This window comes from Boseongicola aestuarii (genome assembly GCF_900184815.1).
GTDB classification, from domain to species: domain Bacteria; phylum Pseudomonadota; class Alphaproteobacteria; order Rhodobacterales; family Rhodobacteraceae; genus Boseongicola; species Boseongicola aestuarii.
Genome location: NZ_FXXQ01000018.1, coordinates 1 through 49183, shown reverse-complemented (window position 1 = coordinate 49183; position 49183 = coordinate 1). Strand labels below are relative to the sequence as shown.

45 protein-coding genes, 1 tRNA gene and 2 pseudogenes are annotated in these 49183 nt (G+C 57.6%); 20 read left to right on the top strand and 28 right to left on the bottom strand.

From position 1 onward, the window contains the following. The first annotated feature begins 319 nt into the window (after positions 1-319). Both BOA8489_RS18210 and BOA8489_RS20870 read left to right on the top strand, forming a co-directional pair. Positions 320-811, top strand: coding sequence for a DUF302 domain-containing protein (locus tag BOA8489_RS18210; protein ID WP_176440364.1), 492 nt, complete (start codon positions 320-322; stop codon positions 809-811). Then, positions 812-997, top strand: a pseudogene (locus tag BOA8489_RS20870) (IS6 family transposase); the annotation flags it as partial. It lies immediately after the preceding gene. An 80-nt stretch (positions 998-1077) separates the two neighbouring features. On the opposite strand, the gene BOA8489_RS18200 reads toward BOA8489_RS20870, so the two are convergent. Continuing rightward, complete coding sequence (locus BOA8489_RS18200; RefSeq protein ID WP_093975735.1) at positions 1078-2490, bottom strand: preATP grasp domain-containing protein; 1413 nt, start codon at positions 2488-2490, stop codon at positions 1078-1080. Between the two features lie 128 nt (positions 2491-2618). Between BOA8489_RS18200 and BOA8489_RS18195 the strand changes: the two genes are divergently transcribed. Beyond that, the gene (locus BOA8489_RS18195) at positions 2619-3437 is read left to right on the top strand and encodes a class II glutamine amidotransferase (RefSeq protein ID WP_093975743.1); all 819 of its coding nucleotides are present in this window, start codon (positions 2619-2621) and stop codon (positions 3435-3437) included. A gap of 235 nt (positions 3438-3672) precedes the next feature. Here BOA8489_RS18195 and BOA8489_RS20260 read toward each other — a convergent pair whose 3' ends face one another. From BOA8489_RS20260 to BOA8489_RS18165, 5 genes are all read right to left on the bottom strand, one after another. Beyond that, entirely contained in the window at positions 3673-3960 is a 288-nt protein-coding gene (locus BOA8489_RS20260; protein ID WP_141138336.1) for a hypothetical protein, read from the bottom strand. Between the two features lie 542 nt (positions 3961-4502). Further along, complete coding sequence (locus tag BOA8489_RS18180; protein ID WP_217897968.1) at positions 4503-5993, bottom strand: ABC transporter permease; 1491 nt, start codon at positions 5991-5993, stop codon at positions 4503-4505. A gap of 61 nt (positions 5994-6054) precedes the next feature. Beyond that, the gene (locus BOA8489_RS18175; RefSeq protein ID WP_093975731.1) at positions 6055-6822 is read right to left on the bottom strand and encodes an ABC transporter ATP-binding protein; all 768 of its coding nucleotides are present in this window, start codon (positions 6820-6822) and stop codon (positions 6055-6057) included. After that, positions 6822-7793 carry an ABC transporter substrate-binding protein gene (locus BOA8489_RS18170; RefSeq protein WP_093975730.1) on the bottom strand — a complete coding sequence of 324 codons (972 nt, stop codon included), beginning with the start codon at positions 7791-7793 and terminating at the stop codon, positions 6822-6824. The genes BOA8489_RS18175 and BOA8489_RS18170 overlap by 1 nt, the downstream gene beginning before the upstream one ends. 25 nt (positions 7794-7818) lie before the next feature. Next, positions 7819-8607 (bottom strand): 5-formyltetrahydrofolate cyclo-ligase, encoded by a 789-nt coding sequence (locus BOA8489_RS18165; RefSeq protein WP_245813968.1) that lies wholly within the window; start codon positions 8605-8607, stop codon positions 7819-7821. Positions 8608-8650: 43 nt separating this feature from the next. On the opposite strand from BOA8489_RS18165, the gene BOA8489_RS18160 reads away from it, so the two are divergent. After that, positions 8651-9499, top strand: coding sequence for a MurR/RpiR family transcriptional regulator (locus BOA8489_RS18160; RefSeq protein WP_093975729.1), 849 nt, complete (start codon positions 8651-8653; stop codon positions 9497-9499). A 1171-nt stretch (positions 9500-10670) separates the two neighbouring features. On the opposite strand, the gene BOA8489_RS18155 is transcribed toward BOA8489_RS18160, so the two are convergent. From BOA8489_RS18155 to BOA8489_RS18130, 4 genes are all read right to left on the bottom strand, one after another. Next, positions 10671-13433, bottom strand: coding sequence for a VapE domain-containing protein (locus BOA8489_RS18155; protein ID WP_093975728.1), 2763 nt, complete (start codon positions 13431-13433; stop codon positions 10671-10673). A 68-nt stretch (positions 13434-13501) separates the two neighbouring features. Beyond that, positions 13502-13783: a hypothetical protein gene (locus BOA8489_RS18150; RefSeq protein ID WP_093975727.1), complete on the bottom strand. Its 282-nt coding sequence runs from the start codon at positions 13781-13783 to the stop codon at positions 13502-13504. A 98-nt stretch (positions 13784-13881) separates the two neighbouring features. Then, positions 13882-14391, bottom strand: a complete 510-nt coding sequence (locus tag BOA8489_RS18145; RefSeq protein WP_093975726.1) for a hypothetical protein — start codon at positions 14389-14391, stop codon at positions 13882-13884. A gap of 644 nt (positions 14392-15035) precedes the next feature. After that, complete coding sequence (locus BOA8489_RS18130) at positions 15036-16112, bottom strand: site-specific integrase (RefSeq protein ID WP_093975723.1); 1077 nt, start codon at positions 16110-16112, stop codon at positions 15036-15038. 322 nt (positions 16113-16434) lie between these two features. Between BOA8489_RS18130 and BOA8489_RS20255 the strand changes: the two are divergent. Both BOA8489_RS20255 and BOA8489_RS18120 read left to right on the top strand, forming a co-directional pair. Beyond that, positions 16435-16551 (top strand): annotated as a pseudogene (locus BOA8489_RS20255) (IS3 family transposase); the annotation flags it as partial. A gap of 383 nt (positions 16552-16934) precedes the next feature. Beyond that, positions 16935-18260 (top strand): cytochrome-c peroxidase, encoded by a 1326-nt coding sequence (locus BOA8489_RS18120; RefSeq protein WP_093975721.1) that lies wholly within the window; start codon positions 16935-16937, stop codon positions 18258-18260. Here the strand turns inward: BOA8489_RS18120 and BOA8489_RS18115 are convergent. Further along, positions 18257-19801 carry a CRTAC1 family protein gene (locus BOA8489_RS18115; protein ID WP_093975720.1) on the bottom strand — a complete coding sequence of 515 codons (1545 nt, stop codon included), beginning with the start codon at positions 19799-19801 and terminating at the stop codon, positions 18257-18259. The genes BOA8489_RS18120 and BOA8489_RS18115 overlap by 4 nt on opposite strands. Then, positions 19801-21072, bottom strand: a complete 1272-nt coding sequence (locus BOA8489_RS18110) for an ROK family protein (protein WP_245813966.1) — start codon at positions 21070-21072, stop codon at positions 19801-19803. The genes BOA8489_RS18115 and BOA8489_RS18110 overlap by 1 nt, the downstream gene beginning before the upstream one ends. Positions 21073-21287: 215 nt before the next feature. On the opposite strand from BOA8489_RS18110, the gene BOA8489_RS18105 reads away from it, so the two are divergent. The 5 genes from BOA8489_RS18105 to xylA all read left to right on the top strand — a co-directional run bounded on the left by BOA8489_RS18105 (position 21288) and on the right by xylA (position 27294). After that, the gene (locus BOA8489_RS18105; protein ID WP_093975719.1) at positions 21288-22313 is read left to right on the top strand and encodes a substrate-binding domain-containing protein; all 1026 of its coding nucleotides are present in this window, start codon (positions 21288-21290) and stop codon (positions 22311-22313) included. A 156-nt stretch (positions 22314-22469) separates the two neighbouring features. Continuing rightward, positions 22470-23798, top strand: a complete 1329-nt coding sequence (locus BOA8489_RS18100; RefSeq protein ID WP_093975718.1) for a sugar ABC transporter permease — start codon at positions 22470-22472, stop codon at positions 23796-23798. An 11-nt stretch (positions 23799-23809) separates the two neighbouring features. Then, positions 23810-24568: an ATP-binding cassette domain-containing protein gene (locus BOA8489_RS18095; protein WP_093975717.1), complete on the top strand. Its 759-nt coding sequence runs from the start codon at positions 23810-23812 to the stop codon at positions 24566-24568. Then, positions 24569-26005, top strand: coding sequence for a xylulokinase (xylB, locus tag BOA8489_RS18090; RefSeq protein ID WP_093975716.1), 1437 nt, complete (start codon positions 24569-24571; stop codon positions 26003-26005). It abuts the gene before it with no gap. Continuing rightward, on the top strand, positions 26002-27294 hold the full coding sequence (gene xylA / locus BOA8489_RS18085; protein WP_093975715.1) for a xylose isomerase: 1293 nt from the start codon (positions 26002-26004) through the stop codon (positions 27292-27294). The genes xylB and xylA overlap by 4 nt, the downstream gene beginning before the upstream one ends. 116 nt (positions 27295-27410) lie before the next feature. Here the strand turns inward: xylA and BOA8489_RS18080 are convergent, their stop codons facing one another. After that, on the bottom strand, positions 27411-28319 hold the full coding sequence (locus BOA8489_RS18080; RefSeq protein ID WP_093975714.1) for a Rossmann-fold NAD(P)-binding domain-containing protein: 909 nt from the start codon (positions 28317-28319) through the stop codon (positions 27411-27413). Positions 28320-28418: 99 nt separating this feature from the next. Between BOA8489_RS18080 and BOA8489_RS18075 the strand changes: the two genes are divergently transcribed. From BOA8489_RS18075 to BOA8489_RS18055, 3 genes are all read left to right on the top strand, one after another. Next, positions 28419-29321 (top strand): LysR family transcriptional regulator, encoded by a 903-nt coding sequence (locus BOA8489_RS18075; RefSeq protein ID WP_093975713.1) that lies wholly within the window; start codon positions 28419-28421, stop codon positions 29319-29321. Positions 29322-30585: 1264 nt separating this feature from the next. Continuing rightward, complete coding sequence (locus BOA8489_RS18060) at positions 30586-30891, top strand: hypothetical protein (RefSeq protein ID WP_093975710.1); 306 nt, start codon at positions 30586-30588, stop codon at positions 30889-30891. Positions 30892-31190: 299 nt separating this feature from the next. Continuing rightward, positions 31191-32123 carry an aminotransferase class IV gene (locus BOA8489_RS18055; RefSeq protein ID WP_093975709.1) on the top strand — a complete coding sequence of 311 codons (933 nt, stop codon included), beginning with the start codon at positions 31191-31193 and terminating at the stop codon, positions 32121-32123. On the opposite strand, the gene lhpI is transcribed toward BOA8489_RS18055, so the two are convergent. The 8 genes from lhpI to BOA8489_RS18015 are packed head-to-tail and all read right to left on the bottom strand — an operon-like array spanning position 32120 to position 39853. Then, positions 32120-33814, bottom strand: coding sequence for a cis-3-hydroxy-L-proline dehydratase (gene lhpI / locus BOA8489_RS18050; RefSeq protein WP_093975708.1), 1695 nt, complete (start codon positions 33812-33814; stop codon positions 32120-32122). The two genes, BOA8489_RS18055 and lhpI, sit on opposite strands and share 4 nt — an antisense overlap. Before the next feature lie 5 nt (positions 33815-33819). After that, complete coding sequence (locus BOA8489_RS18045) at positions 33820-34392, bottom strand: PqiC family protein (RefSeq protein WP_093975707.1); 573 nt, start codon at positions 34390-34392, stop codon at positions 33820-33822. A 1-nt stretch (position 34393) separates the two neighbouring features. Then, positions 34394-36496, bottom strand: a complete 2103-nt coding sequence (locus BOA8489_RS18040; protein ID WP_245813964.1) for a PqiB family protein — start codon at positions 36494-36496, stop codon at positions 34394-34396. Further along, positions 36493-37137 (bottom strand): paraquat-inducible protein A, encoded by a 645-nt coding sequence (locus tag BOA8489_RS18035; protein WP_093975706.1) that lies wholly within the window; start codon positions 37135-37137, stop codon positions 36493-36495. Before BOA8489_RS18035 ends, BOA8489_RS18040 begins: the two co-directional genes overlap by 4 nt. Next, positions 37104-37733 (bottom strand): paraquat-inducible protein A, encoded by a 630-nt coding sequence (locus tag BOA8489_RS18030; protein WP_093975705.1) that lies wholly within the window; start codon positions 37731-37733, stop codon positions 37104-37106. Before BOA8489_RS18030 ends, BOA8489_RS18035 begins: the two co-directional genes overlap by 34 nt. Before the next feature lie 27 nt (positions 37734-37760). Continuing rightward, a complete protein-coding gene (locus BOA8489_RS18025; RefSeq protein ID WP_093975704.1) occupies positions 37761-38192 on the bottom strand; it encodes an RbsD/FucU family protein in 432 nt (143 codons plus the stop codon). A gap of 24 nt (positions 38193-38216) precedes the next feature. Further along, positions 38217-39176: a sensor histidine kinase gene (locus tag BOA8489_RS18020; protein ID WP_141138333.1), complete on the bottom strand. Its 960-nt coding sequence runs from the start codon at positions 39174-39176 to the stop codon at positions 38217-38219. Beyond that, positions 39161-39853: a response regulator transcription factor gene (locus BOA8489_RS18015; RefSeq protein WP_093975702.1), complete on the bottom strand. Its 693-nt coding sequence runs from the start codon at positions 39851-39853 to the stop codon at positions 39161-39163. The genes BOA8489_RS18020 and BOA8489_RS18015 overlap by 16 nt, the downstream gene beginning before the upstream one ends. A 410-nt stretch (positions 39854-40263) precedes the next feature. Between BOA8489_RS18015 and hisB the strand changes: the two genes are divergently transcribed. Further along, a complete protein-coding gene (gene hisB, locus BOA8489_RS18010; protein WP_093975701.1) occupies positions 40264-40851 on the top strand; it encodes an imidazoleglycerol-phosphate dehydratase HisB in 588 nt (195 codons plus the stop codon). A 74-nt stretch (positions 40852-40925) separates the two neighbouring features. Beyond that, positions 40926-41564, top strand: coding sequence for an imidazole glycerol phosphate synthase subunit HisH (gene hisH, locus BOA8489_RS18005; RefSeq protein ID WP_093975739.1), 639 nt, complete (start codon positions 40926-40928; stop codon positions 41562-41564). Positions 41565-41638: 74 nt separating this feature from the next. Here hisH and BOA8489_RS18000 read toward each other — a convergent pair whose 3' ends face one another. Next, complete coding sequence (locus BOA8489_RS18000) at positions 41639-42031, bottom strand: DUF2147 domain-containing protein (protein WP_093975700.1); 393 nt, start codon at positions 42029-42031, stop codon at positions 41639-41641. A 140-nt stretch (positions 42032-42171) separates the two neighbouring features. On the opposite strand from BOA8489_RS18000, the gene hisA reads away from it, so the two are divergent. From hisA to BOA8489_RS17985, 3 genes are read left to right on the top strand one after another with little or no spacing between them, the layout of a single operon-like run. Further along, the gene (hisA, locus tag BOA8489_RS17995) at positions 42172-42906 is read left to right on the top strand and encodes a 1-(5-phosphoribosyl)-5-[(5-phosphoribosylamino)methylideneamino]imidazole-4-carboxamide isomerase (RefSeq protein ID WP_093975738.1); all 735 of its coding nucleotides are present in this window, start codon (positions 42172-42174) and stop codon (positions 42904-42906) included. Positions 42907-42915: 9 nt separating this feature from the next. Further along, on the top strand, positions 42916-43677 hold the full coding sequence (gene hisF / locus BOA8489_RS17990) for an imidazole glycerol phosphate synthase subunit HisF (RefSeq protein ID WP_093975699.1): 762 nt from the start codon (positions 42916-42918) through the stop codon (positions 43675-43677). Continuing rightward, the gene (locus BOA8489_RS17985; RefSeq protein WP_093975698.1) at positions 43674-43985 is read left to right on the top strand and encodes a phosphoribosyl-ATP diphosphatase; all 312 of its coding nucleotides are present in this window, start codon (positions 43674-43676) and stop codon (positions 43983-43985) included. Before hisF ends, BOA8489_RS17985 begins: the two co-directional genes overlap by 4 nt. Before the next feature lie 2 nt (positions 43986-43987). Here BOA8489_RS17985 and BOA8489_RS17980 read toward each other — a convergent pair whose 3' ends face one another. From BOA8489_RS17980 to rlmB, 4 genes are all read right to left on the bottom strand, one after another. Continuing rightward, a complete protein-coding gene (locus BOA8489_RS17980; protein ID WP_093975697.1) occupies positions 43988-44422 on the bottom strand; it encodes a CoA-binding protein in 435 nt (144 codons plus the stop codon). Positions 44423-44603: 181 nt separating this feature from the next. Then, entirely contained in the window at positions 44604-45065 is a 462-nt protein-coding gene (locus tag BOA8489_RS17975; RefSeq protein ID WP_093975737.1) for a YHS domain-containing (seleno)protein, read from the bottom strand. A gap of 120 nt (positions 45066-45185) precedes the next feature. Beyond that, the gene (locus BOA8489_RS17970; RefSeq protein ID WP_093975696.1) at positions 45186-45512 is read right to left on the bottom strand and encodes a hypothetical protein; all 327 of its coding nucleotides are present in this window, start codon (positions 45510-45512) and stop codon (positions 45186-45188) included. Positions 45513-45523: 11 nt separating this feature from the next. Then, the gene (gene rlmB / locus BOA8489_RS17965) at positions 45524-46300 is read right to left on the bottom strand and encodes a 23S rRNA (guanosine(2251)-2'-O)-methyltransferase RlmB (protein WP_093975695.1); all 777 of its coding nucleotides are present in this window, start codon (positions 46298-46300) and stop codon (positions 45524-45526) included. Positions 46301-46447: 147 nt separating this feature from the next. On the opposite strand from rlmB, the gene BOA8489_RS20550 reads away from it, so the two are divergent. Beyond that, positions 46448-46531 (top strand) — tRNA-Tyr (locus tag BOA8489_RS20550). Between the two features lie 186 nt (positions 46532-46717). On the opposite strand, the gene BOA8489_RS17960 is transcribed toward BOA8489_RS20550, so the two are convergent. Both BOA8489_RS17960 and BOA8489_RS17955 read right to left on the bottom strand, forming a co-directional pair. Further along, positions 46718-48400 carry a recombinase family protein gene (locus BOA8489_RS17960; protein WP_093975694.1) on the bottom strand — a complete coding sequence of 561 codons (1683 nt, stop codon included), beginning with the start codon at positions 48398-48400 and terminating at the stop codon, positions 46718-46720. After that, positions 48397-48849, bottom strand: coding sequence for a DUF2924 domain-containing protein (locus tag BOA8489_RS17955; RefSeq protein ID WP_093975693.1), 453 nt, complete (start codon positions 48847-48849; stop codon positions 48397-48399). Before BOA8489_RS17955 ends, BOA8489_RS17960 begins: the two co-directional genes overlap by 4 nt. Between the last annotated feature and the right edge of the window lie 334 nt (positions 48850-49183).

Below are 49183 nucleotides of genomic sequence, written 5' to 3'. Positions count from 1 at the left end.
CAACTGTTCGCCAAGTTGAGCGCTCATCGGACTTCAGGCCATTCCTTCTAGCAGAACCGAAACTTGGCGCCAAAATTTTCGTCCTTGAGAAAACTTAGGCGGTCCGCCTGAGATACGTTTATTCTGGGCTCAGTGGTGCTATTCGCTGCGGCGTGCAGCAATGACTGCTATGCGGACGAAGCCATCGTTGAAGCCTAACGCCTGCCGACTGCAAAGCCCGCCAGCGATGTCGAACCTATCTTGACGTTGGTCAACTCAAACGCCTGCACGGACTGTTAACATATAAAATTAACTACTCATGCAATCCATGGAGGGAACAATGCGAAGTTTGATTTGCTCAATCGTAGCAGCAATTGGACTGGCACTCGCACTGGCGCAACCTTTGGCAGCAGACGGAAATGGTTTGGTAACCCATCAAAGCAATTACCCATTCGACGAAACCGTCGCGCGGTTTGAGGAAGCAGTGTTAAATGCGAGCGAGGTGGGCTTCAGGCTCTACACACGTATCGACCATGCGGAAGCAGCCCGTGAATTGGGCACAGAAATGCCTGGCAGCACGGTTATTGTATTCGGGACTCCTGCACATGCAGCTCGCGGGTTCATGGCTGCTCCGACACTGGCAATCGACGGGCCACTTAAGGCATTGGTTTGGGAGGACAGCTCGGGTGCAGTAATGCTGTCCTACAACTCCCCGGACTATATAGGTCAGGTCAGATTCCCGCGACATGGCTTGCCGGACATGTCGGGCACGCCAGACTTCGAGATTCTGGGGAATACGCTAAACGCGTTTGCTGAATACGCTACGAAGTAACCATTTCGACGAAGAGCGCGCGCGATGCTCCGCTTTCGACAGATGCGATGTTTACAGAAATTTGCCGCTGTCCATTCTTCTGTCTACAATCACTTCAACCAGGAACGCAGCCTCTACTCCCGAGCCAATTTCAAGCTCAACCGCGCCGCGGCTCTCACCGAGTGGCGCGGTCTCGGCGTGTCATAAGGGGCAGCTATATTGTCTTATAAGAGACTAGATCGTATTCGGCTGACAGCACCCTGAGGAAGGGTCGCAGCGAAGGTTGATCAGTTCGTCGGTCGGTTTCGCAAGCGTTGCAGGGCTGTGGCCGTGAGTTTGTCCGCGTCGGCTTGTGAGCCGGCAAAGACCAACAGGTTGGCGACCAGATCGCGAGCGCCATTGGGTGGCGACAGGAGAATGACGCCCTCGGGTTGCGCAGCACCGGGGCGGCGTCGGTACAACACCCCATCAAGGGCCCGCGCCGCCTGCGCTGCGTCGATTGCGGGCCCTTGCAGAGATTGTTGCACAACGACCATCCCGTCGGGAGGACTGTCCGATGTGATCGTGTTCAGCGTCTTCAACGGAATTGATACGGCTGTCCAGCGCCCGTTGCATTCAATCCAGTGGACGTGGTTTTTTCCGTCGTCTTGCCTGCATATGACAGAATCGAGGCTGCAGCTTCCGTAGTATCCGAGCCTTTGCAGCAGCGCTGCGATCCCGATGGCCTGAGTTGCCAGCTCTTGTTGGAGTGCGTGGGGCAGCGTCGAGCGGACGGCTCCGACAAAGAGGCCAGTTTGGCCAAGGACCTTTTGCTCGAAGACCTCAAGCGCCACAGGGGGGCCGTCTTTTGCGAGCGGGATCCATAACTGGACGGAGGGGCTGTTGGTTACATCCTTGTCCCATACCCCGACGAGGATAGGGTAATGATCCGCCCATCCCGTTGCGTGCAAGCGATCCATGATCAGGTCTTTCAGACGCTCTTGGGTCTGGTGGGCGAAAAGCTCCGATTGAAGTCGGATATTGCCTGTCGATCCCGCACTGTCGGGCACTTTGACAATCACGTCCTGACCGGACTTGCCGTAGCGCAGGGCGATTGCGGCGGCGGCTCCGGGTCCGAAGGCGGACATCGTCGGGGGGACCGCATCGGTTCCGATCACGCCACGGGCGAGGCGCGTGAACCAGAGTTTATCGTTGGCGCGTTTGCTCAGGCGCGATGACGGGCCGCTGACATGGATTTTGCACCCTGCGGCCTGGCCGATTTCACGGGCCAGGTGCCATGTGGTTCCGGTTGTCAGGTAGGACTTGATCGTGAGGCCCCCGTGTTGGCGCGCCGCGGCCACGAGGGTCTTTTGTACCTGGTCATCGGTGATGGCGTTTGCGGTGACCGCATTGCCATTGGGTGTTCCGGCGGTCAGGAAGGTGATGTCATTCAGGCCGCGCGCGTCTTTGAGATATGCTTCAAATGAGGGGTCGCGCCGTGCGACCAGAACGAGATCGCCCGCGTTGGCGAGATGCGCCATGCGGTAGTCAAGGAATGAGGCGCCCGCGGGCTGCATCAGACTGATCTGGGACATGTCTCCGATCAGCAAAGACGGTCCGGTTCCGGTGCCTTGGGCAACGCAGGCACCGAAATCAAGCGATGAAATCAGCGCAGGTTCATCTGAAAGGAGCTGATCTCCGAGATTGGTAATCCTGGACATATTCGCCCTGTCGTGGCGTGAAACTCCTCACCAGAGCTACACCACGATCTTGGTGGGAAACTGATCTATGTCATCCTATCGCTGACCGGAGCGATATGCTGCACGCAAGATTTGATCGGGAGAGCGATATGTGCCGCCTTTATGCGATGCATGCCAATGAACCGACCCGCGTTGAATGTGGGTTGGTCTTTGCCCAGAACGCGCTGATGGCGCAGAGCAAACGCGATATGACGGGCTATTCGCATGGTCACGGCTGGGGCGTGGCCGATTACGACGACGGCCTGCCGTTGGTAGAGAAACAGACCTGGGCGGCGTTTCATGGTGAGCATTTCGCCAAGAAGGCGGCGAAGGTTTATGCGCGCACTGTCGTGGCGCATGTGCGGCGCGCGACGGTCGGCGGCACGAGCCTTGAAAACACCCATCCGTTTCATCACGGCAAATGGATTTTCGCGCACAACGGCACTGTGCCGGCGTTTGATCTGGTCCGCCCGCTGATCCTTGAGCAGACCGATCCGCTGCACCGGGTGGAGATCATGGGAACGACAGACAGCGAGCACGTTTTCCGCTATCTGCTGAGCCTGTTTCTGCGCCATCCGGAACGGGGGCTGAAAGAGGTCGTTCGTCAGGGTTTGGAGCAGGTCATCGCGTGGTCGGCGCGGGTCGCACCGGACGCGCGTGTGGGTTTGAATGTGGTGCTGACGGATGGCGATCAGGTGATCGGCTCGCGCTATAACCGGTCCCTGTATTATCTTGTGCGTGACCACATCTACGACTGTACGATCTGCGGTAAACCGCATGTTCATCATGAACCACGCACCAAATATCAGGCCGTTGAAATCGCCTCGGAGCCGGTGACGCCGGATGAAGACTGGTATGAGGTGCCCGACAAGACGATCTACACGATCGCCGAGGACTACCGTCTGGATATGGAGCCGCTGGGTCGATAGCGGGTTTGGCGCTGAGTGCGGTCATGACCGGGGCGCACGATGGTGCGTCCCGGTCAGTGGTTTGTCGTCTGGGTCGGACTCGTTTTTCCGGAGTTGTCCGCCGTGGGGTTTAGACCGGAATGCGCGTTGGAAGCTTGTCGGGCTTGCTGGTCAGGCCTGTGGCGTTGGCGAGGTCACTTACGACGTCCATTTCGCCCGCCGTCATGATGCGGCTGCATGTGCTCCAGAGCGCGATTCAGTTGCTGACGTCTTCGGATATGCACTGAACCGAGGTTTCCTGCCAGGTTTGCATGACCTCGGGAACAGACCGCAAGGTCCGCTCGGACGGGTTTGCGTCGCCGGATGCCTTCACCAAAGCCCGGACCGCGTCGCGCCGTCTATCTGTCCATCGCTCGGCAAAAAGCTGGAATTCCTCGGCGATCTGCTGCTGGGCCTGCAGGAGGGGCAGTGCCTGGGGAGGCATGAAGCTGGGGAGGTGGGTCGATTTAGTCGAGAGTGCGGCGCGTTTCTTGGTGGTGCTCATTGGATTGGACCTTCCTTTGCGGGTTTGTTCGACAATGGCGGGAATTGTCACCGCGTCGTAAAGCGGCCTGAATAAATTCTCCTGAACGTCGGCCCAAACCTGAGCTCGTGCGCCCCACAAACGGCCATTTGCCGCGGCTGTCGTTGTTACAGAATTTCGCGTCATGCTCTTCAATACCTTCTACGAATTAACTCCGGCAATTGAGAGCGCCGACATGTAACCGTAGACGTCTTGGGTCCTCCGCTCAAAGAATGCCCGAACCCGCCTTATGATTTCCGCGTTTTGTTCGACTATTGACGGGTCGCCAGAAATGAGAAGGACCGGCGCAAGTCGAATGCCAAGTATGGGCTCTCTCCGGCCATTCGCTGCGCCGTGCACCAATGACCACAATGCGGACGAAGCGGGCTTTCGCTGCAGGTGCATAAAGGTCTGCTTCTTGAAAGAGGTTCTTCTGATCAATCCAAATGGACGTACGTTTTTTCCGCAATTGTGAGTGAAGTAAAAAGCGGCGTTCCTTCGACCAAGGCGGCGGCTCAATAACTTCACTCTGCGGTTTGCATGCCTAAGCGTCGCAACACTTTTCGTTCGATCGCCACAACAAGCTGGTACAAGACGACTGATAAGAGGACTGAGACAAATGCAACAGTCCAGATCATACCAAAGTCGAGGTAGCCTCGCGATTGATTCAGCAAATTCCCCAGGCCACGACCGGTTGCTAACCACTCAGCAATCATCACACCCAGCAACGCCCTTGGGACAGTAAGACGCGTCGCTGCAAACAGATATGGTAGAGATGCAGGGATCGTAACTATCCGCATTTCTTGCCAAGCAGATGCGCCATAGGCGCGCGGTAAATCTTGTGCGCTGCGCGGAACCAATGCGATCCCTTGCGCCAATGTGACGAAAGCAGGAAAGAACGTCACAGAGATCGTCACCCAAAGCGTCAAGGACGTGCCGCGTCCGAATATAAGCACCAAGAGCGGGGTTAGAGCCACCAGAGGCATGGTTTGCGTGACAAGGGCCACAGGCATGAAGGCGCGAATGGCGTTTGGGAACAGCCGTGTCGAGATTGCCAACAGGAAAGCAAAGCCAATGCCGGCCGCCATGCCCGCAAAAGTGATGGGGAGTGTTTCTGACAATGCCTGCAAGAGCTTTTCTTGTGCAACAGGGGCAGTCTTTGCGAAAAGCAAATAATCTATCACCCCAAAAGGTGTTTTCGCGATCATCGCAGGTACGCCGGTTAACACTATGAAGGCCCACCACAAAAGGAATGGCAGTGAGACAATGCCCATGAGCATCAGCACACGCTTAAACGGTGATGCAGAGACTGCATCGCCAAGCGGAGTGGCGGTATTCAAAGTGACAGCGCGCGTAGCCCCAAGTAAGCGCCGAGAAATTAATGCAAAGAACAAGTAACCCAATCCTGCAATAGCGGTCGCGATCAGGCCAATGCCCCAAAGCCTGTCTGGTTCCCCTCGACCAAGCGATCCGAGTAGGTAGGTTCCAAGCCCCCAGCGGCCGCCGCCGCCAAACTCAGCCAAAATTGCTCCCAACACGGCGTTAGGAGCAGCAATCTGGAAACCCGTAGTTATGGTGGGCAAGGCGCTGCGCAATTGAACCAGCCAAAGAATACGCCAACGGCTACCACCATACGCTTTCACGAGGTCACTTGCCCTATTGTCCGACTGGCTTATCCCGATGACAGTCGCTGTCATGGTTACAAAATAGACGGCCAAAGCTGCGAGGACGATGCGAGGTGCCATGTCCGATAAGGTCAGCACAAGGATCGGAGCAATCGCGATGGGCGGCAGTGCAAAGACAGCGATATTCACGCCGCGAAAGATGCGCAACAATGTCGGCGACATCGCGAAAGCCACACCGGCTATCAACGCAATTGCATTGCCAATGAGAAAACCGACGCCCGAGGCATAGAGTGTCGCCCAGATATGGCGCGGATAATCTGCGCGATCTTCCCATAGCCGGATCAAGATTTCTGAAAACCCTGGCAGCGCACCACTGGCGACCAGATCCATGCGGCCCGCAATTTCCCAGATTAGAAGTAAGATCGCAAAATTGCGCAGGCCTGTTGGCACCCTAGCCATGCAGCACCGAAGCGACACGATCTGTCAAAGCATGGAACGCGGGATCTGAGAATAAGTCTGGATGACGAGGGCGCGCGAAAGGCACATCGATAATTTCGACGATCCGACCGGGGTTCGCGTGCATCACGGCAACGCGGTCGGCAAGAAAAATAGCTTCGTCAATTCCGTGCGTGACAAGCAATGCCGTTGAGCCTGTCTTCTGCCAGACACGTTGTAATTCGACGTTCATCTGACGTCGCAGTATTTGATCCAAGGCGCCAAACGGTTCGTCCATGAACAAGACGGTGGGTTCGGTGACCAGCGCGCGGGCGATTGCAACACGCTGACGCATACCACCTGATAACTCTCCGGGGAGTGAGTTCTCGAACCCCTTCAAGCCAACAAGTTCAATCATAGCCTGCACTTGGGCGGCATGCGATTTCCGGCTTAGGCCAATGACCTCAAGCGGCACCTCAACATTGCGACGCACGCTGCGCCATGGCAGCAATGCAGAATCTTGAAATGCTACACCTGTCTTGCCAGATTTTGCTGCAACGATTGGGGCTTCACCGTTAATCAAAACCTCGCCGGCATCAGCCGTCTCAAGTCCCAAAGCGATGCGCAGAGCAGTGGATTTGCCGCAACCCGAGGGACCAATCACAGCAGTAAAGGACGCAGATGGACATTTAAGTGCTACATCCCGCAGCGCCTCAACCGTCTTTCCACGTCCTTCAAAGGTCTTATAGACCCCGGAAAGGGAAATCCCGTCCGGGGTCGGCATCAGATTTCTTCTAGCAAAGTTGTGTCGAACATATCGCGCGATCCATTGATGCCGACTTCGGCCAATGCGCTGAGGTTTGCGGCGATGCCTTCTTCGGTCATCGCAAAAATGCCCGCTGGGTTTTCCATCAATGGTTTTTGCGCTTCATTGAAGAAGATTTCGTTGTCGATGGTGCGGCCGGTGCCTGCGAAATGGGTATCTGCCCATTTTGGGGGCCAAACTGTGGTATCAACATTGTTCTCGATCCATCCCTTGCGGCTGGCACGCAACCACGCCACCAACTCGGCGCGTTTGGTATTCAGAACCTCTTCGGTCACCACAACGGTGTCATTGTAGGTCGTGTAGCCGAAATCATAGAGCAGGAATGACGTGGCCTCGACCCCTTGCAGGCTAATTGTGTAAGGCACGTTCGTCGTGAAATCGAGGCTTGCGTCTATTTCACCCTTGATCAGCGGAGTTGGATCGTAAGCGTATGGCACGATGTTAACGTCAGCCGGGTCAATGTTGTTCAGCTTAAGCATGGCCTCGACAGAAATCACATTGACAGGCGGCACGGCAAGAGTTTTGCCGACCAGATCGGCGGGCGAATTGATGCCGCTGCCAACCAGCGACACGATTCCGATGGGGTTCTTTTGGTACTGTGCGCCGATGATCTTGAACGGCGCGCCCTGATCAACAATCGCCTTGATCGTGGTATCAGGAGTCGTAAGTGCCAGATCAGCCCGACCAGCGATGATGGTGCTCTCGGGGATCACGTCGGGTCCGCCAGACAGATACGTAAGGTCCAGCCCTTCGTCCGTGTAATAGCCTTTGTCCATCGCTAGAAAGTAACCCGCAAATTCGGCGTCGTTGATCCATGCCGCTTGCATGGTCATTGGCGTTGCAGCCATCGCCCGCTTTGGTAGGGAAGATGCGGCGGCAGCGGCACCCGCTGTGCCTAAAAAGTGGCGGCGGTTTAATCTTAAGGTCATGTCATTTGTCTCCTGTTGGATGGGTTCAGGCTAAGCCTTGGATGCGTTGCAGTTCTTGCAGCGGCGGTGTTTCAGCAATTTGTTTGGGGTCTAGCAGCGGCCATTTCACGCCGCTCGGGCGTTTGGCGCGGCGTTCAACCGTGTACAGCTCTGACGGGGTCGCAATTTTGTCGACCAGAATGTCCGTCTCGGATGGCTGAAGTTGATCTTCGACGAGCTGCACATCATGGACAACCGCCAGCACCGGTGTTGTCTCATCGACCAAGCCAAGGTCTGTAAACATGCCCCATTCCAGATCAAAAAAACCATGACCTTTGCCAAATCGAACGCCATTCTTTGAAACAGCGGAGGCACCGGTCACCATCAGATCAAAGCGCCCACGCTTCGCGATCTCTTCCAATGTAATCGGTGCGCCGAAGTGCTCCATCCCGTCCAGCCAGGACGCGTACAGTGCGGCACCTTCCGGAACATTTTCTGGTTCGAGCAAAACAAAACCGCGGTAGATGCCATACGTTGACATAACGAAGGGTTTGCCATCTTCGATCATTCGGCGACGCAAATCAGCCAGGCAGTTATCTGGTGTGATAAACGCGAACGTAGAGTCAGTATAGGCGTCTTCGGCAACCAAGAGGTCGGTGGCCTTTTCTGATCCTTCAAAGTCCGGGATCACTTCGGCAAAATTCAGATGAAACCGCGTATCCGGCTTTGCAACATCATGCAGTTTTGTCCAAATCCGCTCTCGGACGACCTTTGAAGTAGACATTGCGATTCCCTTGCGTTTCACTGTTTCATAGTAGTGAAACTTTCGTTTCATAGGTCAAGTTGAATCTGTACGCGACACGGGATATTCCACTTTCATGGCTTCACGACTCATCCTTCGGATACACGAAAAGCATGCACGCCTGACAAGCAGTGAGCAGAAGATTGCCAATGTATTGGTGGAGAATCAGGGCCTTATAGAAACCCACACCGCGACAGAGCTTGCGAATATGGCGGGCGTGTCCAAAGCGACCACAGCCCGATTTTTCCGCAGTTTGGGATATGTCGATTTTGAAGAAGTTCGCCTGCAGGCCCGGGAAGAACGCGACCGAACCCAGCCTTATTCCCAAAAAGAGCAAGCACCAGACCAAGTCATTCTGGGTCGATCAATCGTCGACCATCTTGATTTGGAGCTGCGCAATTTGACCCGAACCTTCGAAGAGCTGCGCTCGGACCGTCTGCCAGAGGTTGCCGAAATCCTCTCAACCGCGCCACGTGTATGGTTCTTGGGATTTGGTGCTGAAGATGGTGTCGCACGCATTGGGAAAACCCTCTTCTCGCGACTGCGCCATGATGTTCATTATATTGATGGTGCGGGTCAGGATTGGGCCAGCGACTTGGCAATGATGGGCCCGCGTGATGCACTTGTCCTTGTCACGTTAGAGACGCGTCCAAAGCTTTTGCGCTCTCTTTTGGCCTATGCGCGAACATCGCGACTTCGGATCATAACAATCACTGACCATCGCTATCAGGCCCAAGCAGAGCGCTTCTCTGAAACTGTCCTGCCATGCCACGTTGCGAGTTATGGTATGCTGAATACCCATGCGACTGTCGTGTCAATGTTGCGGCTGCTTGCTATAGCATATGTAGGAAAGAACGCTGTCGCCGTTAAACAACGGGCCGATACGCTTGACGCAATTGTTGAGGAACTTGATCTCCTGGAGTGAGCTGGCCACATTGCCCCGAAGGCAAATAGAACCACAATCCCACACTCCATGTTCCCGAAACCAGACCTTCGTCGCGTTGCAACAAGTCCGTTGTTTGGGCTCAAACCCGCCATTCGCTACACTTCGCACCAATGTCCGCTCTGCGCGCAAGCTCGCGGATTTATTGAGCCCCTGCAGGATGCAACTTAAGCATCGATCTTTGTCTGTGCGCCTGCATTTCCGGCTTGTGGCGCTCCGACAGCCCTGAAGCGCTCCGGGTCCTTCCTAGGGAATTGACAGCGTCGCGGGGGGCGCAGAGCGCGCTATTCGACAATTTTGCACAGAACCTATAGCGCCGCCGCGTGAGACTTGCAGATTTACTCACATTAGGGCCCAAGATATTGAGTTAAATTCATAAGTATAGGCTGAATGATCCATTTAGTGTGCATTTCTGCAATCAACGGATGCCACCCCCAGCGGATCGGGCCGCCGGGAGCCCCGGAATCCCGGTGCCCAGCAAAAGCCGGGAGTGATAGGCAAGCCGTGTTACACGGTGTGTAACGGTCTCCAATTTTTTCGGGTGGATTCACATCCCATGCAGCCATTTTGGGGGTGTCCCAGGTGTCCCAGTGCGTCCCACTACTTTTAATTCTTCTGGGACACCCATTTTAGCCTTATGAATATGGGGTTTGAGAGCCCCCTGTCCCACTGTCCCAGAAGAATCCCTTTAGAGTTATAATTTTGATTTCATGGTTAATTGTAGTGTTAAAACGTGCAACCCCTGCGGCGCGTAGCTTCCTAAGGAATCTACCGGGACACGTGGGACAGTGGGACACTTGAAGCCCGTTTTCGGGGTCAAAAACCGGTAAGTTCGCCCGGCGGACGGGAATTCATCCACCCCAGATGCGAAACCTTTCACTCAGAACGAGAACCGATGCTCGCGCTTTGCGGTATTTCACTTGCTGTTGGAAAACGGGCAGCCACGAGTCGGCTTCGTCTCTATCACTCGTCCAGGCTGATAATCGAGCCGTAAACGGTGGATTTATCGCGGGTCACGGCGAGCCGACGCTCTGCATCGGCCCGGCTTTGAGCCCAAAAAATAGAAGGTCATCTGGGGCGAGCCGTACTCACCCCATTGAGGAACCAAAGTCCCCCATCGACCAGGCAGGTCGTCTTGCCTTCTATGTCGTCGTTAAGAGAGGAGGTCATCCACATCGACCTCTTGGACCGCTTCGACCGGGACGAACTCCCGGTTGTTATCCATGCCAGCCCGGCAGAACCACCGGCCCTTCTTGCCCAGGCGGCGGCATTGTCCCAAGGACTCCCAGCCTTCGAGCGAGCGCATCGCCTGCCCCAGCACCTTGTCCTTGGCCATCTTCACGTCCTGGAGGATCGGGCTCCCGGCCAACTCGGTGCGGAGCATGGTCGCTGTGACGTAGTTACGCACGAACTGCGGGCTATCCGCGTCACCTTCGAAGTCATCGACATCCGGGTCTCCGGCGGCCACGGCCTCGACGCTCAGAGGCTTCTCCAGGTAGTCCTGGACGACCTCTGCCACGGGCTCGTGGATCATCACCTCACGGGCGGCGGTCTGCCGCTCCTCGGCCTCGCGTTTCGCTTCCGGGCTCTGGAAGTTCAGAGGTAGTTGCCTCGGCAGCGGTATCTTCTTGCGAATCTCATGGTACATCACCATCGCCTCGGCCCATAGCTGCGGCACGAGCGGGATGAAGGCGTCGAAGTCCATGACGTCGTGCTTGTGGACGGCGACCGGCACCGGGCAGAAGCGCCGGTTCTCGTCGTCTCTCAGGTACTCGTCCTCGTTCGTGGTCCCCAAGGTCACGTTGCGGCGGTAAAAGTCCTCCGCGTTGCGCCGGTAGGCCAGGCGAACGGTGTCTTTCTCCGAGGTGAAGTATTGTTTGATGTCCTGGATCAGCCCCCGGTGCGTACCCTTCAATTCGGGCAGTTCGGTGATCCACTTGCCGAGCGTCGATTCGAGCATCTTTTGCAGGTTGGCAAAGTCGCCAGACAGTTCGCCGTAGAACTTGGAGTCGAAGGCGATGGCCTTGATATAGCCGGTCTTACCGCCACCCTGTTTGCCGCCGAAGATCGGGACCAGGTGGAACGGGTGTCCGGGCTCATAGAGCCGCGTGATGGCCGCCAGGAACACCAGCGTCTCCAGTTCGCGGACGTAGGGCGTGTCGGGGGCCTTCAAGAAGTTGACCCAGGTGGTGCCTACCCGCTTCACACCGTCCCACTCGACCAGCTTGATCGTCTCCAGGACCGGGTTGTAGCGGTTCTTCTCTGCGGCGAGCAGCATGGCCGTCTCAAGGTCCTGATTGGTGAAGTCGCGGCCATAACCGCCCTCTTTCGTGGGCGCGGCCAGGGCCACATTCAGCGCGGCGGTATCGGCGTCCGTCCAGCGGCGGCCAACGATCTTATCATCGACCGGCATCTGGTGGACTTCCGGCACCTTGGAGAAGCGCAGGAGCGACTTGACGTAGGGAGAACCGGTCAGATCGTTCATCGCTATGGTCGGCGCGATCCGGCGGTCGTTCCCTACGATCAGGCAGGCATTGAAGCGGGTTTTCTCCGGCTGAAGGTTCTTGTCTACGACCAGGCGCTTCTGCCACTTGTCCGCTTTATCGTCTTTCTTCTTCTTTTTCGGTTCCTCGGGCTCATCGTCGCCTTCGAGGTCATCGAACTCGTCGTCCAGATCGGACTCATCTGACCCTTCGTCCTCTGGATCAGTGTCCAACAGGTCGTCGGTGGCCGGTTGCGACTTCGACTTGGGCTTGGGTTTCTCCTCGGGCTCGTCGTCTTCCAGGTCATCGAACTCGGCGTCATCGAATGACAGGGCGTCGGCCAGTTGCTCCCGGACGCGCTCGTTCTTCGCCGCCCAATCGGACATGGCCTTGAAGGACGGCATGTTGCCCGGCGTCGTGTTGCTCGGGGCCTTTTCGTCCAGATGGCCGTACTCGTGGATGCGGACCAGATCGAAGACGTTGTTCTGCCCGTCGGCCGGGTCGGTGCCGTGGTGCGAGTGGATGAACATATCGTCGTAGATCACGACGCCGTTGTAGGCTTGGCCCAGGTTGTAGGAATATCGGATGTCTGTGCCCGAGGACTGCCCTGGCACGTAGACGTCGGACAGGAACTCAGCAATCGCCTCCTCGGCCCCGTAAGCCCGGCAAAAGGCTCCGATGATGCCCGGCTTCTCGGTCGGGTCTTCCATCTTGGACTTGCCGGTGGTGTTCTCGGCGCTGTCTTCGCTCTCCTGGCGCGGCAGTTTGGTGTAGTCTCCCCAATCAGGGTACGCAGCCAGGAACTCATCGGGATCTAGGATCGGGGCGTCCAGGTTCACGCCATGCAGGTAGTCCTGGTCCTTCGAGATCGAGGGCAGGTACATGATCTGGTTCGGTCGGAAGCTGACAAGATCGGGAATCTCGATAGCTTCCTTGGCGTCCTCTGCCAGCGTGAGGGCCAGGAGTCTCGTGATCGCGTTGGCCTCGTCGCCTTTTACTAACTTGGTCAGCGGCACAATGATCCTGATCCTGGGCTTATTCTGGCAATGCGCCCTTGTCGTGTGCCAGACGTAGGCCCACTGGTTGATCTTAGCCGACCCATTCAGGATGAACTCGGCCTGCTCCGGGGTGGCGTAGTCGATGTCGATCTGGATACCGGATCGCCCCTGCATATCCCCGATCTTGCGCGATCCGTTCTTGAACTTGCCCGCGACAATGAACCCAGCGGCAGCCTTCTTGTTGCCCTGGATCGCCTTGCCTTCTTTGCTCTCGCCCAGCTTCACGTACTCGGCGTATGTGATCGAGTTATCCACGGAGGGCTCGTCAAACATCCGAGCAAGACGCCGAATCGACATCTTCTGAGACTTACTTTTGCCCCGGTTGGTCTTCCCAACGGAGACCCATATCTCGTGGTTAACTACTTCTTCGCGCATCTGGCTCTCATGAGAGGATATACGGGATGGCTCTTGCCCATCCCGCAAACCTGATGTCTCGATATCAGTCACTGGAGCATCGCCGACGCCTCAAGCCGAAGCTCAAAGACCGTCTCCCCGTTGCTCTGCACAGGCTTCATGGAGCCAAGCAACGCGAGAACAGCGTCATCAGACTCCAATGCTTTTCTGCGCAGTTTTGCTTCACTCAAAACCGCTTCGTGGGCACGACTCTCAGAGTGACCAGCCAACACCAATTGCTCAAGACGGGCGACTTCCAAAGCGTGCATTGCCTGATCCATAAGAAAATCATCACAAAGTGCATCGCATTCGACAGGAATATTAGTGGTCATATTAGACCTCCATTTTTTGCTGCGCGTTCGTAGAACACGAGCGGGTTTGTTCGGTGCCTGATGGCATCGAATTAGGTACGTGAGCTAGTTTCGTGTGTTTAGGATCGCCTCCTCGACCCCGTAGGCCCGGCAGAACGCTCCAATGATGCCCGACTTCTCGGTCGGGTCTCCCACGCAGTCTTGCCGGTGGTGTTCTCGGCGCTGTCTTCATCTTTCTGGCAGGGCAGCTTGGTATAGTCGTTCCAGCCAGAGTGAGCGGCCAGGAACTCGTCCGGGTCTAGCAACGGCGCGTCAAAGTTCGCGCCGTGCAGGTAGTCCTGGCCCTTCGAGATCAAGGGCAGGTACATGATCTGGTTCGGCCGGAAGCTGACAAGATCGGGTATCTCGTTAACTTTTTTCGGGTCATCGGCCAAGGTGCGGGCCATATACCGCGTGATCGCGTTGGCCTCGCTACCGTTCACCAGGCGGCTCGGCGGCACAATGATCCTGATGCGGGGGCGCTGTTGGCAATGCGCCCTGGTTGTATGCCAAACGTAGGCCCACATATTGCGGTTTAACACTGTGTCGGACGTTCCAGCATCTCCGACAGAGACAGCCAGACGGCTCATTGCTCGATACGAACGGCGAACCGATCCATCCAACTGTCAAGATCGCTACGGCGATAGATGACGCAACCAGAGATTTTAAGGTAGTTTGGGCCATCGGCACGGTTATGGCGCATACGCAACTTGGCCAAGGTTGACTCAGATAGACCGGTGTAGTGAGCAGCTTGCGCCGGGCGCATATTATCTGCTTGGCCGGTCTGCAAATTCACGGTGTTATCGCACTGCATCTCGAGGTGCCTCCTTCAAGCGGTCTAAGTAATAAATACAAAGAAGGCACGTTTTGTACAAACAGATTTCTGTTTGTTATCAGATAGTTATTCACACCCAGTGTGAAAAGATGATTTTGGAGAAATCAAACATAAGCAAAACCAGCAGCTTATGAAGAGCTTTCAACAAGGCGTTGAATCTATTTTATTTTTTACTCTACGGCATTTTGACGAGTTTTGGAACCTAACATCCAGATTTGGTCAGTCAAAACTCAAGGGCTGGGCCCCGGGAACGTCGATATTTCGAATCAAATACGTCCATGGAGATCACGGAAAGAAGGTGAGAGCGCAGCAGCCCTGACATATTTCGGGGAAAACTATCTGAACCTGGGAGCCCCGGCTGTGGTGTGCGTGCGGATCACGCCGGCCAAGAAATAGGGCTCACTTCTTTTGTCTTGCCACCAACTCAGTGCAAACGGCCTCCATTGGCGGTCTGAGCGCATCCAGAGACGGTCGCGTATACCTCTGCCCAGTGATGGAGAGTGGTGTGTGGTTCAATAGCCGTCCCACCACTTCCTCAAGAACTCCCGCTTCCATCGCGACCGTGGCAAACGTCCTTCGATGGGTGTGGGGGCTCCACTTCATCTTCTGCGGGCCGGTGATGTGTCCCTTGGCTGACTTCGGAGACGGAAACACCCACTTCCGGCTGAGCGATTTTAAAGGGGCGAGGATCTCGTGATGCGCTTGCAGGATGGGGAGATCAAAACTGCGACCGTTCTTGGTTACCGGAAGATGGATGCGATCTTCAAAGACATGCTTCCATTCAAGGGTGAACGCCTCCCCTTTCCGCAAACCCGTGAACAGAAGAAATTCGTAGAAGACCTTGTGGATTGGATTGTGCAACGCATCGACTGATCTTCGCCATTCAACCAAGTCCTCAATGATCCTGCCATCCGGCTTCTCTTCATACCACTCGATCGCCATCGTCGGGCATTCCGGCAAGTCGTATGTTCGGCGGGCGTGGTTATAGATTGACCGAAAGTATCGCAGCGCGTGATTTGCTGTGGACGGGTTTACGGCCAACTGTTGGTGGCGGCGCACAACCATAGATTTGCTGATCTCGTCCAACGGCAGTCTCAGCCAGTCCTTCAGCTGACCTTCCATATAGGCACGCACACTATGTCGATATTGATCTGATCGCAGCTTCGGGCGTGCCAAATAGCTTTGCATTGCGGTATCCAAAGTCGGCGCCCCGACTTGGGCCACCTTCCCTGCCCCACGGCCCATCTCCAATGCCAAACCCATTGCCGTCTGGCGGGCTGCCTGCGCGGAGATGATTGGAAACCGCCCAATCAAGACGCGCTTAGTCTGACCGCCGACGTCCTTTTGAAAATACCATGTCTTCGACCGCTTGCCGACGAAGAGCACCAACCCTTTAATCTCGTTGTCCCAATGCTTCTGCGTCCCGCTATCAGAGTGCGAGAGCTTCTTGGCATAGGTTTCGGTGAGCTTTGGCATTTTGTAGGCTTTTTGTCGGTATTGATCGGAAAAGGTATGACACGACAGGAAGCCAGATGACAAATTAAGTCAATAAAAATAAAGAGATGGAATGACATGATACGACATGGAAAACACGAACATTTGTTTGGAAGGCTAAGGTCTTACCACTACACAACGCCCGCTCAACAAAAAACAGTCCTATTTCATAGGTATTTGGAGGTCAAGCTACTAGATTTGGACATGTGAACTGGGAATGCCGGGCAATGCGCCGGTCACTCAAGTTAGGTCCTTGCCTGCGCAATCTTTTCAGAAAAACGAAAACACTACCTAAGCCTCAATTGGCATGGGTACCGACCATCTGAAAGAACTAAAGCGACTTCAAAAGGAGAATAGCCGGCTGCGTCGAGCCGTGTCAGAGCTAACGCTGGACCAGCTCATCTTGTCAAAGGCCGCTAAAGATAGCTCTCACTATGAGGAATACGACGGAGAACCAGGCAAATTGGTCACTCAGGCTCCGAAACATCGAGGACGGCTAAGAGCGGTGTGGCCGTAAGGCATGATGACAACATTGGAGGAAAGCGGAAGACCTCTATGTTTGCGCCTTGTTCGCAGAGTTGGCCGAGAAGCAGACACTCATATGGCGGAGCAAGCGAGTCTGTCGGCGTCCATGGAATGCCTCAGCCAAATGCGGTAATCACTTTTCGGGTAGACAAATCACACGGAGAGTTGTTCGTGGACAAGCTAGGTCTTAACTTAAGATACTGTTGTCGAGTTGGAAAAGTCGAAGCGGAACATGAAGTTAAACAAAAGGGCTACGCGGTTTACGCCGCCAAGAGTGTCATGAAAAAATCTACCCTTTTTGCGCCGATTTTTGTTTTGTGTACGGCATTTCCAGTACTGGCTGACATCCCGCAGCCGGTAAGAGAGGATGCCTATCTCCCGGTCAATCTGGACGAGGCCAGACTGGGGCAGTTGTTGTTCTGGGATCCGATCTTGTCCGGGAATGGCAATATCGCCTGTGGAAGCTGCCACCATCCGCGATTTGCAACGTCTGATGGTCTGGCGCTTGGTTTGGGCGAAGGCGGTATCGGATTGGGTCCGGAACGCAAACCAGATCCCGAAAACTTGCCGGAGCAGCGTATTCCGCGCAATTCACCGTCGTTATTCAATTTGGGCGCGCGGGAATTCACCACGCTGTTTCATGACGGGCGGATTGAGGTGGATGCAAACCGGGCGTCAGGTCTGCGCACGCCTCTAGATGACGATATGCTCGTGGGATTCAATTCTGTTTTGTCGGCACAAACGATGTTTCCTGTTCTGAGCGGCGACGAGATGGCCGGGCACTACAGTGAGAATGATGTTTCGCAGGCCGTACGTCGCGGCATTATCACCGGGCCGGGTGGAGCATGGGATATTATTTCGAAACGCGTGGCGGACATCGAATTATATGCCGAGGAATTCCGGGCGGTTTACCCGGAGATTGCGGATGGGCGCGAGATTGCCTTTACGGATATCTCCAACGCGATTGCCGCGTTTGTTGAGTTCGAATGGCGCTCCGATGACAGTCCGTTTGATAAGCATTTGCGCGGCGAGCAGGCGTTGGAAGGCGCTGCGCTGGACGGGATGGAGTTGTTTTACGGCGCGGCGGGCTGTTCGGCATGTCATTCCGGGGTGTTCCAAACGGATCATGGATTTCATGCGATGGGGGTGCCGCAAATCGGTCCGGGCAAGGCGGCGCGGTTTGAAACCCACGCAAAGGACGAGGGTCGGATGCGGGTAACGGGACGGGCAGAGGATGCCTATGCGTTTCGCACGCCAAGTCTGAGGAATGTCGTGAAAACAGCGCCTTATGGGCATAGCGGAGCTTATGTAAGCCTTGGCGAGTTCCTGGCGGCGCATGTGGACCCCACTGGAGCCGTTGGTGGTTTTGACCGCAGTCAGGTGACTTTGGTCGAATTGCCGGGTGTGGTTGATTGGAAGGCGCTGGATGATCCAGGCGAGGCGGCGGCAATTTCAGGGGCGGTGACGGTCCCCGCAGTGGCATTGTCGACTGAGGAACAGGCAAAGTTGCTGGCGTTTCTGGAGAGTTTGACGGACCCGGTCGCCTTGACGGGGCGGCTCGGCATTCCGGACGCAGTACCAAGTGGACTGCCGATTGACCGCTAGTGGAAGGTGAGGGTTGTGGCCTCGTCGCGCGCAATACTCAGGTATTGATTGATCGGGATCTGCGTCCAATCGGATGCGGTTCCGTCCGGCCAGATAACGCGGAGTTCGGCGGTTTCTGAAGGCCCGAGGCCGAAATGGGCCGGGCCGTGTTGCCCACCCGCGTGTCCGCCGCCGATTGTGACTTCTTGAACCGCAACAGAGCCGTCTTGTGTGCGCAGTTCGATCCAGCTTGCGATGGCAAAAGTGTTGGGAGCGGGTTGGTTCAGCGTGACACCGACCCAATTACCGGTGCCGGTGGTTATGTTGCGATAGAGTTCGATGGGCGCACGGCGATTTACGACGACGAGATCAAGCCGGCCGTCGCGGTCGAAGTCAGCGAGGGCGCCGCCTCTGGAGCGTTCTGTGGTTGCGATGCCAGCAATGTCAGCTGTTTCGCGAAAAGTTCTATCGGGGTTTTGGATCAGCAAGTTGTTCGGGTCTTTCATCGCATTGCCGGGCATTTGATCGACATTGCCTTTGGCGATGAAGAGGTCCGCGCGGGTGTCGTTATTTATGTCGCCGAATTGCGCGTGCCAGCCGGTTGAGGGGCGGCCATCGTCTCCGATGAAGGGGCGATGGGCGTAGGCGCCGATGCTGAAGGGCGCGGCTTCATAGCCGTTAGGCGTTGTGAGTTGTATGAGTTGGTCGCCCATGGAGGTCAGCACAATGTCGGGGCGCGCGTCGCCAGTAATGTCGTGGCTGGCAATGCCCATGCCCCAGATTGAGATCGCGGCCCAGCCGTCGTCCGGGCCGAGCGCGCGCAAGCTCTCCATGTCCCACATCTGTTCCGAGCCACCGCGAACATAATAGTGACGGTCGTTGGAGACGCGCAGATCGGCTTGACCGTTGCGTTGCCAGTCTGAAAACAGCATCGACAGCGCGCAAAAACTGGGGGTCAGGTGCAGTGCCGTGTCATAAGTTTCGCCGTTGGGGCGGTAGAGTTGATTGTCGTCGCAGGCCTCGAACGGACCCTTGGGGTCTGCGCGGTCGACGTAGTTGCCGATGGCAAGGGTAGGCAAGGCGTTGTCGCCTTCCCATGTTGCGGTAAACGCAGTGGACCAGCGGTCGTCAGTCGTGAAGCCAAGAGAGGCCTCGAAATCGCTGAACTTGCAGTCGCCGGTGCCACGCAGGAGACGGTTTTCATCGACGCGCAAGACCATAAGGTCGAGGAGGCCGTCGCTGTCGATGTCTAAGGGGTAGGCTCCGGTTGCGGCGGTGATCGGCTCGATGTCGGCGGAGGCGAAGGCCCAGTCGTCAGGGGTGATTTGGTTGATCCAGAGGGATGCAGGGTTTTCGCCTCCGGCTGCGAAGATGTCAGGGCGATTGTCGCCATTGCAGTCAAACACCGCGACGCCACCGCCGACGTAGTATTCCCAGTTGCCGTCATAAATGTGCGCGCCCGGGAGTGTTTCGGACATGTCGGCGAATTGCGGGTCCGCGGCTTGCGCGGCTTGCGCGGCGAGCGACAGTGTCGTTGCGAAAAGGGCCAAACGCAAAATCATCACGCGCTGCCCGAGATTGCGGTGTGTGTCGCGGATTCGAGGGCAAGGGCTGCCGCGCCCTGCGCCCAGAGCAGGTCTCCCCATGCGTGGATTTCGACTTTTGGCGGTGTGTGTCCGGACAGAAGGGTGAGGTTTGCCATCTCGCTCAGGACTTCTTCGGCATAGAGGTAGTCGTAACGCATGCGCTCCCCTGAAAGCAAAATAAGCGAGGGGTCAAAAAGGTTCACCACATTGGCGAGACCCAGTGCAAGATAGCGTCCTGCACGGTGGAAAATGGCCTGCGCCCCCGCATTCCCGGCTTTGGCGTGATCATAGAGACTTTCGAGCATGATATGCGGTTCGGTCGCGCGTTGGCGATCCCAGTTCAGCGCGGTAGAGGCTTCGCGTACAAGCGCATAGTCAGCGACGTATGCTTCAAGGCAGCCGCGCTGGCCGCAGCGGCACAGGGCTCCGTCGAGTTGGACCTTTGTGTGGCCGATTTCCGTGCCAAGCCCCTGTGCGCCTCGATAAAGGCGGTGGTTTAGTACGAGTCCCATACCAACGCCGTGTTCGATCGTGACGACGACGAAATCCGACAGTGAGCGGGCCGCGCCGAACCACATTTCGGCGAGAGTCACGAGGTTGGCATCGTTGTCGATTTCCACGGGGCGGCCGATGCGTTCGCGAAGGGCCGCACGCATCGGGAAGTCGCGTTCGGACACCAGTGGCGACCAGGGCACGACGCCGGTTTCGTTGTCGATCACACCGGGAAGACCAAGTCCCACGCAGTTCAGATCGGTAAGCTTCAGTTGCGTTTGTGCCAGCGCCACCCGCAGGACTTCCTCAGAAGCGTCGACGGTTTGAGAAAAGCTCTGGTGGAAGACTTTTCTGGGGATGACAGCTTCGGCAATCCGGTTGCCTGCAAAGTCCAGTATGACGGCGGCATGGGCTTGATCCGAGAGTTTGATCCCGGCGACATAACCGGCGGTTGGATTTACGCCAAGCGCCACGGGCGGGCGGCCACGGCCGCTGTCGGCGTCGCGTCGGGGGGCTGCGGACTCGTGGATATAGCCTTCGTCGATGAGTTCAGCGGTGAGTGCGGTAACTGATCCCGGACTGATCGCAAGGTCTTTGGCGACAGCGACTCGGGCAATGAGACCTGCGGCGCGGACATATTCGAAAATCTGCTGACGCAGAGGGAGAAAATTGGCAGCGCCCGGCGGGCGCAGCGGCCCACATCCCAGCGAATCTGTCCGGTCCGAATTGGTCTCAATTACTTCAACGACGGTCAATTTATTTACCTGCTGAATTTAAAAACACCCGTCTTTTCTAGTTTGAGCGAGATATTCGGACATGTTATCCAGTAACTGCCGAATGACCAGTCATTTCTTGTGGCATTCCGAATTATTAATTTGACAGATGAATTTAATCTGTCAGGTTCGGGAGGTTCCGGCGTAATGCGCCGAGCGCCCCGCGATGGGGACTAAAAATATTGGGAGGATACAATATGCGTAATGCAATTCTGTTGGCGGTTATCGCCGCAACCGGATTTTCTTCGGCGGCTATCGCTGAAGGCAAAAAGATCGGTGTTTCCTGGGCAAGCTTCCAGGAAGAGCGCTGGAAAATTGACGAAGCCGCTATGGTTGCGGCCATCGAAGCTGCTGGCGATACTTACATTTCGGCTGACGCTCAGTCGTCTTCGGCAAAGCAGCTGACAGACATCGAAGCGCTGATCACTCAGGGCGCTGATGTTTTGATCATCAACGCCTGGGACAAAGACGCTATCGGTCCGGCAATCGAAAGCGCCGCAAACGAAGGCATCCCGATGATCGGCTATGACCGTCTTATCGAAGATGCGCGGACATTCTACCTGACATTCGACAACAAAGGCGTTGGAAGCATCATCGCTGAAACAGTTGTTGGCGTTCAGGGTGGCGGCAACTACGCAATCATCAAGGGCGATCCGGGTGATCCGAACGCTGCGTTCCTTTTGGAAGGCATGATGGAAGTCATCGGTGACGATGTTGCTTCGGGCAAGATCAATATTGTCGGCGAAGCATTCTCGGATGGTTGGAAGCCTGAAAATGCTCAAAAGAACATGGAGCAGATTCTGACAGCGAACGACAACAACGTTGATGCTGTTCTGTCTCAGAATGACGGCATGGCCGGTGGTGTTGTGGCTGCATTGGCAGCCCAGGGTCTTGTGATCCCAGTGGGTGGCCAGGACGGCGACCATGCAGCGATCAACCGCGTTGCACGTGGCACACAGACCGTTTCGGTCTGGAAAGATGCGCGTCAGCTTGGCAAAGCTGCTGGCGAAATCGCAGCAGCACTTGCGAGCGGTGTTGAGATGAGCGCGATCGAAGGGTCGTCCATCTTCGACGGCGGCGAAAAGGGAATCGAAATGAACGCAATTCTCCTGAAGCCAACGCCGATCACACGCGAAACGCTGGGCGTTGCCATTGACGCGGGCCACATCTCGAAAGAGGCGGCTTGTGAAGGTGCAATGGCGGGCGTTGCCGCGTGCGAATAATCGCATGATGATCCCCGGCGTCAGCGATTAAGCTGACGCCGGGGATTTTCCAGTAAGTTTGTTGTCGTGTTGCAGCGCGGGCCGGAGATCGCTTTGGTCCAAGGCGAATGACAACGCCTCGCCCCAGAAAAGCAATCAACCTAGGCTGGACAGATTATGGCTGACACACCACCTACCACCACTGATATTCCAAGCAACGACACGGACTTAAGTCCTGTCGGGCGCTTTTTGCGCGCGACCGAGATCGACACCCGTCTTTTGGGCATGATTGGCGCACTGATGCTGATCTGGTTCGGATTTCATTTTTACGGCGTTATTGTGAACGGACAGGGCTTCTTTCTGACGCCGCGCAACTTGTGGAACCTTTCGGTTCAGACATCGTCTATCGGCATCATGGCGACGGGGATGGTGTTGGTGATTATCACCCGCAATATTGACCTTTCGGTCGGAGCGCTTGTGGGTGTGACGGCGATGGTTATGGGCATCTTGCAGGTCGAGATTCTGCCACAGTATCTGGGGCTTGGACACGGGTCGATCTGGATTGTCACGGTGATCGTCGGCATGACGCTTGGGGCGACGATTGGTGCATTCCATGGCTGGCTGATAGCGTATCGCGGCATCCCGGCCTTTATCGTCACGCTTGGGGGACTGCTGATCTGGCGCGGTTGTGCGTTTCTCGCAGCGGGCGGCAAGACGATCTCGCCGGTTGACGAGACCTTTGCGCTTCTTGGTGGCGGGCCCTATGGCGCCATCGGATCAACCGGGAGCTGGATTGTCGGCCTTTTGGCCTGTGCGGGAGTCTTGTGGATGCTTTATTCGGGCCGTCAGAACCGCCGGCGCCATGATTTCCGTTTGCGGCCCATGTGGGCCGAGACATTTCTCGGGGCGCTTGGCTGCGGCGTGATCTTGGGATCGGTTCTATTGGTGAACGCCTATCCCTGGCCAAAAGGGATTATCCGGCAGTGGGCGGCGCGCAATGATATCGAAGTCCCAGCCGAAGGTCTGTTTATCAGCCACGGCTTCGCGATCCCGGTTCTGATCCTGATTGTCGTGGGCATTTTGATGACCATCCTGATGACGCGCACGCGGTTTGGGCGATACGTCTTTGCAATCGGCGGCAACCCGGAGGCGGCAGCACTTGCGGGTATCAACACGCGCTGGATGGTCTTGAAGATATTCGCGCTGATGGGAATGCTGGCAGGTCTGGCCGGCGTTGTAGCTTCGGCGCGCCTGAACTCCGCGACCAATGCGCTTGGTCTTCTAGACGAGCTTTACGTGATCGCAGCGGCCGTTATTGGCGGCACGTCCCTGGCTGGCGGTGTTGGCACGATCTACGGTGCCATCCTTGGCGCGCTGGTGATGCAGAGCTTGCAGTCCGGCATGGTCCTGATCGGATTTGACACAGCAATCCAGCAGATCGTTGTTGGCATGGTTCTGGTTTTCGCCGTCTATCTCGACAATCTTTACCGCAGCAAATCGAAGTGAAGGGGAATAAAATGACCAATACGGGAACACCTCTTGTCGAAATGCGCGATGTTTCGATCTCATTTGGAGGTATCAAAGCCGTTGATCACGTCACCGTTGATTTGCATGCGGGTGAAGTTGTCGGCCTTTTGGGGCACAACGGTGCGGGCAAATCGACCCTGATCAAATGTCTGTCAGGGGCCTATCAGGCCGATGCGGGCGAAGTTTATATCAACGGTGAGAAAGTCGAGATCAACAACCCTCGCGATGCTCGGGCGCAAAATATCGAGACGATTTATCAGACTCTTGCGCTTGCCGATAATCTTGATGCCGCATCCAATCTATTTCTCGGGCGCGAGATTGTGAATTCGATGGGCTTTGTGGACGAAGCCAAGATGGAAGCTGAGACCCGCAAGATCATGCACCGTCTCAACCCGAACTTTCAGAAGTTCAACGTGCCGGTATCGGCGCTTTCGGGCGGTCAGCGCCAATCAGTAGCGATTGCGCGCGCGGTCTACTTTAACGCCAAAATCCTGATCATGGACGAGCCGACGGCGGCTTTGGGTCCACAGGAGACGCAGATGGTGGCCGAGTTGATTGAAGAGCTCAAAAAGCAGGGTCTGGGCATCTTTTTGATCGAGCATGACATCCATAACGTGATGAAGCTTTGTGATCGGGCATCGGTAATGAAGAACGGCAAACTGGTCGGGACGGTCAATGTCGACGAGGTCACGGATGAGGATATTCTCGGGATGATCATTCTTGGAAAGCCCGTAGCGCAAGCCGCGTAGATGTACGTCGGGCTTGATCTTGGCACGTCTGGCCTGAAGGGCATCCTGATTGATGACAATCAGGTTGTCCGGGCCGAGGCGAGCGCGCCTCTCAGCACATCGCGCCCCCAAAGTGGGTGGAGCGAGCAGGCCCCGTCAGATTGGCTTGGGGCTTGCGAAGTTGTTCTGGGCGCCTTGGGCGAAGGTGGCGGGCTTTGCAATGTGCGCGGCATTGGTCTTTCGGGGCATATGCATGGTGCCACGTTGCTGGATGGTGCGGATCAGGTGCTGCGCCCCTGCATTTTGTGGAATGACACGCGCAGTCATGTCGAAGCCGACGCAATGGACCACGATCCGCAGTTTCGCGCGGTGACCGGCAACATCGTGTTTCCTGGATTCACGGCTCCGAAAGTGGCTTGGGTTCGAGAGCATGAACCTGCTATTTTTGCCAGGATCCGCAAAGTTCTTTTGCCGAAGGATTACCTGCGGCTATGGCTGACCGGCGAACACGTGGCCGAAATGTCGGACGCGGCCGGAACAAGCTGGCTGGATACCGGCAAGCGGGATTGGTCGGACGATTTGCTGGCCGCGACGGGATTGTCGCGTGATGACATGCCCCGGCTGGTCGAGGGGTCCGAAGTCTCGGGGACGCTGCGCGACGAGTTGGCGAAACGATGGGGGTTGCCCAAGGGCGTCGTCGTTGCGGGTGGCGGCGGCGATAATGCGGCATCGGCGATCGGTATGGGTGTGGTAAAGGCTGGGCAGGCTTTTGTTTCTTTGGGCACCTCGGGCGTGCTGTTTGCAGCCAATGATGGCTATCAGCCGGACCCTGAGACGGCAGTTCACACGTTTTGCCATGCAGTGCCCGAGACTTGGCATCAGATGGGCGTGATTCTTGCCTGTACCGATGCTTTGAACTGGGCCGCAAAGCTGTTTGAGATGGATGCGGCGTCGATGACCGCCGGACTTGGTCCCTTGCAAGCACCGGGGACTGCGCGATTTTTACCCTATCTCGGCGGTGAGCGCACACCTTTGGCGAGTGCGTCAGTCCGGGCCGGATTGGTTGGGATTGAGCATGCGACCGACAAGGAGGCAGTGACGCGCGCCATTCTGGAGGGGACGTCTTTTGCCTTTGCCGATTGCCGGGACGCTCTCGCGGCGACGGGCACACGGATCGAGCGTGTTCTGGCAGTCGGCGGCGGCACGCATTCGGACTATTGGTTGCGCGCCCTTGCGACCGCCCTTGAGGTACCATTGATGCTGCCGGAAGGAGCAGACCTCGGCGGGGCATTCGGGGCCGCGCGACTTGGGATGATGGCGGCGACGGGTGATCTCTCGGTTGCCAGTGAGCCCCCCATTGCACGCACGATTGACCCTGATCCCGCACTGATTGACGCGTTTAAAGAAGCGCACGAAAGCCACCGAAAAGCAGCAAAGTTTCTGAAGGAATTTCCATGACCGACTTTTTCAAAGATTGCCCCAGAATTGCGTATGAGGGGCCGGACAGTCCCAATGACTTTGCGTTTCGGCATTACAATCCTGACGAGATGGTTGGCGATAAATCCCTGAAGGATCATCTGCGGTTTGCGGTGGCCTATTGGCATTCCTTTGCCTGGCCCGGCGGCGATCCGTTTGGGGGGCAGACGTTTGAACGGCCATGGTTCACGGATGATATGGCCGGTGCGCGGATGAAGGCTGATGTGGCGTTCGAGATGTTCGAGATTCTTGGTGCGCCTTATTTTTGTTTTCACGATGCGGATGTGCGCCCCGAGGGTGCGACGTTTGCAGAAAGCGAAGATCGACTGAAAGAGATCACCGATATCTTTGCGTCGAAGATGGAAGCGACTGGTGTGAAACTCTTGTGGGGAACGGCGAATTTGTTCTCTCACCGGCGTTTCATGTCAGGCGCAGCAACGAATCCCGATCCTGAGATTTATGCCTATGCTGCGGCGACGGTGAAAAGCTGCATGGACGCTACTCTGGCGCTAGGCGGTGAGAATTATGTTTTGTGGGGCGGACGTGAGGGCTATGAGACTTTGCTGAACACCGATCTGAAGCGCGAGCGCGCGCAGGCGGGGGCGTTCTTGCAGCGGGCTGTCGAGTATAAGCACAAGATCGGATTCAAGGGCGCGATTTTGATCGAACCCAAGCCTCAGGAGCCAACAAAGCATCAGTACGATTATGATGTGGCGACGGTTTACGGGTTCCTGAAAGAATATGGTCTTGAAGACGAAGTTCAGGTGAATATCGAGCAGGGCCACGCGATTTTGGCCGGGCACAGCTTCGAACACGAGATCGCGCTTGCCTCGGCTTTGGGAATTTTCGGATCGATTGATATGAACCGGAACGATTACCAGTCAGGCTGGGATACGGATCAGTTCCCGGACAACCCGCGCGAAGTAGCCCTAGCTTATTACGAGATTTTGCGGGCCGGAGGTTTCACGACGGGTGGGACGAACTTCGATGCCAAATTGCGGCGGCAGTCGCTTGATCCAGCGGATTTGATCCTTGCGCATGCAGGCGCGATGGACGTGTGTGCGCGCGGGTTGAAGGCAGCCGCGGCGATGCTGGACGATGGAGGTCTCGAAGCCGCACGACAGGCGCGATATGCTGGCTGGGACGCGAGCGATATCGCATCTCGTGATTTTGAGAGCATCCATGCACAGGTATCGGGGTCCGGTCTCCAGCCAGAACCTAAGTCCGGGCGCCAAGAGCGCTTGGAGAATTACATAAGCCGGTTTGTCTGAGGGCCATGTCACCTCAATGGGAATGGAGCGGTGAATCCACAAGGTACTGTCAGAACAAACCAGCTCAAGACGGGCGATGCGGGTTCGTAGTGTCCGCGGCTGAAAGGATTTGGGCCTTAACTGGCGTAGGCTTGACGCGGGCCTGGCGCAGTCTTGTTTGCATGCATGTCGTCCGGTAGTGAGGCAATCATCACGCGACGCATGTCAGTTGGCACGAAATCAGGAAGAATCCGGTTGAATTTCTTTCCGGACAATTGATGCGGTGTGTTCCACAAGTATCGCATTTCGTTCATTTCGCGGGCGAACTCCCAGAACGGTCCGAGAATTGTAAACATCCACCATGGAAACCCCGTGATTTTGATGCTGCGACCAAGGTGGTCTTGCAGCGCATCCTGCAATTCGAGAACGGAAAAGCTGTGTCCGGGAAACGGAATGTCTTCGAATCTGGCAAGCTCAGCGCGTTTTTCAGCAAGCTGAACGGCAGCCTTGGCCCAGTCGGGCAGATAGCACATCGCCTGCAGCGCATCCGAGCGTCCGGCCGCCGTCAATTTGCCCTTTTTAATCGCGCGAAAATACAGCAATTTCATCACGTCGTCGTCCCGGTCTGGATCGATGAAGTTCCCCGCCCTAAGCACAATGGTCTGCACTCCCGAAGCACGATAGGCGTTTTCCATATCGACTCGGACCCGGCCCTTGACTGTGTTTGGACGTTGCGGCGTGGTTTCTGACCAGACGCCGGGCGTGTCGCCAAAGTTATAAACATTGCCGGGGATGATGACCGTGGCGCCACTGGCCTTGGCCGCAGCAATAACCTGTTTTGTGATCTCTGGAATAGTCTCGGCCCAGTTGTGATAGTTGGGCGGGTTCAAGCCATTTACGATGACATCAACGCCACAGGCGGCGGCGATCATGTTGTTGGATTTGCGATCATAATTGCGCACGTTCCAACCGGCTTTGGTGAAGGCAAGTGCAGCATTCTGACCAATTTTGCCAGAGGAGCCGAGGATCAGGACAGTAGAAGACATATGAAATTTCCTTTGATCTGTGTTGCGATTGCTGGAACATGGCGTATTCAAATATGAAAAAAAATTGCTAAAAAAATTACATTTGATATTCATTATTGAATGGATAGGAACGTTGACGCATTGGATTGGACGTTGCTGCAGTCGTTTTCGGCTGTGGTTGAGGCCGGGTCACTGTCAGGCGCGGCACGCAAACTGGGGCAGAGCCAACCAACTATTGGGCGGCACGTAAAGCAGCTGGAGTTGGTTTTGGGCGTTGATTTGTTCACCCGAGCACCACGGGGCCTGGTGCCGACGGTCGCTGGGCTGGAAATCGCTGACATGACACGAGACATGCAAAGCGCTGCGACCCGGTTGCGTCGGATTGCTGATGGCAAAGCCGGCGATCTGAACGGTACTGTGCGGATCACCGCAAGCGTGGTGACTTCGCATTTCATTTTGCCGAGGATTATTGCGGACATGCGGCAGGTCATGCCGGAAATCCAGATCGATCTGGTACCATCTGACACAACAGAGAACCTCATCTTCCGAGAGGCCGATATAGCAGTGCGAATGTATCGCCCGACCCAGTTGGATGTGATTAGCAAACATATCTGCGATCAGCCGATGGCGGTTTATGCGGCCAAATCCTATCTGGATCGAATAGGTCGGCCAGAAACCCTGGAAGACGCGGCACGTCTGGATTTTGTCGGGTTTGACAAGAGTGACGTGATCATTCGCGTGTTGAATGACTTTGGGCTGACAGCCACGCGCGATTTTTTTGCAGTGCGATGTGATCAACAAGCGGTGCATTGGGAGCTCATTCGGGCAGGATGCGGATTGGGTGGCGCACAGACGATTATCGGGGATGCCGATCCGACGATGGAACGGATTTTGGAGGGACAATTGCAGTTGCAGGCCCTACCGATTTGGCTAACCGCACCACAGGCTTTGCGAACGAATCCTAGGATTCGAGCGGTTTGGGATTATTTGTCAGAGGCGTTGGTGCAACAAATTGATGCTTGATCAACAAGTCTACCTCTCAAACGTCACGTAAATCTGAATATTGCCAGTCCAGCCTTGCGAAAGCCAACGTTCGCCGCAAGGCGGATTTCGGCACATATGGGCTCTGTCCTTCATCACATAGTTTGAGACCTGAGGCGTTTTGACTTTGAAGAGTCATTGCTCATCTTTGTTTAGTGAAGTAGCGGATTTAGCGTGCTGCAAGCGGCGTAGGCTCTTAGTTCCCCTTTTTGTCTTTTCTCGTTCAAGTAGGACTGTGTGGCCTCGGCCTGTGTAAACGTCTGCGGGCATGACGTTATTCAGACTCTCGTGATAATGCTGGTGGTTGTAACGCCCGATTACGGCGGCGATGTCCGCTTTGATATTGCCTGGTAGAGAGTAGTTCTCCAACAAATACGGTTCTTCAGAGGTTGGTGCCATCGCTCGATCTTGTGCTGTGTCTGCAGATGATCGAGCGCGCCTCGTGTGTGCGACATGCCTTTGCCTTCAACGTATTTAGCCAGATCACCGGATATGTAGCATGGTCCGATAGACGGTGTATTGGCGAGCGACGCGTGGCGCTCCACAACAGTGGACTTGGTAATCTCATCAAGCCGCAATCTCAGCCAGGCCTTCAGATGTTTGCCGAACTGACTTCGTAGACCGTCTTTTTGGACTTAAAACCGTAGCCTTGGAGGGGCGAGGCAGGGCTCCATTGCGGCTTGCAGAGCGGGAGCGCCAATCTGGATGGCCTTGCCGGCTCCCCTACCCCAGTCCAGCACAAAGCCCATCGCCGTTTAACGTGCCGCCTCCGCGGAGATGACGGGATGTCTTTCAATATGCACCCGCTTGGTCTGCCCACCGACATCGCGCCGGTAATTCCAAGCCCTGGAACGTTTCCCGACCCAGAGACCGCGGCCTCTCAACTCGGTGTCCAAGTGCTTCTGAGTGCTGTCCTTCGAGAAGGAAACCTCACAAATAAAGGTCCCGGTGAGCTTTGGCATTTTGTAGGTCTTTTGCGGAAATCGGTACGATACTCGGTGCTACTGGATGCAACAAAAAACCTAGCTGAGATGAAACTCTTAGCAACCCCTTGCTCCTCAGTGACATTCAACCTCACCGCTTGGAAGGCGAAAGTCTTACCACTACACGACGCCCGGGCAGTTTCTTGTGCTTATGTCACGGGCGTCGGTGGTCAAGATTGTTGTCGCGAAGTCGCCGGGACAGGCTGTCATGGATATGCCCAGATCCACAGCTAGAAGCGTCTTCGAAAGGATCGGGTACCAGAATGTTGCAAGCCAATACGTGCAATGAAACCGTCAGCATCGTCCAGGCCGTCGTTTTCGGCGCCGGAGAAGCCTGCATCGACATCGGGCTGACGTCCCTCCTTGGCGGCGTCTTTCTATTCATCGGGCTTGTCGTGGTCCTTCGATTCGCAGCAGCGGCGCTCTTGCGGCGCATTTTCCCTCACCTTCTCCGCAACAATGCCGGTGCAATCAAAGGCATCGCGCCACCACCCAACACCGGACCAAAGCGTTTACCCTACGAAAGCCCGATCCGCTCAACCCCAAGATGGGGCCGCAATCCGCGCTGAGCGATGAAGCGCGCCGGCGTCAATCAGACTGCCGACGATCCCGCCCTCGCAGCAATTCGTTTTCCGCAGCGCTGCATGGCCCAAGACCAAAAATTACAATTGACGGCCCATATTTGCCTTAGTCAAAGGTGCTTTCAAAACCTTCATGGTCAAAACGCCCCGGATTCAAACCGACTTCCTTGACCGCCCTCCTGGCAGAAGCCGTACAGCAAACACAAAGTGCGACTGGACCCCATCCTCGCGCACATGCAAAAAGGAAATGGCGCTGTCCCTGCCCGCGCTGAACCGGAGCCTTCCCCATGACCCCCGAATCCAAAAGCACCCATGACGCCGAATTCGACGCCCGAAATGACGACATCCTGATCTGGGTCAATGGCGAGCTTGTGCACAAAGACCAAGCTAAGGTGTCGGTCTATGACAGCGGCTTCATGCTGGGCGACGGGATGTGGGAAGGCATGCGCCTTTACGATGGCGTCTGGGCGTTTTTCGACGACCACATGGACCGGCTGTTCAACTCGCTGAAATCGGTGTCCCTTGACCCCGGCCTCACGCGCGAGGACATCAAAGCATTGCTCGACAAGACCGCCGCGGCGAATGGCATGACCTCTAACGCCCACTGCCGTCTGATGATCACCCGTGGCCGCAAAGCCAAACCGTTCCAGCACCCGGCCCTCAGCCGCTTCGGCCCCACCGTCGTCGCGATCGTCGAACACTCGACCCCCAGCGCGAAAGTGCAAGGCAAAGGCATCCGCCTCGCCTCGGTACCTCAGGTGCGCGGCCTGCCCACCAGCCAGGATCCGAAATTCAACAGCCACTCCAAACTGAACTGCGTGATCGCCTGCCTTCAGGCCGAACAGGCCGGCGCGGACGAAGCCCTGATGCTGGACCCGCATGGTTTCGTGAACACCACCAACGCCTGCAACTTCTTCGTCGTCCGTAAAGGCGAAGTTTGGACCTCCACCGGCGACTACTGCATGAACGGCGTCACCCGCCAGAAGGTCATCGATCTCTGCCGCGCTAACGATATTCCAGTCTTTGAGAAAAACTTCTCGCTTTATGAAGCCTACGGCGCCGACGAAGCCTTTCTGACTGGCACATTCGGCGCACAGACACCCGTCGCCGAAATAGACGGCAAGACCATCGGCACAGGCGAAAAACCAGTCGTGCAACGCCTGCGCGCCCTCTACAAAGACCTCATCGCAGCTGAGGTCGAAAGCCAAAAGAAACGCTAGGAAGTCGCGCCGATCCATGCCGGTGGGGCGGAAGAAACCCGTCCCGTCACCGCCGCCTCGACGCAAGTCTTCAATCCGCCAAAGCGCACCTTCCGGCCTGACAACCCAAACGCATAATGCGCGTATTTCCCCGAGTTTGTGACAAGCACTTTCGTGCGGCTCGGAAACAGCGGCTCGGTAATCGAACACCAGCAGATATCCGGCAGAAACCGCGCGCCCATCGCCTCAAGCGCCACCACAAGCCCCTCGGACCTCGCCGCCGCGAGAACCTCGCGCCCGATAGTCACGATCACTTCGACACCTTCGCGGATCGTCTGTCCCTCCAATAATCCGGCCAAAACCCGCACCTCGTCGAGCGACACATGCGGCGAGCCGATGGCCACCAATTCAACACTCTCCTCGCCCGCGTTCAATTCGCGCCATGCCGCCGCAAATTCCGCCGCCCCAATCCGCGCACGGTCGGCATCCGCGACAGGCTCCAGCCCGCTCTCAGGCGTCACGCCGCGAATGTGCAGCATCGGGGCGCCCGAGGTCGTGCCAAAGGCCGCACAAAGCGCCTTTAGATCGTCCGAGCTCGGCGACGTCTCTTCCAGACCGACCACAAGCGGCACGCGGTCCGGCGAAGCCTTGCCTAACAGCCAGCCCAGCAAAGGCCAGACCGCATCGTCCGCCGCGTCAGGAAACGCCACCTCAACCACCCGCCGCGCCACGCGGCCTGCGTCCGCATAAACCCCCGAAACCGCCGCCCTACCGGTCATCGCGATGCATAAATCAAGGTAATCGGGATGCTTCGGTGTCCGCGCGCCCAAAACCGAATTGGCATAGATCACCGCATTGGACTCAGACCAGCCAATGCACTCGCCACGCCTTGGGCGATCCTGTAACAGATACGGCGCGCAGGTAAACGTCTGCCGCGCCCCCATCGCAACATAGGCATCCGCCAAGCGACTGGCACGGCTGCCGAAATCCTCGCTGACTCCCTGAGAAACCCAGTTCTCGCGATCTACCGAAATCGCATTGATCGTCGTGGGGATAGTGACCGTCGCACCCATTCCGGCCATCTTCTCGGCAAAGATCAGGTTGGCGGAATGCGCCAGAATACAACCGTCGATATGCCCCCGCGTGACGTCCATCAAAGCGGTCGCCCCCTGCGCCACCCCCATCAGACAGACAATCTCCATTGCTGTCTGTGCGGCAGCGCCAGACTCACCCGCCAAAACTGCGCGATCTGCCGCGCTCAGCTCCAACCGGTCCACCTCGGCACGCTCCAAGGCAATGTCCAGGCCATACGCCATCAGTCGCCCGCCAAAAACCCGCGCCTCGCCCTGTCGCGCCAAGGCGGCATAATCATCAGCCGGCAATCGAACCACCGTCACCGGCCGCTCGAATATCCGCTCTGAAACCATCGCGCCAAGCGTCAAGACCTCTTCATCTTCCGCAAACACTAGGACCGCAGGCGCCAACCCGGACAAAGCCAACTCCAGCAACACCCCGCTGCCGCTGCACGACCCGCGCGACGTTGGCATCATCAGCACTTTGCCACTGACACGCGCCCCCGCCTGTGGGTGATGCGCGTCGATGATCCGCCCGGTTTCGGGATCGACTCCGCCCCAGAAACTCAGGCCCTCGTCGCACACCAGAACCGCGCCCGATGCATCGCCCCCGGCCAGCAGCATCGCGGCGTCACCCATGCGTCCTACCGCAAACCATAACGGGCGACGTGTTCGGCCAAGGCCGTCACCGTGCGCGACCGCGCGCCGGCAATGGCCTGCATTCCAACCGCCGCAAGATACGGCGTTGAAATCGAGAACCCGATGGCGCGCTCGGGCTGATCTTCGTCTTCGGGTGCGATGAAATACTGACCCGTCGCCACAAATGTGCCATCGCTGCGCGCCACGAATTTGTCCACGCGTATGTCGACGGTGGCCTCCGGCACGCTGCGGTAAGGCCACGGGTCGGGCGCTACGCGTGCTTGCGTGATCGTCGTCAAGGCCCGCGCAAATCCAAGCGTCACATCGCGCACCGGATCGTCGGCCCAAAGCGTGTCGGGGTCCTCGACCAACGAGCCATCGGCCGCCTCTGTGACCAGAAACTCAGCTGAGGCATAGGTCGGCAGCGATATCTCGCGCACTGACACCGACGCATAACGGATACCGATCCGCTCACTCGGCGCCGCCGCCTCACCGGCAAAACGCGCGATTTCCGTCGAACCGCACGCGGCGAGGGCAAGCGATGCGACAACAATGGCAATAATCCGGTCCAATCTCATATCAACGTCCTAAAATGACCGAATTTGGTCGGCGCTCAAGCGCGCGGCTCAAGCTTTCAAAGGCTTTTGCGGCATCACTGACATCCCGCAATGCCGCGCGCGCTTCGCGGCTAAAGTCCGAATTCTGATCCAGTCCCGCAAGTGTCTCTTCGGCTTGCGCCACCAGTTCCTCGATCCGTGCCGCCAGAGACGGCAGTCCCGCAACCGCCGTTTCGACAGCCGCAGCCGCTGTCTCGGCCGATGCCAAAGTCTGATTCAGACTGCGCACGGCACCACCTTCACGCAGCTCGCGCAACGCCGCTTCGACCTCGCCCAGAGCAGTTCCGAGCGCGCCCGGCAAGGCTTGCGTGTCTTCCGAAACGAACAACGCTTCTGCCGACGCTAATGTCGCGCTGGCTTGCTCGATCATGTCCTCCAAGGGAATGGATGCAGCGCGATCAGACAGGTTCGTCACCGAGGTCACCAGCTCCGGGACACCAGCGACGCTGGTTTCGACCCCCGTCGCCGCCGCTGCCGCCGCATCGATGGCGCCCTGCAATCGAGCCACCAGATCCGCTTCGTCAAGCGCTGCAGTCACCGCGCGCATGTCTTCCGCCACGCCTTGCAACTCTCCCACAAGCGCCGACACTTCGCCCGGCAAACCCTGCATTGCAGGCGCACTCACCAATCCCCGCACATCACCGATCAAGCCACGCACATCACCAGGCACAGCCCGCGTGTCTTCCGCCCCGACCAGGTTCTCCGCCGCATCCAGAAATGCGATGGCACTGACCAGCAATTCTTCGATCGGCAAGGCGTTGATGCGTTGAAACACCCCCTCGGCGGTGGCCGAAACATCCGAAATCTCGCTCTGAGTACTGGGCAGGATCGGATAGGGATCGCCCGCCATATCCATCAGCTCAATCGGCGCATCCGGCACGTCGATCATCTCGACCTTCAGACCGCCGGTAAGGATGGTCGCCGTCGCCAACCGCGCCCGAAGTCCCGCGTCCACGCGCTGCACGAAATAATCCAGCGGGTCGTCAAACGTACTGAGATCCAGCGACAGCCGCGATGGCACCAGCGCCAGCGTCGTCAATAGCCGCACCCCGTCGTCGCCGAACCGGTCCTCATCCACCAGCCCGCGAATGCTCGACACCTCGCCAATCCGCACGCCATCCAGCTCAACCGGAGCTCCGACCACAAGACCGCTGAAATTCTCGCGAAACACCACCGTCAGGTTCAATTCGGTCTCGTCGCTGGTCTCGAACAGACTGGCCCGCGCACGGCCCTCGTCGGCGAACAAGCCGAACTGCGCACCATCGGCCGCCGGCCGACCGCCCGAGACGATGGTCTCAAACGTCACGCCGCCACCGATCAACGACGCAAGTGACGTGAAATCCAACTCGGCCCCTCCCGCTCCAATGGAAAACGTGAACCCGGATGTGTCCCAAAACCGCGTCGCTGACGTAACGATCCGGTCATATGGCTCGAATATGATCGCGTTGGCCTGCGCATTCACACCGTCTTCGGACAGACCGGGCTTGCCGATCCGGCCGACCTCGATGCCCTTGTATAATATCGGCGCGCCTTCGCTCAGAGCGGCCCCCGGACTTGCATTCAGCACGATCCGCAAACCCTGCTCATCCCCCGCAGCCAGTGGCGGTTCGGACAAGGCAGCGTGGCGAACCGCCAGCCCATCGGGAACGCTGTCCCATGTGCCTTCGATGTAGATACCGCTCAAAACGGTATCGAGCCCGCTCACGCCACGCGCCGACACTTCGGGGCGCACAATCCAGAACTTCGAGCCTTCGTCGACGAAGTCCGCAATGCTCTTTTCCAACCTCACCGAGGCCAAAACCTGGCTCAGATCATCGGTGAACGACACGTCCTCGACCAGCCCGACGTCGACATCGCGGTACCGCAACACCGTCTCGCCCGGAGACATGCCGGCCGCACTGCTGAAGGCTATCTCGATCACCGGACCCCGGTCCGAATACGACTGCCACGCCACACCCAGCGCCACCAAAAGCGTCGCCATCGGCACAAGCCAAACAACCGAAGCGCGCTCGAATATCGACGCCCTCACGGTACGGACCGGTATCTCAGGTGGTTGGTCGCTCACAGGTGGCCCGCCTTTTGGTCTTCGATGCCGTCCCAGATCATGCGCGGATCAAAGGCCTGCGCCGACAACATCGTGAAAATCACCGACAGCGCGAACGCGAGACTCGCCGGCCCCGGCTGAATGGCCGCCACTGCGTTTAGCTGCACTAATGATGACAGAATTGCCACCACAAAGACGTCGATCATCGACCAGCGTCCGATATATTCGACAATCTCATGCACCCCGTGCCGCGCTTCGGGCGAGGTCCGTGAAATCCGCCCCACACTCAAAGCCAGAAACGCGATGCTAACGAACTTGCCGACCGGAATAACGACACTCGCTACCAGAATGATCAGAGCAATCCCGTAAGCTCCATGGGCCGCCAGATCGACCGCACCACCAACAATCGTCGCACTTTCGGTGTGCACCAGAGTGCGGGTCTCCAGCATCGGGTAAATGTTTGCAGGCACGTAACAGATCAGCCCTGCCAACCACCAGGCCCAAACCCGCTGCAAGCTGCGCCTCGACCGCGACTGCACCCGCGCCCCGCAATTGGGGCAAACTTCCGTGCCCATCGGCCAGGCACGCGCGCAGCTGCGGCAACCTACCAATCCCGCATCGCGGGCGGTCAGGACGGGGTCTGTGAAGCCAACGCGTTCCATACCGACCAACTACACATGAACTTCTGCTGGATAACAATGAGAACAGTCAAAACAGCGAACATCCAGAACGCCGGACCAAATGTCACCTGCGCCAAATCCGCGATCTTGACCAGTGACACCGCGCAGCCGATTGCAAAAATCTCTGCCATTGCCCAGGGACGCAACTGCTGCGCCACCCGAAACGCCGCCCGCGCACCTGGCAATGCCGGCTTGTCCACGATAAACGGCGCCAGCACATAGATGATCAGCCCCGTCCTCAGCGCAGGAATCGCTAGGATCATGGACATCGTGGCGATCACGAGAACCGTCAGGAACCCGTCGAAAAAGGCGTAGCTAATGTCCAGAACTGAGGCCGCATTGGCTACTCCGCCCACTTCGATGCGCAAGAACGGAAACACAGCGGCTCCTACGATCAGGATCAGGGTCGCCACCGCCAAAGCCACGATCTGCAACGCCGCCTTCGCCCGAGGCGCTGCCAAAACAGTGTGGCACCGCGCACAAACCGCAACCTGGCCGCGCTCGGGCTGGCGCACACGGTACAGCGCATCGCACTCCGTGCACACGATCAGGTCGTCCAGTCTTGAAGTATCAACCATGATCAGCGACCACGGCGGCGAAAAGGCTCATGTGACCACAACGCCCTTCTTGAGAATGATGTTCCCGTAGAGCCGCGCTTCACCCGTCTGAACCACCGCAAAGCCCGCCCGTGCCAGATCGTAAAAGGCAAAGCGCTCGACTTTCGCGATCTTGGCCGGATGGTCAGCCACTCTGTCGATAATCCGCTGGAATTCGTCAACAATCGGCGGCGTGCCTTCGGGGTCGTCGACCATCTGCATGACCTGGGCGGGGTCGCTGACGAAACTGTCCAGGGGAAACAGGGTTAAAACCGCCTCCAGCACATCGGTCGCCGTCAGACCGTCCAGACGGTGACACCGTTGACCCATCGACTGAGCCGGGAAATTGGCATCTCCAATTACCAATGTGTCGCCATGCCCCATGGCTTGAAGCGTCCACAGGATATCGGGTGACAGGATATTCGGAATATTGCGTAACATCGCCCGACAATCAGACCATTTTGCTCAAAATACAATGCGAAACCGGGCGCCGGACTCGCTTTGCTCCAACGAAATCGCGCCGCCGTGTGCCAGAAGCAGCGTCTGCACGATCGCCAGCCCCATGCCCGTGCCACCGGCGTCGCGCCGGGTGGTAAAGAACGGCTCGAAACACCTGTCGCGATTGCCCGGCGATATGCCGGGACCATCGTCGGTCACGGTCAGGACCGCGCCGTGCCCCGGCGCCGCACCGACAATCGACACCCGCGAAGCCCCCGCGCTTTCCGCATTGGCAACAAGATGCCCCAGCACAATGCCGAGGCCCTCTGCCGACAATGGGAACACCACCTCGCCGCCCAATACCTCCACTTGGATCCCGCTTGCCGGCACGTCCACAGAGCCCAGCGTCACCGCGCCGTGGTGCATCGGATTGCGCGCCGCCGCGATCACGCGCGCGGCCTCCAGCAACCGCTCAAGCCGCGCCTCGGCCCGTACAATCGTCGACACCAGTCCGGCGGCCTCGTGTGACAGACTGTCATCGGCCTCCAACAACTCTGCCGCCCCCCGGATCGCCGTCAAAGGCGTCTTGAACTCATGGCTCACATGATCCGAATACGACCGCACCGCCAACTCGCGCGCCTGCAACACCTCTGCCATTTCCAGAACCGTCTGCCCCAGATCACCTATCTCGGGTGTGCCGAAATGCTCCATCGGCGCAGCCACGCCGCCGCTCCGTATCACCTCGGCCCTCTCAGCCAACCCGCGCACCGGTCGCAGGATCAGCCGCCACAACAACCACCCCAACACCAGCGTCGCCGCGAGCGAAACCACCGCCACCAGCACCAGCGCTTGCCCCCCGCTCAGACCCGGTGCCAAACCGGCGACCATCACCAAACCGAAAACCGGCAAAACCAAAACCGCTAAAAGCGAGCCGCCGAGAACCAGCATCAGGGGCGGGCGCCACTTGGTCTTCACTGTGCGCCGCAAGGCCCCATCCTCAATCCGACTCCATGCAGCGTATCGATCGCATCGTCCAACCCGGCCTCTCCCAGCTTGGACCGCAGGTTCCTCAAATGACTGTCAAGCGTGCGATCCGACACGACCATGCCCGGACCCCAAATCGCATCCACCAGCTTCGGACGGGAAAAAACTTGGGCGGGGCGTGCCATGAGACGCGATAAAATCGCGATCTCGGTGGCCGTCAGTTGCACGACGGCGCCATCAACGCGGCAATCATGCGCTTCCGGCGACAAACTCAACCGACCCCGCACCATCGCACGTATTTCAGGCATTGCGCCCTTGGTGCGCTTCAGAATCGCGCGCACCCGTGCGACCAGCTCGCGGGGTGAAAATGGCTTGGCAACGTAATCGTCGCCCCCCATCTCAAGGCCCAGAATTCGATCAACCTCGTCATCGCGCGCCGTCAGAAACAGAATCGGCACTTCCGAATCGCGCCGGATCGCCCGACACAACTCCAGGCCATCCATCTCCGGCATACCTATATCCAAGATCGCAAGATCAGGCGACGCAGCCTGAACAGCGCGCAATCCCTCGGCCCCATCGCGGGCCTGAAGAACACGAAACCCGGCCCGTTCCAGGGCTATCTTCAAGATATCCCGGATCTGGCCGTCGTCATCGACCACCAAAATCGTCACATCACGCATTCAAAACCACTCCTCGCGAGGCCAGCATAGCCATGGATGGACCGGGGCGCGAGGGGATGAAACACCCCGGTCTTCCACCTGCCTCCACGCAGAGAACTATCCAAACCAACCGCAGCCGGAGCACAGCTTATGTGCAGTTCCCGTGCATCGGACTTCACCCTTTCGAAAATACCACGGGGTCCGGGGCAGAGCCCCGACCACAAGACGCCACCAGCACAGACCTTCGACTGTACCGCGACCGGCGGCACCGAACTCCGGGACAGGCATCCATATCACGCGCCTCTCACCGATCGGACCCGAACCGTGTCGTGCATCAAAAACAACAGCGCGCAAGCGAGAGTCCCCTGCCCCCTTCCCGCGACCGCGAACGCGGCCTATAAGCCGCGCGAACCATCCAAGTGAGGCCGATCATGCGCAGCGCCAAGATCACGCGAAAGACCGCAGAAACCGATATCACCGTCGAAATCAATCTCGACGGAACGGGCTCTTATGACAACCAGACCGGTGTCGGCTTTTTCGATCATATGCTCGACCAGTTAGCCCGCCATGCTCTGATCGACATGAAGGTCCGCGCCAGCGGCGATCTGCACATTGATGACCACCACACGGTCGAGGACACCGGCATCGCGCTGGGTCAGGCCCTCAGTGAAGCGATGGGCGACAAACGCGGTATCCGGCGGTACGGGAGCTGTCTTTTGCCGATGGACGACGCGCTTGTGCGCGCCGCCCTCGATCTGTCGGCGCGCCCTTATGTGGTGTGGAATGTGACTCTGCCGACCTCCAAGATCGGACAGTTCGATACCGAACTGGTGCGTGAGTTCTTTCAGGCATTTGCCACGCACGGCGGCATCACGCTGCATGTCGAGCTTTTGCATGGTTTGAACAGCCACCACATCGCCGAAGCAGCGTTCAAGGCGGTTGCGCGGTCGTTGCGCGATGCTCTTGAGGTGGACCCGCGCAAATCGGATGCGGTTCCTTCGACCAAAGGTACTCTTTGACGGCGCCCGAAGCGAGGGGCCAGCCCCTCGCGCTCCCCGGGATATTTTGAAACAGTAGAATGAAAGAGCAGCGCATGCTGACCGTCCTGATCGACTATGCCGCGGGAAATCTGCATTCGGCCGAGAAGGCCTTTCAGCGCATGGCGCGCGAAGTGGATGGTGGTGAGGTATTGGTATCGGACCGTGCCGAAGACATTGCGCGCGCGGATCGAATTGTTTTGCCGGGTGACGGTGCCTTTCCGGCATGCATGTCGGAACTGAAGGGTCAGGCCGGCCTGTTTGAGGCGTTGATCGAGGCCGTCGAAGTGCGCGGTCGGCCGTTTCTGGGGATTTGTGTCGGTATGCAGCTTATGGCGCGAACCGGGTTTGAGTATGAGACAACCGAAGGACTTGGCTGGATCGATGGCGAAGTCGTGGCAATCGCACCTGGTGATCCGTCGCTCAAGGTGCCGCATATGGGCTGGAACGATCTTGTTATCGATTCCCCGCATCCGGTGCTTGAGGGCATCGCGACCGGGGATCATGCCTATTTCGTGCACTCTTACCAGATGCAGGTCGCCGATCCTTCGCAGCTTTTAGCTCATTGCGATTATGGCGGGCTCGTCACGGCGATTGTCGGCACCGACACCATGGTCGGCACGCAATTCCACCCGGAAAAAAGCCAGTCCGCCGGTCTGCGCCTGATCGCGAACTGGCTGAAGTGGGCGCCGTGAGCGTTGCGCGGTGACCCGTAACAGCGAACAGGTGCACCAACGTTGTACCGACATCGCCCAAATCGGCGCGCTTGTCAGTTGACGCGGGTCCATGTCTGGGCGCGGCAAATGCCGAACACACAGCCCGAGACTTCAAGCACCGGACCGGAAAGCTCCATTTTCGAGCTATAGACCTTGTCACGGTCCGGGGCCCAGATCTTGCCGCCGCTGTAGGTGCCGCCGCCATCCGATTGCATGTCCCAGATCATCCGCTTGCCGATATTGGCGCTTTCGATCTCAGCTCCTGCACTGTCGAACGCCTTGCGGATAACACCGCAAATACCTGTTTCACATGCATAAATTTCGACATGTCCGAAATTGCCTTCATCGCTGGGCTGTGTCTTGTAAAGCCCCAGAACAGCGTCCTGAGCGAAAACCGGGGCGGCCGCCAGAGTGGCAAGAACGGCCAGAGTTGTGCGTAGTTTCATAGTTGATCCTCTCAAAAACTGCGCGCACCTGACAAGACGGCGCATCACGCCGCAAGTGTGACGTTGGGTACCTTGCCTCTTGCCCCTTACGTCAAGCCAAGGCATGAGAGCGCCAAAAGATGAAATGGAGCAATCAAGCGATGATCCTCTACCCCGCCATCGACCTAAAGGACGGTAATTGTGTCCGTCTTTTGAAAGGTGAAATGGACGCCGCGACGGTATTTAGCGACGACCCCGCCGCGCAGGCCCTCGCGTTCCAGAACGCAGGGGCACAATGGGTGCATCTTGTTGATCTGAATGGCGCATTTGCGGGCGAACCCGTGAATGGCGGCGCGGTCGATGCGATCCTTGCAGCCCTGAATGTGCCTGCGCAACTTGGCGGTGGCATCCGAGATATGGCGACCATTGAGAGCTGGCTGTCGAAGGGACTTGCGCGCGTGATCCTGGGCACCGTTGCCGTTGAGAACCCAAACCTTGTGCGCGATGCCGCCAAGGCGTTCCCGGGCCAGATTGCGGTTGGCCTTGATGCGCGCGAAGGACGTGTGGCAACGCGTGGATGGGCGGAAGAAACCGACCTTCAAGTGACTGATCTGGCGCGCAAATTCGAAGATGCGGGTATCGCCGCGATCATCTATACCGACATCAATCGAGACGGCGCAATGGCGGGCCCAAACATCCCCGCGACCGAAGCGCTGGCGCGCGCGGTAGACGTTCCGGTGATTGCATCGGGCGGCGTGTCGTCGATGGATGACTTACGCGCCTTGCAGGCGACCAAAGTGATCTCGGGCGCCATTTCGGGGCGTGCGCTGTATGATGGTGCTATTGATCTCGGCGAGGCGCTCGCGATGCTGGATAACAAGGCGCAGCTGCGGTAAAACACGCCCATGTTGAAAACGCGCATCATTCCCTGTCTCGACGTTGCCGACGGCCGCGTGGTGAAAGGCGTGAATTTTGTCGATCTGATCGATGCTGGCGATCCGGTTGAGGCGGCTATCGCCTATAACGAGGCCGGCGCGGACGAGCTATGCTTTCTCGACATCCACGCAACCCACGAGAATCGCGGCACAATGTACGACCTCGCGACGCGCACGGCCGAGCAATGCTTCATGCCCCTGACAATCGGCGGAGGCGTTCGAACGGTCGATGACGTGCGCAACCTGTTGCTTGCAGGGGCCGACAAAGTCAGTTTCAATTCGGCAGCCGTCGCCGACCCAGATGTGGTTGCCCGCGCGGCGGACCGTTTTGGCAGCCAGTGCATCGTCGTTGCGATTGATGCAAAGACCGTAGCACCTGGGAAATGGGAGATCTTCACGCATGGAGGGCGCCGCGAAACCGGCATTGATGCGGTGGAGTTCGCACGCATCGTCGTCGAAAAAGGCGCAGGTGAGATTCTCTTGACCTCGATGGACCGCGACGGCACGCGCGCCGGCTTCAACTTGCCTCTGACACGCGCCATTTCGGATGCTGTGCCTGTGCCGGTTATTGCATCGGGGGGCGTGGGGACGCTCGACCATCTGGTCGAGGGGGTGACCGAGGGGCATGCAAGCGCCGTTCTCGCCGCCTCGATCTTTCACTTTGGTGAGTACACGATCGGCGAAGCCAAAGCCCATATGGCCGCCGCCGGAATTCCCGTGAGGTTGTCATGAGCGCCCTGGATCGACTGGCTGCCACGATAGACGCGCGCAAAGGAGCTGATCCAGCATCATCTTGGACAGCAAAACTCTTGTCGCAGGGCCCTGAAAAAGCTGCGGAAAAGTTCGGCGAGGAGGCCGTCGAGGCAGTCATAGAAGCTGTGCGCGGCGACCGCGAACGGTTGACCGCGGAAGCGGCGGATGTACTCTACCATCTGCTTGTGATGCTGGCCGCACGGGACCTTACACTGTCGGACGTCCTCACCGAACTGGAACGGCGTGAAGGCGTATCAGGTATCGACGAAAAGGCCGCCCGCACCTGAGGTCAGGCGCTCTTCGCGCCCCTGAGTAGGCGACCATGCTCAGTGGCTGTGCATCGGTCCTCAAAGACTGTCAGACCTCTCGCTTCAGCGATTCGACGGGCCTCGGCGTTGCGGATGCCTAGCTGCATCCAGATCACCCGAAGGCCCTTGAGCGAGTTTAATGCCTCCTCGACCACCGGAACGACAGCGTCAGAATTTCGAAAGATATCGACGAGTTGCACGTCTTCTTTGATGTCACAAAGACGTCCAACGACAGTCTGCCCGAACAGCGTCTTGCCAACATGCCCCGTGTTCACCGGGATCACGCGATAGCCAACCGAAGCAAGGTAGGTCCCGACGCGATGACTTGCCCGGTCGGGGTTCATCGATGCCCCGACAAGTGCAATCGTGCGAGTCTCCAGCAAGGCGCGCGCAATGCGCTCATCTGATGGCGTCATAACCGGTACTTCAAAAGAAAAGGACGCTCGGGCACCAGAGGCCCCGAGCGTCAGTCACGGAACGAGGGACAGTTTGTCTGACGCGGCTGTTCCAAAACCGCGCCACGCATTTCAAATGGTGTCTGTCATCGCCTTTTGAAGATGATTTCGCGAAGTTGTGAACGCGGCGATCTGCGACACTTTAACCTTCAAGGACGCTTGGCCAATTTGCATCCGCGGATCGGATGTGACTGCTGCGCCTTGCCGTCCAAAGCGCACGCACCGAGCGAGAATAATTCAGGTAAAGCCGACCCTCATGCACGGTCCAGGCATTCGGATCGGTCGACGCGGTGTACCCCTTCGAGACCGCATAGGCGCAATATCCGCCATATTTCGGCGCATAAGCTTCGGGGTCCGCATCAAACATCTCTTTGTGCGCTGCACTTGCGAACAGAACGGTAGCTCCATCCCATTCGGACGAAAACTCGGCGAAACCCTCAACCGGCATTTCCTCGGTGAAATAGGCAACCGGGTCATAACCGTTGATCGCGATGTTATCGGTCGCAAAGACAGGGGGCTGGGCCGCAAATACAGGTTGCGTCAAAAGGCCTGCCGCAGGTAGAGCGGTCGCCGTAGCAATCAGGAATGTGCGTCTGTTCATCATGTTTTCAGGTCCCTTTGAAGTGCCTTTGACTTCAAGATGGCAAGCCTTCCGGACCTCTGAAAGGCCCGTCGCGGTCATGTGACCGAAGAATGTGTGTTGCGTGAGATTTGTTTCAATACGCTAGTCGAAAATGTCGAAAACATCTTCAAACACGTCCTCTGCGATATCCCAGATCGAACTTTTGAAACGATGTTTAAGGCTTTTTTTACCTTTTCTGGGCTTCGATTTGGGTGCCCGATGCTGCTTGGAAGGTTTCTTGGACAAGCGGATTGCAGATGGATGCACCAATTCGCGGTCGCCATGGGCATCCGACCGTAGCATCTTCAGCTCGTGCAAGGGTGCGCCGCAACTGGCGCACGCCAGTTCATGCCTGTCCGTGCCCCGCAAGACAAGCGCCGCCCGTGACCCGCAATAGCAGCAGGTGGCGATCTTCTGAGTGTTCGGCATCCGGCGGCTCCCTAGCGGCGTCCCGCAGCATATAGGGCGATCGCGGCGGCATTTGAAACATTGAGTGATCCGAAGTCGCGTGCAAACGGGATATGAGCCAAGACGTCGCATGTTTCCTGGGTCTTGTCGCGCAATCCCGGTCCCTCCGCCCCCAGAATGAGGGCAACGGGGCGGTCCGAGGCCTGTGCCAGCGCGGTTTCCAGAGGAGTTTCCGCCTCACCATCGAGGCCTATCAGCAGGTATCCCATTCTGCGCAATTCTTCCATCGCGGTGGCAAGGTTACGCACGCGCAAATAGGGCTGACGCTCCAAAGCGCCTGACGCGGTCTTTGCCAAAGCACCGGTTTCCGGCGCCGCATGACGCGCCGTTGCGATCACCGCCGAAGCCCCGAACACTTCGGCCGAACGCAAGATCGCCCCGACATTGTGCGGATCGGTTACCCGGTCCAGACACAAGGCAATCCCGCGTGGCCCCGCATCCGACAGCCTGTCCTGCACGCTGCCCCAATTCAGGGCCCGCACTTCCAATGCCGCGCCCTGGTGCACGGACCCCGGATCGATGGGCGCTGGAAACTTACGCGGATCGGCGATCTCGGGTGTCAGGCCAGAGGCCGGAATCGCCTCGCCCAGCCGGTCAGCGGCGTTTTTCGTTACAATCAGCCGCAGCTTCTCGCGCGCGGGGTTCTCAAGGGCATCGCGAACCGCGTGAATACCAAAAAGCCAGAGTGTCTCGGACGCCGCCTGGCGACGCGCTTTTTCTTTTTCAACGACCCATGTCGGCTTCTTCATAGCGATGGCGCTCCTACTTTGTGATCTTGGTTGTGCGGCGCAGGCGGAAGGATGACAAGTCTCAACTGACCCGCTGCTATTTTGCGGTTGACCGTTACCGGCCACGGCGATATTTGACCGCGCGGGCCAAAGGTACGGGCCGCTGTTGGGCGACAGGCCGCAAGGTGTGGCAGGGGACTGTAACTCCCTCGCGGAGACGCACGCCAGGTTCGATTCCTGGGTCGCCCACCATTCAGTCTTCCTAAAACCACCGACGGCACGCTTCTGCGGAATAGTGTTTATATTTCCGTGCGCTGTGGGGAATTGGAGCACCAGAGACCTCACAAATCACCTCTGATCTCAGCACTTTCGGGGTTGTTTTAGGGAAAGTCTCAGCGGGGCATTTGCGCGTGAGGTCTTGAGCTGGTCAAATCGACATCAAGGTTGCGCAAATCCGAGGACGCGGTGCTGCTCGGCCCAATCGAGGGGCAGCTCGGGGAGCGCGCGCAGTTTTTTGGCGGTGATATGGGATGGCTGACGGCCTTCCAGAATCGCGGTTGAGATGTCTGGCGCCAGCCAGGCCAGGGGAAGGATGCGGCTGACGGACCCGCTGCGTAAACCTTCCCTATCAGTGATCTGCTGAATCGAGGACGCCCTTTCCTCAAGAAGTTCGCCTGCCCACCGTCTTGCGTCTGCAACCAATGCTATAAGGTCTGGGTCCTGTTGCGGAGCGTGTTCGGCGGCAATGACGATCGGTTTGGCGCAACCATTCTGTCGTTTTTGGAACAGGATCTCGAAGATTGCGGGTATTGGTGGGTGAGTGGCATCAGGCTCTGCGAGCTCCGCGAGGTTGACCGATATGACCAACCGATCTCTGTGGGCGTCGATACGATCAATGAGGCTCAGGAAGTCTTGTGATTGAGCATCGCCAGTGGTCATGCCGTTTTCCAAAACGCGCTGTTCAATTGTTCTTAGATTGCCGACCGCGGTTGTTTCTCTTGCCTGCCCGTTGATCTGATCTGCAAGCCAGCGTGTATCAGCCAGCCGCTCGTTCAGCGCCTTCAACACAACCCGTTCGATCTCATCCGCTGGCAAGCGCTCGATCTCGGATTTGTCCTCTGATCCACTCAGCGATGATGTGTAGTACCAGTATCGCTTCGTTCGGATTGTCCCGTCCGCGCGGATTGACTTACTGGCGTAAGTCGTTCGCATTGCCCGACCTTTTGAGTCAAACAGAACCCCATTCAGAAGGCGCTTGGCCGGTCGCCGGGTTGACCTGATTGTCTTGCCGCCATGATCAGCCAGCTGGGTTTGGACACGCTTCCAGGTGCCTACGTCGATGATCGCCTCATGCAATCCTTCGTGCAGTTCCTCCTTGTGACGGGTTTTGCCGATGTAGATTGGATTGCGCAGGATGTTGTAAAGAGCCCCGCGAGAGAAGGATGTGCCGCCGCTGACTCTTCCATGTCTGTCAGTCCGGTGTTTGCTGACGATGCCCAACACATCAAGCCGTTCGGACAATTGGCGTGCCGATCCTAACGCGAGATACTCCACGAAGATTGTTCGGATCGCCTCGGCCTCTATCGAGTTCACGACCAGCGCTTTGTCTACAACGTCGTACCCAAGCGGGATAGCACCGCCCATCCACATACCTTTGCGTTTTGAGGCCGCAACTTTGTCGCGGATGCGTTCGGCAGTGACTTCCCGTTCGAACTGGGCAAAAGACAGCAGTACGTTCAGGGTCAGGCGCCCCATCGATGACGTCGTGTTGAAGGCCTGCGTCACAGACACAAACGACACCCCTGCCCCGTCAAACACATCGACCATCTTCGCAAAGTCCGACAGCGCCCGCGTCAGCCTGTCCACCTTGTAAACAACAATGACATCGATCCGCCCTGCCCTGACGTCTTCGAGCAGCTGCTGCAGGCCGGGACGGTCCATCGTGCCACCAGAGAAGCCGCCATCATCGTAGCGCTCCGAGAGCTCCGCCCAACCCTCGTGCTTTTGACTGAGGATGTAGGCGGCACAGGCTTCCCGTTGGGCATCAAGCGAGTTGAAGCTCTGTTCAAGCCCCTCCTCGGTCGATTTGCGGGTGTAAATGGCGCAGCGCTGGCGGATCATCGTGTGCTCTCCGGACGTAAGCCAAAGAACTTTGGGCCGTTCCGGTTTGTCCCGGTCATTGCCCTCGCCACAGCTGACAGGGAGGTATAGCTCTCGCCGTTCCATGTGGCGCCACCCTCGGTCACCAGCACCTCATGAGTTGTTCCACCCCAGTCCTTTAGGATGCGCGTGCCATCACGTGATATGGGATATGGCGGTGTCTGAGTGATGTTGTTACTGGCGCCACAACCATTCCGGCGTTTGATAATCCGGTTCCACGCTCGCCGGACCTTGGTCGTCTCACGACCCTCACTCACCGCTTGAGCATCCCAAGCCAACGCCAGGCGCATCAGGCGCGCTGTGAAGGTTTTCGGCGGTTTGGTACCCTTGGACGAGGCCCAAAGCTGCCGCAGCGTCGAGGCGTTGGCCGCTTCTAACTGGTGGATTAAATCAATTGGTTGCTCTCTCATCTCGATCTCCGTTCAGTTTGCAGGGCTGGTGCGCCCGGTACTGACGGAAGCCCGGAAGTCCGGGCTGGAGATTTGTTGTTTTAATGTGTCAGTCACGCTTCGCTGGCGACAGAAGTCCAGAGAAGATTACCGTGATATCGCCTTGCCATTTGGTTCGAAGCGATCCGAAAGCGGACCTTCGTACCCAGCGCAGCGAACGACGGCTTTGAGCCCAAATGTATGTACCGGCTGCTGTTCGCAAGTGTTCAATTGCATGTCTTCTGGAAGTCGCTGATATGTATCCGGCCTTTGGATCGGCTTGTTTTGCTTGCCGTGGCCCTGTTGGGAGTACGCA

What these genes read in the sequence shown, in the direction of transcription:
- BOA8489_RS18210 (WP_176440364.1), top strand. Translation starts at nt 320, where the DNA reads ATGCGAAGTTTGATTTGCTCAATCGTAGCAGCAATTGGACTGGCACTC.
- BOA8489_RS18200 (WP_093975735.1), bottom strand. Translation starts at nt 2,490, where the DNA reads ATGTCCAGGATTACCAATCTCGGAGATCAGCTCCTTTCAGATGAACCT.
- BOA8489_RS18195 (WP_093975743.1), top strand. Translation starts at nt 2,619, where the DNA reads ATGTGCCGCCTTTATGCGATGCATGCCAATGAACCGACCCGCGTTGAA.
- BOA8489_RS20260 (WP_141138336.1), bottom strand. Translation starts at nt 3,960, where the DNA reads ATGAGCACCACCAAGAAACGCGCCGCACTCTCGACTAAATCGACCCAC.
- BOA8489_RS18180 (WP_217897968.1), bottom strand. Translation starts at nt 5,993, where the DNA reads ATGGATCTGGTCGCCAGTGGTGCGCTGCCAGGGTTTTCAGAAATCTTG.
- BOA8489_RS18175 (WP_093975731.1), bottom strand. Translation starts at nt 6,822, where the DNA reads ATGCCGACCCCGGACGGGATTTCCCTTTCCGGGGTCTATAAGACCTTT.
- BOA8489_RS18170 (WP_093975730.1), bottom strand. Translation starts at nt 7,793, where the DNA reads ATGACCTTAAGATTAAACCGCCGCCACTTTTTAGGCACAGCGGGTGCC.
- BOA8489_RS18165 (WP_245813968.1), bottom strand. Translation starts at nt 8,607, where the DNA reads ATGAAACGAAAGTTTCACTACTATGAAACAGTGAAACGCAAGGGAATC.
- BOA8489_RS18160 (WP_093975729.1), top strand. Translation starts at nt 8,651, where the DNA reads ATGGCTTCACGACTCATCCTTCGGATACACGAAAAGCATGCACGCCTG.
- BOA8489_RS18155 (WP_093975728.1), bottom strand. Translation starts at nt 13,433, where the DNA reads ATGCGCGAAGAAGTAGTTAACCACGAGATATGGGTCTCCGTTGGGAAG.
- BOA8489_RS18150 (WP_093975727.1), bottom strand. Translation starts at nt 13,783, where the DNA reads ATGACCACTAATATTCCTGTCGAATGCGATGCACTTTGTGATGATTTT.
- BOA8489_RS18145 (WP_093975726.1), bottom strand. Translation starts at nt 14,391, where the DNA reads ATGAGCCGTCTGGCTGTCTCTGTCGGAGATGCTGGAACGTCCGACACA.
- BOA8489_RS18130 (WP_093975723.1), bottom strand. Translation starts at nt 16,112, where the DNA reads ATGCCAAAGCTCACCGAAACCTATGCCAAGAAGCTCTCGCACTCTGAT.
- BOA8489_RS18120 (WP_093975721.1), top strand. Translation starts at nt 16,935, where the DNA reads ATGAAAAAATCTACCCTTTTTGCGCCGATTTTTGTTTTGTGTACGGCA.
- BOA8489_RS18115 (WP_093975720.1), bottom strand. Translation starts at nt 19,801, where the DNA reads ATGATTTTGCGTTTGGCCCTTTTCGCAACGACACTGTCGCTCGCCGCG.
- BOA8489_RS18105 (WP_093975719.1), top strand. Translation starts at nt 21,288, where the DNA reads ATGCGTAATGCAATTCTGTTGGCGGTTATCGCCGCAACCGGATTTTCT.
- BOA8489_RS18100 (WP_093975718.1), top strand. Translation starts at nt 22,470, where the DNA reads ATGGCTGACACACCACCTACCACCACTGATATTCCAAGCAACGACACG.
- BOA8489_RS18095 (WP_093975717.1), top strand. Translation starts at nt 23,810, where the DNA reads ATGACCAATACGGGAACACCTCTTGTCGAAATGCGCGATGTTTCGATC.
- xylB (WP_093975716.1), top strand. Translation starts at nt 24,569, where the DNA reads ATGTACGTCGGGCTTGATCTTGGCACGTCTGGCCTGAAGGGCATCCTG.
- xylA (WP_093975715.1), top strand. Translation starts at nt 26,002, where the DNA reads ATGACCGACTTTTTCAAAGATTGCCCCAGAATTGCGTATGAGGGGCCG.
- BOA8489_RS18080 (WP_093975714.1), bottom strand. Translation starts at nt 28,319, where the DNA reads ATGTCTTCTACTGTCCTGATCCTCGGCTCCTCTGGCAAAATTGGTCAG.
- BOA8489_RS18075 (WP_093975713.1), top strand. Translation starts at nt 28,419, where the DNA reads ATGGATAGGAACGTTGACGCATTGGATTGGACGTTGCTGCAGTCGTTT.
- BOA8489_RS18060 (WP_093975710.1), top strand. Translation starts at nt 30,586, where the DNA reads ATGTTGCAAGCCAATACGTGCAATGAAACCGTCAGCATCGTCCAGGCC.
- BOA8489_RS18055 (WP_093975709.1), top strand. Translation starts at nt 31,191, where the DNA reads ATGACCCCCGAATCCAAAAGCACCCATGACGCCGAATTCGACGCCCGA.
- lhpI (WP_093975708.1), bottom strand. Translation starts at nt 33,814, where the DNA reads ATGGGTGACGCCGCGATGCTGCTGGCCGGGGGCGATGCATCGGGCGCG.
- BOA8489_RS18045 (WP_093975707.1), bottom strand. Translation starts at nt 34,392, where the DNA reads ATGAGATTGGACCGGATTATTGCCATTGTTGTCGCATCGCTTGCCCTC.
- BOA8489_RS18035 (WP_093975706.1), bottom strand. Translation starts at nt 37,137, where the DNA reads ATGGAACGCGTTGGCTTCACAGACCCCGTCCTGACCGCCCGCGATGCG.
- BOA8489_RS18030 (WP_093975705.1), bottom strand. Translation starts at nt 37,733, where the DNA reads ATGGTTGATACTTCAAGACTGGACGACCTGATCGTGTGCACGGAGTGC.
- BOA8489_RS18025 (WP_093975704.1), bottom strand. Translation starts at nt 38,192, where the DNA reads ATGTTACGCAATATTCCGAATATCCTGTCACCCGATATCCTGTGGACG.
- BOA8489_RS18015 (WP_093975702.1), bottom strand. Translation starts at nt 39,853, where the DNA reads ATGCGTGATGTGACGATTTTGGTGGTCGATGACGACGGCCAGATCCGG.
- hisB (WP_093975701.1), top strand. Translation starts at nt 40,264, where the DNA reads ATGCGCAGCGCCAAGATCACGCGAAAGACCGCAGAAACCGATATCACC.
- hisH (WP_093975739.1), top strand. Translation starts at nt 40,926, where the DNA reads ATGCTGACCGTCCTGATCGACTATGCCGCGGGAAATCTGCATTCGGCC.
- BOA8489_RS18000 (WP_093975700.1), bottom strand. Translation starts at nt 42,031, where the DNA reads ATGAAACTACGCACAACTCTGGCCGTTCTTGCCACTCTGGCGGCCGCC.
- hisA (WP_093975738.1), top strand. Translation starts at nt 42,172, where the DNA reads ATGATCCTCTACCCCGCCATCGACCTAAAGGACGGTAATTGTGTCCGT.
- hisF (WP_093975699.1), top strand. Translation starts at nt 42,916, where the DNA reads ATGTTGAAAACGCGCATCATTCCCTGTCTCGACGTTGCCGACGGCCGC.
- BOA8489_RS17985 (WP_093975698.1), top strand. Translation starts at nt 43,674, where the DNA reads ATGAGCGCCCTGGATCGACTGGCTGCCACGATAGACGCGCGCAAAGGA.
- BOA8489_RS17980 (WP_093975697.1), bottom strand. Translation starts at nt 44,422, where the DNA reads ATGACGCCATCAGATGAGCGCATTGCGCGCGCCTTGCTGGAGACTCGC.
- BOA8489_RS17975 (WP_093975737.1), bottom strand. Translation starts at nt 45,065, where the DNA reads ATGATGAACAGACGCACATTCCTGATTGCTACGGCGACCGCTCTACCT.
- BOA8489_RS17970 (WP_093975696.1), bottom strand. Translation starts at nt 45,512, where the DNA reads ATGCCGAACACTCAGAAGATCGCCACCTGCTGCTATTGCGGGTCACGG.
- rlmB (WP_093975695.1), bottom strand. Translation starts at nt 46,300, where the DNA reads ATGAAGAAGCCGACATGGGTCGTTGAAAAAGAAAAAGCGCGTCGCCAG.
- BOA8489_RS17960 (WP_093975694.1), bottom strand. Translation starts at nt 48,400, where the DNA reads ATGATCCGCCAGCGCTGCGCCATTTACACCCGCAAATCGACCGAGGAG.
- BOA8489_RS17955 (WP_093975693.1), bottom strand. Translation starts at nt 48,849, where the DNA reads ATGAGAGAGCAACCAATTGATTTAATCCACCAGTTAGAAGCGGCCAAC.